Here is a 57671-nt window from a genome sequence, read left to right on the forward strand (position 1 = left end):
AGAGTATAAGATCACACCCAGATCGGTCGGTCAAATCCTCTTAACATTGCTTCAAAACGTTCACGATCTCGCCCTGCCTGCTCTCCAGCATGCATAAACATGCCGTTAAAACCGCGTGGAGAAATATTAAAGCGACCGGTATTGCTGGCGGTACCCACTTCATGCCCTTTATAGGTCATGATATCTGGGTATTTTGCTGCCAGCGCAGGCGGTAATACGGAATAGGCTTCCAATTCATATTGCACCATCTTGCCATCAGGCAATGGTAGCGCAATCACGGTTTGGCCCAAGCGCAGATTTTCTAAAAAATCCGGTTCTACCTCAAAGATATTGTATGCGCGAGCCCTTACAGGTTCATCGGCCTGCTTGCTGCGTTTTTCGATCATATGCCATGGGGATGCCAGCGCGATATTGGCTGACATTGCGATGACAACTGAGATTGCATTTATTGTGAACTTCATCATTATTAATCACCTGACTGAACAGCCGGCGAGAATAACGTGACGCAAATCACAATTCAACTTTTTCAATAAAAATTAAATGGATTTTATTTCATTTAAAATCATAAAGTTAGTGAGTCATAGTTTATAAACAGCTCATTTTGTTAGCATTTTCAGCAGTTCTTTTTAATAGAGTTAAAACTCCAAAAAAGTATATAGGGGCTCATATGTGAGTCATCGAATCATTCCCATGAGACTATCACTATGTTTGGAATATTAGAGTTATAACTCCAATCATGCCGATTTACACGCCGTTGTGAAACAGCCACTACGGCCTTGAAATCGCCTCCGGCATGCACCTTTCCAGCATCTGTCGGTTATATCGGGTGGCATAGTCAATCCGCTGCTCAAACTCAGACTCCTTGCCCATCTCAATTACATCACCGAACCCTTTCAGATAACGGACTCCGCACCGGGTTCTCGCTTCTGCTTGCAATGACTCCACAACCCCCGGAGCCATACCGCCGCGCCCGCCACGCACGATGAGCCGATAATCCTGAGCAGCAAGACTTTCATCTATTGCCTCGGTCAGTGATGCGGCCACAACAGGCGCTGCGCAGATATATAGAAACAGCAAACTGACGGCTAACCGTAATACCTGCGCCATCCGGCTGCCCCTCCCATCAGGAGGATCACGATAAGATTCACTGCACCACCACCACCGCCGCCACCCGCATTGTTGTCGGTAATGACAGTTGCACTTTCCGTAGTGGCAGACGCATTACCTCTTATCCCATTGATAGAAAAAAAAATATTATTGCTGCATGCCAGCTTCAGCCTGGCCGTGCTGGTCAACGGTGCAGGCAACACCACACTGGCCGAACCGTTATTGGCAAGCCCGCTTGCCAGCGTAGTCCACGTAGAACCACCATTCTGTGTCAGTGCCAAATCCACTCTGGGACAATTGATAGGAGGCTGATCGGTCCCGGCAACATTCCATGTCACTAGCTGAGTGCTACCCGCCACCATGGCGCCGATCTGCGGAGCTGTGATGGCAAATGCCGCGCCGGTATTGATCACCTGAACCACCATTTCATCACTGCTCACCGCCCCCTGACCATCACGTACGGTAAGGCGGAACTGGAGATTGCGATTGGTCGCAGGCCACGCCTCTCCTTTGGCCAAGACACCCGATATCAGAGAGCTCATGGCGGGCAATGTTCTACGGGGATCCGATGTTGGTGAAACAAAGCGAAACAGCGGGCGGGTTCCATCATCCACCATGGTTGCCACGCTGTAGGATGCATTGCCAAGATCAACCTGCTCCCAGGTGTAACTGAGGGGATGACCATCCAGATCCAGCGCACTACCGACAAGAGTGAAAGGCGTATTGGCGGGGATCACCCTATCGCCCCCCGCATCCACAACCGGCGCGTTATTGGCAAGCGCCAGGTCGGTGCCGCAGGAGGGCAGAGAGGCCATCAGAGCCCGCATCTGCTCGATCGACTTGCTGTGAAAAAAAGGTGTGCTGTTAACCTGCAGATTCTCCTCACCACAGATCCCGGCATAGGCCATGATGGTCGAGCCACTGCCCGGTTCCCAGGCTGAGCTAGCCTTGCGACCTGTTGCACAACTGTCGGCCATGCCATTGAAGGAGTGCTCGGCCCCCAGCTGGTGCCCCAATTCGTGAGCCACATAATCAATAAAGAACGCATCACCGATAGGCTGTGAGCCTCCGGTCATGCCCCGTGAACGGCTGAAAGGGTTGCATAAAGATCTCAGGGTCGCCACCCCGCCGCCTGATGTCGCCAGCAGATGGCCCAGATCAAAAGAAGGATTGAGCAACACCCCCTGTTGGGTCTGGTTGATTGCGATATCCTGAGTCGAGTTGGTGAAAGGATCCGTCGCAGGATCGGTGAAAATCACATTATCCGTATCAGCTGCAAGCTGAAACTCGGCCCCCACATCACGGCGATAGACTTCATTGACCCGATTAAGCAGTGTTGCAATGGCCGAGAGTGCTGCAACCTTGGTACCACCGTGATACTGAGTATATTCCCCGGTTGCCGAGATGGCGATGGTGTAGCGCTTGCGCAAATTGCCATCGACCAGCACAGCTCGCTCACGCTCGATACCATGAGGATCAATCACCTGATCCACATCCTGTCGCCGCCAAGCATCTTGCTGTTCATAAACGGCATAAGAGAAACCGTCCTGAAGCGGATCGACATAAAAGGTACGCCCCTGATGGGTAAACATACCGTGAAAACCATGTATGGTGACATCAAATCGGCCTGTATCCGCCGCCCGATCGATAGCCTTCCCACTGTAAGTATTGATAGAAGGGTAGCGCTGGGCCAAAGACTCCGGGAGCAAGGCATTGGGATGAACATCAAACTGCACCGTAGTGCCATCCGGCAATGGCAAGGTCAATACACTGGCGAGATGCCCGGGTTCAAAAGGCTTGTCAGGAACCACCACTCTGACCTTTTCAGCTCGCACATCATAGACCCCTCCCCTTTCCAAGTTTTCATCCATGAAGGTCCACTGTGGTTCTGCTGCAACCTGAACAGACAAACTGGTGATAATCACCGCAATGCCATGCTTCATAGAGCCTCCTTGCCCTACCCTGGTGACAACAAGTATGGTGCAGCGTCAATTGACGATCTGCGTGACAGACAGAAAAGAAAATTCGCACAAAACTTCTGTCACGCTGAAAAATCGTGCTACACCCGCGCTCCCCATCTCAGGCAATACAGACTGGCCCCATTCAACAACGGAAAAAGTGAAGGCGCCATTGGCGCCTTCACGGATAGATAGGGGGATGAATATCCCCTCCATTTGGATTGGTTCGTTGGTGTATTACTGCTTGCCAGCGCCCGATGCTATTGGGCAATGAATCACCATACGCTGGTTATACTCGCTGGCGTAAGCGCTCAACTTGGCATGTATCTCTTGCTGACCGGGCCTTATCACATCGCCCAATCCATCCAGATAACGCTTGCCACAGCGCCCCTTGGCCTCTGCCTGCTGTTCGACTGCAATACCGGGGGCGAACTCTCCCCGCCCGGCTATCACTATCAGGCGGTAATCCTGCCTGGCGAGGTTTGCACTCAGCTCCTGTTCCAGCGTGCCGGCATCAACCTGACAGCCGCCGAGCATGGCAAGCAGCAACACAGCTATCCCCCTCATCTGCGCCTCCGTTGCCAGCCGAGCAGCGCCAGTGCCAGGGTCCACACCCCGAGCGCCCCACCACCGCCGCCACCTGAAGTCGAGCCACTTTGTACCAGAGGCAGTTTGAGGGGGCTGATGGCAAAGAAAATATTGTCGCGGCAAGCCACTTTCAACCTGACGCTGCTGGTGAGATTGCCCGGCAGGGTCACAGTGGCCGAGCCGCTGTTAGGCTGGCTGGTGGCCAGGGTCGCCCAGCTTGAGCCCTCGTTCTGGGTCACCGAGATATCCACCTTGCTGCAACTGATGGGGGCCACTGTGGTGCCAGCCACGTCCCATGTCAGTGACTGACTGCCCCCCGGCGTGAGAGAGACCCCGGAAATGGGGCTAGTAATGCGAAATGCCGCGCCGGTATTGATCACTTGCACCTTCATATCATCGCTGGCGACGCCCCCCTGACCATCTCGCACCGTCAGTCTGAAATTGAGATCCCGATTAGTGGTCGGCCAGGCCTCCCCTTTGGCAAGATTGCCGGAGAGCAAGGATGGCAAACTCGGCAGGATCCGCTCCGGCGATGCCGTGGGAGAGAAAAAGCGAAACAGCGGCCGGGTGCCATCGTCAACCATGGTTGCGGCACTGCTCGATTCGTTGCCCAGATCGATCTGCTCCCAAGTATAGAGCAGAGGATTACCGTCCAGATCCGAGCCCGCGCCCTTCAGGACAAAAGGCGTATTGGCCGGGATCACATAATCGTTTCCGGCGGCAGCCTGCGGGGCATTATTGCTCAACGGGAGTGTGGTTCCACAAGTCGATACGGTCGCCATATGCGCTCGCATCTGCTCGATGGACTTGCTATGAAAATAGGGATCGCTGTGTGGCTGGATATTCTCTTCACCGCAGATCCCAGCATAGGCCATGATAGAGCTGCCGCTTCCCGGTTCATATGCCTGTGTATCAGCCCTATTGCCACCACCACAACTGCCAGTGGTACCGTTAAAGGTGTGATCGGCACCGAGTTGGTGACCAATCTCATGGGCCACATAGTCGATGAAAAAAGCGTCACCTACAGGTTCTTTTAAACCCGTCATGCCAGATGACTTGGCGCCATAGGCGTAATAGGGCGGCAGGGCATCGACACATAACACCCCCAACGTTGCCAAGCCACCACCTCCAGTATTGAGAACATGACCGATATCAAAGGCCCCCAAATCACCATCAGCAAAGGCCTTCGCCTGCACCTTGACATTCTCATCCCCATCCGAATCCGAATTGGTGAACGGGTCAGTAGCCGGATCGGTAAAAATGAGATTGATATTCTTGCTAGCAAGATGAAACTCTGCGCCCACATCGCGCTGATAAACTTCATTCACCCGATTTAGCAAAGTGGCAATCGCCGCCAGGGCCAGCACTTGGGAGCCACCGTGATATCGGGTGTACTCACCGGCTGCCGAGATCGCGATGATGTAGCGCTTGCGGACATTGCCATCCACCAACACCTTGCGAGCAAGGACTTTGCTATCGACACCAACCACCTTGTCCGCATCCTCTTCCAAGCGGCTAAAGGCATCTTGCTGATAATAGACGGCATAGCCTTCGGCATTGCGCAGCGGATCGACAAACACCATCCTGCCCTGATGGCTGAACATGGCGTGGAAACCTTGCGGCCCCAGATCGAAGCGCCCTGTCTCTATCGGATGCGCCGGGTTGTGACCCTTGAAGGTGCGGATCTGCGGATACTTGGCGGCGAGATCTGCAGGCAGCAAGTCGTAGGCTTCCAGAGCAAAGGTGACCTCCCCCCCATCGGGCAGCGGCAGAGTCAGCTCACTCGCCCCGGCTTGCAGCCCGGCAAAATAGTCGAGCGGCACCTTGGCCACCCGAAACTGATTGGCCCGCACCTCATAACCTTGCTCCGCAGTCGCTCTGGCGGCTACCGTGCTCCACTCGCTGGCCATCAGGCTGGTTGACCCCAACAAACTGGCCACCAACAAGGCCAACGAACACTTACTGGTCACATGCATCTTTGTCATCCTTGTAGTCATGCACTTTTTTGAACCATTACCGGCATCATTATCCCGCCGAATCAAAAAGCCCGGCGCCACTGTTTCAGCCACTCACCCATGGGGAGTGTTGCGCCAACCCCATCTAACCCCTATCATTGCGCGGATTTGTCAATTTTAGAACTGTCCCTCTTCACAAAGGTGCGGTTCATCTTTATCTGGCCAAGGTTAATCTCATGCTCAAATCCCCACTGTTGCCCCGTTTCGGGGATCTGGTCGTTGCCATTATTGACGATGTGCTCGGTCAGGGTCTTACCCTCGACCGCGCTTATGCCCGTCACTTCTCCGGCATCGAACTCAAACCGCAAGAACAGGCAAGGATTGCCCTGGTCACCGGCGACCTGCTGCGCCGTCTCAGCCTCTATTGTTTCCTCACCGGTATTCAGGTGCGTCAGGCCGAAAAGAATGTCTGGCCGCTGCTGCACAGCTGGCATGCCTTCCACAAAATTGCCCAGCCCAACCACCCGACCCTGGATCGCTTCAATGAAGAAGCATTCCGCCGACGTCTGACCGAGGCGAAGAAGAACCCGGTATTGATGGATGGTTGCCCGAGCTGGCTGGAGAAACTGGGTAGCGAGCAGCTGGGGGAAGCCTGGCCTGCCGAGCGTGCCGCTCTGGCCTGGATGCCCAAGCGCTACCTGCGGGTCAACACCCTCAAGTGCACCCGTGATGAGCTGCAAGCCATTCTAGCCAAAGAGCAGGTCACCACCATTCCGGTTGATGGTGTGGAGACTGCCCTGCAGGTCACCTCGGACGCCGCCCTGTTCCGTACCAAGGCCTTTGCCGATGGTTGCTTCGAGCAGCAGGACGCAGGCTCCCAGCTGGTTGCTGCGGCTCTGGAGGTCACCCCGGGCATGCGCGTCATCGACGCCTGCGCCGGTGCCGGTGGCAAGACCCTGCACATCGCCGCCATGATGCAGGGCAAAGGCCGTCTGCTGGCGATGGATGTGGAAGAGTGGAAGCTGGAGAACCTCAAGCAGCGCGCCCGTCGCGCCGGTGCCCACAACGTGGAAACCCGGGTCATCACCAGCAGCAAGACCGTCAAGCGCCTCAAAGAGAGCGCCGACCGCGTACTGCTGGACGTGCCCTGCTCCGGTCTAGGCGTACTCAAGCGCAATCCGGATGCCAAGTGGCGTGATACCGCCGAGCGTCTGCCGGTGCTGGTCGCGCTGCAAGAAGAGATCCTGCAGCGTTACAGCCAGATGGTGAAAGTCGGCGGCCTGCTGGTCTATGCAACCTGCTCCATCCTGCCCGAGGAGAACCGCCAGCAGGTGGACAAGTTCCTCGCCGCCAACGAAAACTTCCGTCTGCGTGACGATCACACCGTGAGCCCGTCCGAGACCGGCTTCGACGGCTTCTACATGGCTCGTATCGAACGGATCGCCTGATCCAGAATGACCTGCTCCTTGCGCCCTTATCGCGCACGGCGGGTTCGATGAAAAAAGAGCGGCAGCCCTCGGGCTGCCGCTCTTTTTATTGATAAGGATCGCCGCGTCAGGACTCCAGCGCAGCAATCGCCTCTATCTCGATCTTCACATCCTTCGGTAACCGAGCCACTTCTACGCAGGAGCGAGCCGGATACATGGCATCGTGCTCGGTGAAGAAGTCGTTGTAGACCTGATTCACCGCAGCAAAGTCGTTCAGATCCGAGACAAACACCGTGGTCTTGAAGATGTTGCGCACCTCGCCGCCTGCCGCCTCGACAATCGCCTGTACGTTTTGCAGGGAGCGCAGGGTCTGCGCTTCGATCCCTTCCGCAACGTCGCCGCTCACCGGGTCCAGCGGGATCTGACCGGAAGTGTAGAGGATGTTGCCAATCCGGGTGGCCTGCACATAGGGGCCGATGGCGCCCGGCGCCGCTTTGGTAGTGATAACCTGTCGCATCTGTTACTTCCTCGTGCTGACAAACAAAAAGTAGGCCCGGAGCAAACCTGCTCACCCCGGGCATGAGAGTTACATCATGTTGGTGAAGGTTCTGGAGATGACGTCCTGCTGCTGCTCGCGGGTCAGGGCGTTGAAGCGCACCGCATAACCGGAGACCCGGATGGTCAGGCTGGGGTACTTGTCCGGATTCTCGATGGCATCCAGCAGCATCTCGCGATTCATCACATTGACGTTGAGGTGCTGACCCCCTTCCACATCCCGCTCATGATGGAAGTAGCCATCCATCAGCCCCACCAGATTGCTCTCGCGATTGGCCGGCTCCTTGCCGAGCGCCCCCGGCACGATGGAGAAGGTGTAGGAGATCCCGTCCTTGGCGTATTTGAACGGCAGCTTGGCCACCGAGGCGAGCGAGGCGACCGCCCCTTTTCGATCCCGACCGTGCATAGGATTAGCCCCCGGCGCAAACGGCGCGCCAGCGCGGCGGCCATCCGGGGTGTTGCCGGTCTTCTGGCCATAGACCACGTTGGAGGTGATGGTCAGGATCGACTGGGTCGGTACCGCATTGCGGTAGGTCGGCAGCGCCTGGATCTTCTTCATGAAGCGCTCGACCAGATCGCAGGCGATGGAGTCGGCCCGCTCGTCGTTGTTGCCGTACTGGGGATACTCCCCCTCAATCACGAAATCGACCGCCAGCCCGTCAGCATCGCGCACCGGCTTGACCCGAGCGTACTTGATGGCCGCCAGCGAATCGACCGCCACCGACAGACCGGCAATGCCGCAGGCCATGGTGCGATAGACGTCGCGATCGTGCAGCGCCATCAACGAAGCCTCGTAGCTGTACTTGTCGTGCATGTAGTGAATAAGGTTGAGCGCGCTGATGTACTGCACTGCCAGCCAATCCATAAAGCTGTCGAGGCTGGCCATGACGGTGTCGTAATCCAGCACCTCGTCCATGATGGGCGCCACTTTCGGGCCAACCTGGATCTTAAGCTTCTCGTCCACCCCGCCGTTGATGCAATAGAGCAGGGTCTTGGCGAGGTTGGCGCGGGCACCGAAGAACTGCATCTGCTTGCCGATCACCATGGGACTCACGCAGCAGGCGATGGCGTAATCATCGCTCTCGAAGTCGGTGCGCATCAGGTCATCGTTCTCATACTGCAGGGATGAGGTATCGATGGAGACGCGAGCCGCATAGGTCTTGAAGGCCCGCGGCAGCCCTTCCGCCCAGAGGATGGTGAGGTTGGGCTCAGGCGCTGGCCCCATGGTCTTGAGGGTGTGGAGGTAGCGGAAGGAGTTCTTGGTCACCAGAGTACGACCATCCAGCCCCATGCCACCAATCACCTCGGTCGCCCAGATGGGATCGCCGGAGAAGAGGGAGTCAAACTCCGGGGTACGCAGGAAACGTACCATGCGGATCTTCATGATGAAGTGATCAACCAGCTCCTGGGCATCCTGCTCGCTGATAAGCCCCGCCTTAAGATCCCGCTCGATATAGATGTCGAGGAAAGTGGCAGTACGACCGAGGGACATGGCCCCGCCATTTTGCGACTTCACCGCCGCCAGATAGGCAAAGTAGAGCCACTGCACTGCCTGCTGCGCCGTGCGTGCTGGCCCTGAGACATCGAAGCCGTAGTTGGCCGCCATCTGCTTGATCAGCACCAGTGCCCGCTTGTGCTCGGCCAGCTCCTCGCGCTGGCGGATCACCTGCTCCAGCTGCTCTCCCCGCTCAAGAGCCGGTTGCAGATCGGCAAACTGCAGCTCCCGCTCACGGATTAGATAATCTATGCCATAGAGCGCGACCCGACGATAATCTCCGATAATTCGACCACGACCGTAACCATCCGGCAAACCGGTCAAAATTCCCGATTTTCGGCAGCGCAACATCTCGGGAGAGTAGACGTCGAACACGCCCTGGTTATGGGTTTTGCGCAATTCGCTGAAGGTATATTCAAATTCGGGATCCATCTCCCGGCCATATGCTTCAAAAGAGCTGCGGATCATATTTACACCGCCAAACGGGTGCAGTGCTCTTTTAAGGGGCTTGTCGGTTTGCAGGCCAACAATCTTTTCCAGCCCCTGCTCGATATAGCCCGGCCCGTGGGCGGTGATGGTCGTGGCAATATTGGTATCAAAATCGACCGGCGCGTGGGTGGCATTCTCGATGCGGATCCCCTCCATCACCTTGTTCCATAAAGTGGTGGTCGCTTCGGTCGCATCCGCTAAAAACTGTTCGTCACCTTCATAGGGGGTGTAGTTCTGCTGGATAAAATCACGGACGTTGATCTCGTGCTTCCAGTTTTCACCGGCAAACCCTTGCCATGCCAGGCGGAATTTATCATGATCCAATTGCATATCAACTTTCATCAAATAAACCTCATTCACTACTCATGACACTACAGTGGAATATGTCAGACGCACTCGGCCTGACGAACCAGCTGCCCCAGACGAATGGCATCCAGCGCGATCATTTTCTCTTCATTGGTGGGAATAACTGCCGCCAGTACCATGGACTCTGCCGCCGAAATCACCCGGCAGCCCTCGCTATTGGGACGCTGGTTAAACGGCTCGCTGATCGCTACGCCAAATACCTGAAGTCGTTCGCACACCAGCTTTCTGATAAACGTGGAGTTCTCGCCAATACCGCCGGTGAAAATAATGGCATCCAGTCGGCGCAATGAGGTGGCATGACCGCCAATATGGCGGGCAATACGATGGACAAAAGCGTGAATGGCCAATTTCGCCCCGGGATGTCCTTCGTGATAGGCAGCTTCCAATACCCGCATATCGGAGGAGAGCCCCGAAATACCCAGCAGGCCGGACTGCTTGTTCAATATCCGTTCGACATCCTCGATGGATTGCCCGCTCTTGCTGGCGATATAGGCCAGCGCACCAAAGTCGATATCACCGCTGCGACTGCCCATAATCAGCCCCTCCAGCGGGGTCATCCCCATCGAGGTATCGACACTCTTGCCATCCTGTACCGCACAAATAGAGGCGCCATTGCCCAGATGGGCGATGACCAGACCGGCATGCTGCTCATCCAGCCCCATAAATACGCAAGCCTGCTCGGCGACATAGCGATGAGAGGTGCCATGGAAGCCATAACGGCGCACACCGTAATCCTGCAAATATTGATAAGGCAGCCCATAGATATAGGCTTCCGGCTTGAGGGTCTGGTGAAAGCCGGTATCAAATACCGCAATTTGGGGTTGTGTCGGAAATAGCTGACGAGCCGCCATCACACCGCTCAGATTGGCGTGATTGTGCAGGGGGGCCAAGGGTGACACCTGCTTTATTTTGGCCAAGACATGTTCATCAATAATCACGGCTTCGCTAAATTCACTGCCACCATGCGCAATTCGATGACCAACCAGCAAAATCGCATCCAGCAGATCCCGTTTTTTCAATTCAGCCGCAATGGCAGCCAATGCACAGGTGTGGTTATTTTCAGGTAATGACATTGCGGGCTCTTTACCCACTTGCAATTGGGGATGGGCTGTATCAATACCATCCGCTATACCGGATATCGCTACCTCGCAGGTTTTACTGTCCAGTACCGAGAATTTGACCGACGAAGAGCCGCAATTGATAACCAGAACCAACGAATCAAACTTCATTACATCGCCTCGATATTTATGATGTCGAGTCACTGCAGTCAGAACATATTTACCACTGAGTGTGGTGGCCAAATCACGGATAGCCTTGCCCTGGGCCCACATAATTGGGCCAACCAAGAACAGGTTATTGCGCACTTCTGACTGCGCCATGCAGACCCCGCCAGGGGGGCCTGAATGGTTGATGACTTTCAGAAAAGGTTTTCAGAACAGCTTGGAAACAATATTCAGGATGGTCAGCACACCTATGATGGTGACAAACAGGTTGCTGGCCTGACCTTTATATTTTGCCAGTGCCGGTGTCTTGCTCACCGCATACATCGGCAGCAGACAGAGCAGGGAAGCGATGATCGGCGCCCCCATGGCCTCAATCAGGTCGAGGATGTTGGGGTTCACATAAGCGACCAGCCAGGTCGAACCCATGATGAACAACATACTGACCATGTTGAGTTTTTTACTGGAAACCTTGCTCTTGTCGCCCTGGTAGCCAAAGCGGAGGATGAGGCCGTTCAACCCTTCCAGCGTCCCCAGATAGTGGCCAAAGAAGGATTTGAAGATGGCAACCAGCGCAATGATGGACGCCGCATACTCCAAAGTGGTGGCAAACGCAGACTTGCTGCCCGTCATTGAGGAGAAGTGGTTGGCCAGATAGGAGAGCACCGGAATGTTCTGGGCTTTGGCTTCCGCCATATTTTGCGGTGACAGGGTAAAGAGGCAGCTGAAGGCAAAGAACATCACTACGGCCACCATCAGCATGCTGGCACCGGAGATAATCTTCGAGCAGCGCTTCTCGGTAAAATCACGCCCGAACTCCTGCTCATACTCTTCCCGTTTGGAGACAATGAAAGAGGAGACAATCGGCGAGAAGTTGAAGGAGAAGACCATGATGGAGATCCCAAGCCAGACGGTAACCAGAATACCATCGTGACCAAACATCGATATCTCGCTCAGATTGACCTGATCAAAGACGGCACTGTTCCAGTACGGGACGAGGGAGAGAGATATAACGATCAGACTGGCAATAAAGGGAAAGACCAGATAGCTCATCACCTTGACCATCAGATCTTTACCGAAGTAGATCACGAATGCCATCAACATCAACAATGCCAGTGCAACCACACCTCGATTAAGCGGAACCAACTGTAGTTGATGCTCCCAAAATGCCATAAAGGTATTGGTGATCGTCACACCATATATCCACAGCAGTGGGCAGATGGCAAAGAAATAGAGGAAGGTAATTACCACTCCACCCATCTTGCCAAAATGTTCTTCAACGGTCTCAGTAATATTTGCCGATGGATTACTGCCAGAAAGACATAATCTGGCCAACGCCCTGTGGCAATAAAATGCAATGGGGTAAGCCAGCACCAGCATGATTAATATTGGGATCAGACCACCATATCCGGCCCGGATTGGAAAGAACAAGACCCCCGCCCCGATAGCAGTACCGAACAGACCTAATCCCCATGTGGTATCCGATTTACGCCATGCACGCGTATTCTCTTTACTGCCGGTGACAACACTGTCTAATATCATGACTGCATTCCTTACAGGCTAAATTGACGAATATTGTTCTGTTCGATAATTTCGGCGATCCGGGTCAGATCAATATTGCCACCCGAAATAATGCTGACGGTCTTTTTACCTTCGACATAATGTTTCAGCTTGCCACTGAGCAGCGCTGCCGAGGCCAGAGCTCCCGCCCCTTCGGTAATCACCTTGTTGCGCTGAATAAGGTCAACCATGCTGTGACGAATATCATCCTCGGTGACCAGTACAATATCATCCACCAATTGTTTGACGATTTCGAAGGTCAGTGAACCGGGTCTTGCCACATCACAGCCATCGGCCAGCGTGCTGCTGGTTCTGTGATTGGTCATGGTACCGGCATAGAAAGAGGCCGCCATACCGTGCACATTCTCGGATTGCACACCAATCACCTTGATGGTCGGATTAATAGATTTGATAGCCATGGCAACACCAGCAATCAAACCACCGCCACCGATCGGCACTATGATGTTATCGACATCATACAAATCTTCGATAATTTCCAGGCCAATGGTGCCCTGGCCGGCAATTACTTTTGCATCGTCGAAGGGGGGGATAAATACGCGGCCTTCCATCTCCACGATTTCGCTGACTTTGGCAATGGTGTCATTGAAGCTATTTCCATGGAGGATCACTTTGGCTGAATAGTCACTGGTTGCAGCAATTTTTGATTTGGGGGCACAGCAAGGCATGACCACCTTGGCATCAATTCCCAGCATAGCACTGGAGAGTGATACACCTTGGGCATGATTGCCCGCCGAGCAGGCGACAACACCTTTTTGTCGGTCTTCCAGACTTAATGAACTGAGCTTGTTGAAGGCGCCACGAATTTTAAAAGAGCCTGTACGTTGCATGTTTTCAAGCTTGAGGTAAACCTCGCCATGGCAACGTTCGCTGATGTAGTTAGAGGGTAGTTGCGCGGTCTTGTATATATGATTGGTCAGTCTTTTTTTGGCTTCAGTAATATCATGAAGACCAATGGGCAGATTGCTATACATCTTCATCGCAAATCTCTTTTTATTTATTAATTTGTAGGGTTTTATTTCACAGGGCGAAGCGATACTAGGTTCTATCACTTGCAATTAATGTGAGCATAAACACAAAAAAAACTACAAAGAGACTGCGTTACGGTGAAATTATCAAAAAATGTGATGGCAGCAACACTTGAATCCAAATGGATTAAAAAAAGTAATCATATATTGGCAAACAATATAATTAACAACTCCAAAACAAATCAGTAAGGATTAGATTTTTCAGGGCAATTGCGTTGCTTTTTGCAACCGGCAATCAGTTGCTTGCCTGCCAGAACCGGGACAATAAAAAAGGGAGCCTATAAGGCTCCCTCTCGACAACACAGAACCGATTACTCGGCTGCAGCATCATCTTTCTTGTACTTGGCTGCAGTCTCTTTGATCAGAGCCTGCAACTCGCCAGCCTGGAACATCTCGATCATGATGTCACAGCCACCGATCAGCTCACCTTCAACCCACAGTTGGGGGAAGGTCGGCCAGTTGGCGAATTTTGGCAATTCGGCGCGGATATCCGGATTTTGCAGGATATCAACGTAGGCAAACGGCTCGCCGCAGGACATCAGAGCCTGGGAGGCCTGGGCAGAGAAGCCACAGCTGGGTAGCTTGGGGGAGCCCTTCATGTAGATGATGATGGGGTTGTCAGCCAGCTGCTGCTTAATCTTTTCAATAGTTTCCATAGGTGCCTCACTAGAGCGATTTCGGCGGCCATTCTACTGCAATCTTGCCCGAGCACAAACTGACAAAGAGGTGACCCGGCTTGAATTGTGCAAAGAACCCACACAGGATTGATCGCGATCATGGCGCCAATCAAGAGTTGTTAGGCCATCTTTGATACTGCTACAATCCCTTGGCTTTGGGCTACCCAGCCCCATCATTTTAAAAACAACTCTTTTCACATATAGAAAAGAGTACGCAATGTCTTGCAACCGTCGCCTTCGCACGGTCCAGCCAATGGAGAGTAGAAAATGGCATTCGAACTTCCCGCTCTGCCCTATGCAATCAACGCTCTGGAACCGCACATCTCCCAGGAAACTCTGGAATATCACCACGGCAAGCACCACAACACCTACGTGGTCAACCTGAACAATCTGGTGCCGGGTACCGAGTTTGAAGGCAAGTCTCTGGAAGAGATCATCAAGACCTCCAACGGCGGCATCTTCAACAACGCCGCCCAGATCTGGAACCACACCTTCTACTGGCACTGCCTCTCCCCGAATGGCGGTGGCGAGCCGACTGGCGCCCTGGCTGATGCCATCAACAAGGCATTCGGCTCCTTCGCCGAGTTCAAAGATGCCTTCACCAAGTCTGCCATCGGCAACTTCGGTTCCAGCTGGACTTGGCTGGTGAAGAAAGCTGACGGCTCTCTGGCTATCGTCAACACCTCCAACGCCGGCTGCCCGCTGACTGAAGCCGGTACCACCCCGCTGCTGACCGTTGACCTGTGGGAGCACGCCTACTACATCGACTTCCGCAACCTGCGTCCGAAGTACATGGAAACCTTCTGGGCTCTGGTTAACTGGGAATTCGTGGCCAAGAATCTGGCTGCTTAATCAGCCTCGCTTGCCAAAACGCCCCGCACTGCGGGGCGTTTTTTTATCTCGATAGGGCTGCGTAAATGAATAAGGCGCCCGCAGGCGCCTTTTACATATCGAGATGACCCGCTTACTGGTCCAGCTCGTCCATGTATTCATCCAGATTGGCATCGTCAGCCTGCTCTTGCTGAGACGCTTTCAGCTCGGTCTGCTTGCCCGTCACCTTGCCCTGGTTATATTGCAGGTAGAAGTCCTTGGTCAGCGCATAAGGATCGAGGGAGTTGTCGATGATCCGCTCCTGATCGATCAGCTTGGCACGTGTGCCCAAGCCATCCAGTGCCCAATGTGCAACCTTCATCGGGAAGGTTAACAAGGCATAGGGGAAGTAGAAGCTGTCAATCGCATCGCCAACCAGCTCCCGGGTGGTAGTCGGGCCGTAAACAGGCACCATGATGTAGGCACCATTACCGATATCGGCCCTGCCCAGCACGGTATCCATCTCCAGCTTGTTGCGCTCAAGGCCGGCATGTTTGGCCACATCGAAGATACCCAGCAGACCGACCGTGGTGTTGAGTGTAAAGCGCCCCAGGTTGGTGCCTGCCCCTTTCAAATCACCGGTGATCAGATGGTTCACCATGCTGCTTGGCTCATCAAAGTTGGCAACAAAGTTGGCAATGCCATCCTTCACCCCTACCGGAATGTAGCGGGCATAGGCATGTACCACAGGACGTGCCACATAGGGCTCCAGCACATCATAGTTGACCGCCCACATGGCCCGGTTGGCCCCTTGGAAGGGATCGCGCGGATCGGCCGCCGTACTGGTGGCTCCCGGATTATTCATGCCGGGATTGAGATCCAGACTCTCTGGGCCAGGCTTGGGTGGGCCACCGGCACAGCCAGCCAGCAAGAGGGCTGCCAGTATGGCCCCTGAACGAAGATACATATGATTGTCCTGACGTTTTATTTTGATTTATCAGAAGTATAGATAACCCGGCTCCTATCCAGGAGCCGGGTTATCCAAAGGCATATTAGAGGGCGTGATCGATGCGGATGTCAATCGGAGCAGCAGGGATCTCGGCCGTCTTGACCGGCCCGGATACCCCTTCGAAGGCTCCTTCCTTGTTCATCACATTGCCACCGCGCGAGAGACGTGCCTTGAACTGCAGCTCCGGATAGGCCACCAGTTTGCTACCTTCCATCATGGCATCGCCATCCCCGAGTGACAGGGTAACAGGCAAGGTTGGCCCTGCGATACGCTTCACGGCGATGGGCATAGGCGGCCCGTTGGGCACCACGGCAAAGACGAAGAGATGGGCATCTTCCGGCATCTGAATGCCCGCCGCCAACGTGACGTGGATGGGGAATTCCCCCTCCTTCACCGCCAGCGGTTGTCCCTCAACTGCGCCCGCTTTGGCTGCGCCTGAATTCGTCACCTCGATGCCGCGCTGTTTAAGTTGCGCGCGGGCATACTCCATGGAGCGCTCGACCATCACGTAACGGGGGGTACCTTTCTCCATCAGTGGCAACATCGCCTGCCAGCGAGCCAGCGCGGTCTGGAAGTCCTCTTTTTGCAGCGCCATAAAGGCATAGACGGAACGCGCTTCAATATTGTCCGGATCCTGCGCGATAGCAGCCTGCAACAGGGCATCCGCTTGCGCCTCATCCCCCGTCATCATCAGCGCCTGCGCGTAAGGCACCGCCACCAGCGACTTCTGGGGGGCAAGCGTGTAGGCCCGCTCCAGCGCCTCGCTGGCCATCTCGGGATCATTGCCATCCAGCGCCAAACGTCCCAGCAGCAGCCAGCCGCGGTAGTCGTTAGGTTCATCCTTGAGGCGGGTACGCAGTGCCAGCGTGAAATCCAGCAGGTCCTGCTCGGTCACCTGGGCATCCCGCTCCACCAAAATGCGGTTGCTCAGCTCGCCAAGACGGCTGCTGGCATCTTGCCAACGGCTCACATCTTGCCAGGAGCCCAACTTGTAGTAGAGCCCCAGACTCACCACCAACAGCACCAGCACACCCGGGATCCAGATCAGACTCTTGCCACTGCGGGCAGTCTGCTCCACATCGGGAATATCATCCAAGAGACTTCGTTGCAGCTCGACCAGCGAGTCGGACTCCTCAGCCAAGACACCCTGCTCGCGCTCTTCGCCAATCTCCAGCAGCCGCTGGCGATAGAGCTGTTTGTTGAGCGCCGAGCGACTGATGCTCTGTTTGCCTTCACCACGCCACAGAGGCACGACGAGCGCCAGACTCACCAGCACCAGCAAGCCCGCAATCACTATCCAAAAAGCGGTCATTGTTTCTCTTCCTCTTTGAGCAGCTCGGCCAGTCGGCGCTGCTCCTCCTCGCTCAAGGCGTTATCCAGTTGTTTTTTCACCGCAGGGGGCCGGCGACTGCGCATCACGACCACGGCGCCACCAATCAGGATCACCAGCAGCGGACCGAGCCAGAGGATCAGGGTGGAGGCCATCAGGGGCGGGTTATAGAGGATAAAGTTGCCGTAGCGGGCCACCATGTAATCCACGATCTCCTCTTTATCCTTGCCCTCGCGCACCATCTGGTAGGTCTTGTCGCGCAAGTCCTTGGCCAGCCCCGCATTGGAGTCGGCGATATCCTGGTTCTGACACTTGGGGCAACGCAGCTCCTTGGTCAGTTCGCGAAAGACCTGCTCCTGATTGTCGTTGTCGAAGGTGTAGACATCGATAGCGGCCATGGCCGGCGCTTGCACCCCCCATCCCAGCAACAGCAGCAGGGAAGCAATAAATACTCTCATCAGGACTCCCCTCACTTCATGGCATCAAAGATGGGCTTGAGGGTCGATGCCCAGTTCTCGGGGTTAATATCCCCCACGTGGCGATACCGGATGATCCCCTTGCTGTCGATAAAGAAGGTCTCCGGCGCGCCATATACCCCGAGATCCAGCCCCAGCATGCCGTCCGGATCATAGAGGTTGACCTGATAGGGGTTGCCCAGCTCCGCCAGCCATTTGATCGCCTTGTCGCGCTCATCCTTGTAGTTCATGCCGATGATGGGAATACCCTGCCCCGCCAGCTGTTTGAGGTAGGTGTGCTCGCCATAGCAGGTCGGGCACCAGGTGGCCCAGACGTTGAGCAGCATGGGGCGACCGGTCAGGATACTGCGATCGTGCTGCTTGTTCAGATCGTAAATGTCCTGCAGGGTGAACACCGGCACCTCTTTGCCCACCATCACGGACTCAAGCTTGGTGGGATCGGAGTAGAGCCCCTTGAACAGGAACACTGCCCCCAGCAAAAAGACGATAAAGGGGATTAAAAACAACCAGGTCTTTTTGTTCATGCCTTGGCCTCCTCCTCACGACGGCCGAAACGGTAACGCTTGTCCAGCATCGCCAGCACGCCACCAATGGCCATAAAGACGCCGCCGAACCAGATCCAGCGCACGAACGGCTTGTAGTAGATCCGCACCGCCCAGGCGCCGTTGTCGAGCTGTTCCCCCAGCGCCGCATAGAGATCGCGGGTGATACCGGCATCGATGGCCGCTTCGGTCATCGGCATCCGGCTCACCTTGTACATCCGCTTCTCGGGCTTGAGCAGGGCGACCTGCTTGCCATTGCGGTGCACTTCCAGAACGCCCTTGAAGCCATCGTAATTGGGACCGTTCTTCTCCTTGATCCCGGCAAAGACGAACTCGTAATCGGCAAAGTGCACCCGATCACCCGCCTGCATCCGCAGATCCTTCTCGATGCTGTAGTTCTGGGTGCAAGCGATACCAATGATGCTGACTGCCAGCCCCACGTGGCCGAGGATCATGGCCCAGTGGCTGTTGCCAAGCTTGCGCACACCGACTGCAAAGCTGTGCTTGTGGGTCGCTCGCGCCCAGGTCTCCTGCACGCTGGTGACGATGATCCAGGCCCCCAGACCAATCCCTACTGCCGCCCACGGCTTGAAGGTTTCGGCAAAGAGCAGCGGCAACAGCAAGGCTGCGGCCAGACTCAGCACCAGTGCCACAACCACCTTGCTTTTGAGTTCCCCCAGCTCCTGACGACGCCAGCGAAACAGCGGGCCAATCCCCAGCAGCAGGGCAAACGGGATGATCAGCCAGCTGTAGATGTGGTTGAAGAAGGGAGTACCGATGGAAATGCTCCCCAGCCCCAGCTCCTTGTGCACCAGCGGCAGCAAGGTACCGAGCAACACGGTCAGCAGACCCGCCACCAGCATGATGTTGTTGCAAAGCAGCAGGGTCTCGCGGCTCCACAGCTCGTGTTTGCCGTGGCTCTTCACCTGCGAGCCTTTAAAGGCAAACAGCAGCAAGGAGGAGCCGATCACCGCCAGCAGGAAGCCGAGAATAAACAGACCGCGGGTCGGATCGGAGGCAAACGCATGCACCGAGACCAGCACGCCGGAGCGCACCAGGAAGGTACCCAGCAGGCTCAGCGAGAAGGCTGAGAGGGCCAGCAGCACGGTCCACGCCTTGAAAGTGGCGCGCTTCTCGCTCACCGCAAGCGAGTGCAGCAGAGCGGTGCCCGCGAGCCAAGGCATAAACGAGGCGTTTTCTACCGGATCCCAGAACCACCAGCCGCCCCAACCGAGCTCGTAATAGGCCCACCAGGAGCCGAGCACGATGCCGAGGGTCAGGAATACCCAGGCAGCCATGGTCCAGGGGCGAGACCAGCGGGCCCAGGTCGCATCGAGACGACCGGTCATCAGCGAAGCAATGGCAAAGGCAAACGCCACCGAGAAGCCCACATAACCCATGTAGAGCATAGGCGGATGGAAGATAAGACCCGGATCCTGCAGAAGCGGATTGAGGTCACGACCATCTACCGGGAAATAGGGCAAGGTGCGGGTGAAGGGATCGGAGGTGAACAACACGAAGGCAGTGAAGCCGACCGAGATCAGCCCCAGCACACCGAGTACCCGAGCCACCGCATCGAGCGGCAGACGGCGGCTGAACATGGCTACCGCCGCGGTCCAGCCACCCAAGGTCAGTACCCACAGCAGCAGGGAGCCTTCGTGGGCGCCCCATACGGCGGAAATGCGATAGGCGAGCGGCAGCAGGCTGTTGGAGTTAGTGGCCACATACTGCACGGTGAAGTCGTTATCGATAAAGGCCCAAGTCAGGCAGAGAAACGACAGCAGCAGTAACAAAAACTGGGCATAAGCGAGCGGACGGGCCGCCGACATCATGCCAAGACGCCCCCAGCTGGCGCCCAGTAGTGGGTAGCTCCCCAGCAGCAGGGCGGTGGCAAAGGCCAGGATCAGCGCAAACTGACCTAATTCCGGGATCATGAAGGCATTCCTTTCAATTGAACGGTGACAACAGCCGCACCACGCACGGCAGGCAAAGCGGAAAAGGCAAACACCAGAGGGATCACTGCTTGGCTCCCTTCAACTGCGCCTCGGTATACTCCGGCTTGAAGTGCATGCCGTTGGTGGCATCGGCCACTTCCGGCGGCATGTAGTTCTCATCGTGCTTGGCCAGCACCTCGAACGCCTCTACGGTCGTGGCATCCTTGAGAGTGCCCTGGGCAACAATCCCCTGCCCTTCACGGAACAAGTCCGGCAGGATGCCGTCAAACTCGACCTTCACCAGATGACCGCCATTATCCACCAGCTTGAAGGCAACCTTGAGGCTCTGGGGATCCCGCTGTACCGATCCCGGCACGACCAACCCACCGATGCGCAGGCGCTGCCCCTCTTCCGGCTTGATCTTGTCCGGCCCCTTCCCCTCCACCAGCTCGCTCGGGGTATAGAAGAGGTCGATATTCTGACTGAGAGCGTAGAGCACCAGCCCGCTTACGGTCGCCAGACCCAGGGTGATGGCAAGAATGATGGTGAGGCGTTTTTTGCGTCTCGGATTCATAGGGTGTTCTCCATCTGCTGGGCCGCCTTGCGACGGGCCTCACGCGCCTGTTTGCTGCGTAACTCGGCGAGCAGGCTGCGGGTTTTCATGCGGGTAGAAATGATGATGCCGACCAGACACACCAGCGTCAGGCCAAAAGAGAGCCAGACATAGAAGGCGTAACCGCCCATCGCCATAAAATCACTGAAAGAGGCAAAGTGCATGCTTACTTCTCCTGCTCTGCAATCTCTTTGACCCAGGGGCGATGCCACTCCCGCATCAGGAGTTCATTGCGAAAACGCATCAGGGTCAGGGCCCCGAGAAATGCGGCAAATGCCAGGATCATGATCAGCAGCGGCCAAAGCATCTCGGGTGAAATGGAAGGTTTGTCAAATTTGGTGATGGTGGCCCCCTGATGCAGGGTGTTCCACCACTCCACCGAGTAGTGAATGATGGGCAGGTTGATCACCCCAACCAGTGCCAGAATGCCGGCCGCACGGCCAGCGACCACCTTGTCGCTGAAGGCGTTGTAGAGAGCAATCACGCCGAGGTAGAGAAACAGCAGGATCAGCTCAGAGGTGAGCCGTGCATCCCACACCCACCAGGTACCCCACATGGGTTTGCCCCAGGCGGCGCCGGTAAAGAGGGCAATAAAGGTAAATACGGCGCCGACCGGCGCAATGGCTGCAACCGTCATGTCCGCCATCCGCAGCTGCCACACCAGGCCGATAAAAGCGGCCACCGCCATGGTGGAGTAGGCCCCCATGGAGAGAATGGCGGAAGGCACGTGGATATAGATGATCCGGAACGAATCTCCCTGCTGGTAATCCGCTGGCGCAAACGCGAGGCCCCAGACAGTGCCGATCACAAACGAGAGCAGACTAATCACCGCAAACCAGGGCAACAGCGTGCCTGCCAGCTGATAGGCACGCTCCGGTTTGGCATAAGGGTGCAACCATTTCCACATAGCTCACAAAACCTTTTTGTTATTAATCGTTTGGCGAGGCCTACCATACCGACCGCAGGGCAGCATCAAATACCCCGAAAGCAATAAGCGGCACTCTCCTTGATCCATCGCAACATTATTTTTTGCAAAAAGACTCCGTTCGGAGCCAAATCCGGTTCAGCTCACGGCCATCAGTTGAGGCTGACCCGCAACGCCGCCGACACAGCCAGCGGCGTCAGTGTCAAAGCCCCCACCAGCATGGCGGCCAGAATGGCAAGCTGCCCGCCATAGGGCAAGCTCATCCCCGCGGCATCGATGGCTGAGGTGGCAAAAATCAGTACCGGAATATAGAGCGGCAGGATCAGCAGACTGAGCAGCACCCCGCCTTTGCGCAGTCCCACCGTCAACGCGACTCCGACCGCGCCGAGCAGACTCAATACCGGAGTGCCCAGTGCCAGCGTCGCGACGACAGCCAGATAGGTGTTCATATCCAGCGACAGCAAAATCGCCAGCAAGGGAGAGATCAGCAGCAGCGGCAAGCCGGTCAGCAGCCAGTGAGCGACCACTTTCGCCAGCGCCAGCAAGCCCAGCGGGTGCGGCATCAGCATCATCTGCTCCAGCGCGCCATCGGCAAAGTCGTCGCGAAACAGCCGCTCCAGCGACAACATGGCCGCCAATAGCGCCGCCACCCAGATAATCCCTGGGGCAATACGGGCCAGCAGTTTGGGCTCCGGGCCAATCCCTAACGGAAACAGGGTGATGACGATGAGGAAAAACCAGAGCGGGTTGAGAATATCGGAACGCTGGCGCAGAGCCATCAGCAGTTCACGGTGAATCAGATGCATAACAGCGCGCAACACGTCGTTACTCCTGCAATGTCGATGCGAAGGGGGTCAACGAGATAGTCTTCAGCCGTCCCTGCATCAGGGTCAGATCCTGATGAGTGGTGAGGATCACCATGCCACCCCGCTCGGCGTGGGCCAGAAAGAGCTGTTCGAGCACCTTGACCCCTTGCTTGTCGATGGCGGTAAAGGGTTCATCGAGGATCCAGAGTGCCGGTTTCTGTGACAGCCAGAGTCTGGCTAGGGCAACCCGGCGTTGCTGGCCGGCAGAGAGTTGCCCAGTCGGGTTCTCTTCAAATCCGGCCAGCCCTACCCGGGCCAATATCTGCCACAAGTCGATCTCGGTTTGCTGCGGGTGATGTAACTGCTGGTAGAACTTCAGGTTTTCAAAAGGGGTCAGCGCCGCTTTGACACCGGGCTGATGGCCGAGATAGAGCAGATTGGCATGATACTCATCACGACAGTGACGAATATTCTCCCCATTCCAGCACACCTCACCGGCAAACGGCTGCGACAGCCCGGTCAACAACCGCAACAGGCTGGTCTTGCCGACCCCGTTGGGCCCTTCAATTTGCACCAGATCGCCGGGCGCAACAGAGAAAGAGAGGTGTTCAAACAGAGTGCGATCTTCGCGCACGCAGCTCAGATTGTTAACTTGAAGCAGCATGGGGATTTTTTCAGAGAAAATGAAGCGGTCTGCATCTTAACACAGTATTGGAATACGTCTTTTCAAAGATGCAACAATTGAACTAACTGGCGACCGGGATCACAAAGAAAATGCGGTAGAAACCATCCGCTCAACGCAGCTGGGGGGCAAGCGGCTGCACGCCATAAAATTCAGGAAGGCAATTGCCTTCCTGAATCATCAAGAGCGACCTTTTCGCAACGATATCAAGAGCTCGGCCTCTGCCTTTGGCAACTCGCACTCACTCATGACTTCATCAAGATCGGCGCCCAGTTCGACCATCTTTGCCGCTCGGCTGTAGAGCCTGCGTTCGGGATCCTGCATGGTCAGTTCTTGCTGGCGTTCATTGACCTGCTGCATCGCCCCTTCCACCGACTGCAGACGCTGCCCCATGCCAATAGCGCCGGTATGGAGTTCCATCATCTGCTTGCGCAAGCTTTCCAACTGACCCTGCAGGGTTGCCACACTGGCCTCGGACTCCTGCTTGCTGCGCTTGCTCTTGAACCAAATATAAGAGGCAAACGCCAAGGCAATCAGGGACACCCCCAAGGCAACCATCTCGATTATCAAAACATCACCTTACTTATCAGAGGGAACCGATATCTTCCCACTCTTCATCGGAGAGCAGCTTGTTCAAGTCAACCAGGATCAGCAGTTGCCCATCGCGGTTGCTCACCCCCTGAATAAACTTGGCGCTCTCTTCAGTGCCGACCGCAGGTGCCGCATCGATTTCGGAAGAACGCAGATAAACCACTTCCGCCACGCTGTCTACCATGATGCCGATCACCTGCTTCTCGGCCTCGATGATCACAATCCGGGAGTTTTCACTAACATCACCGGAAGGCAGACCGAAGCGGGAACGGGTATCGATGACAGTCACCACATTGCCACGCAGGTTGATGATCCCCAGTACGTACTCAGGCGCACCCGGCACCGGTGCAATTTCGGTGTAGCGCAACACCTCCTGAACCTGCATCACATTGATGCCGTAGGTTTCGTTTTCCAGTTGGAAGGTTACCCATTGCAGCACTTCATCTTCGGCCAGATTCTGTGCAATATTGCGCTTTTCTGTCATGTTTTTATTCCTTTTATGAAAACGTCTACTGCTAAAACTAGCAATAAAACAGCTCGATTGCAGAAGTTATCAGCGACCTTCTATGTTAACCCCACGTTCCAGCAACAGGAGCAGTTCGCGGACGTGTAACAGGGCACACATTTTTTCTTTGACCATACCAGCCAACCAGGGGCGCTTGCCCTCCTGATGGCGCCATTTCACCTGGTCACGGTGTAACAATTCAGTCCCTTTGAGATGATGGCAGGCTAATCCCCACGGCGATTCACCAAGCATAATCAGATACTTGTAATCATCGATCTCGAGATGCTGACCCGGCATGACCCACTGGGCAGTATCGACCACATTCATCTTCTGCTCGCGGGAGGTCATGATCCCCTTGTACCAACCCGGTTGGCCAAACAGGGAGGTGATCTCGCCCAGCTGATGAATACCACCCAGCTCGGTCAACGGCACCGCAAACGTCACACCCGCGACTTCAAAGAAAAGGGCCTGAAACTCTTTGCCGGTATCGATATTTTCCCAGGTGACCGGTTCACTGGCCTCTACCGGAGCAACCTCCAGCGCCGTCTCGGTCAGGATAGTAGTATGGGGCTCCGCAACCTCGGGGAGCAGCACCTCCTCAGGCCATTCAGGCTCCACCGGCAGCAGTGATTCCTCTGCCACAATCTCCAGCGGAGTGGTGAGTGTTATCTCCTGGGTGAAGGCATCATTTTCGAACTGGACTTGTCCCACCTGAGCCAATAGCTCACCAAGTTGGGCAAGCCGTGGATCGCTTTCGAGGTAAGGTGCGGCGACTACCTCAGGGACGCTTTGGGGCTGACGTTGCAACTGTAAAACAGGGGCGGATTGAGCCTCTTCCACCTCATCCAGCACCAGTGGCTCATCGAGCAGCAGGGAGTGGAAATAGTCATCCATCGCCCGAACTTGAATGGTATCTCTCATGCCGTCACCTCATGAACCCGTTGCCGCTCAAGGGCATCAAGATGATTGAGCAGCGTTTCATATGCATAGGTTCCACGACTCCCGGGAGAATAGATAGACGGGGGGATATGCAGCAAGCTGGCATCCCGAAACTTGGTATCAATAGGGATCACCGCGTTCCACACCGAATCCCCATATTGATCCTTGATCGACTTCAAGGTCATCAGAGAGGCACGGGTGCGCTTGTCGAACATGGTCGGGATCACGGTATAACGGAACTTGTCACGCTTGGAACGCTGCATGATCTCGAATGTTTTCATCATCCGCTCCAACCCCTTGAGGGCCAGAAATTCGGTCTGGACAGGCACCAGAATGCGATCGCAGGCAGCCAGCGCGTTGACCATCATCACCCCCAGTACTGGCGGGCAATCGATTAGCACATAATCATATTGCTCCTGAATGCGCAGCAGTGCCCGCTTCAGTACCAGTCCCATCCCCTCACGATTGCCCATCACCCGATCAAGGGTCGCCAAGGTAATAGATGCTGGCAGCAAGTTGATATTTTCAAACTTGGTCTTGAGCGTCAGTTTATTGACAAGCTCGGCTGTCGGTTTGACAGCTTGAAACAACTCATAGAGGGTTCCATCCAGGCGATCTGAATCAAAATCAAGATATGCAGTCAGCGAAGCATGGGGGTCGGTATCAATCAACAGCACCCGTTGGCCACGCTGGGCCAGGATCCCCGCAAGCGAGACCACTGTGGTGGTTTTACCCACACCACCTTTCTGGTTGGCAACCGTCCAAACAATCACTGTATCAATCCTGCCTTGTTGTTATGCGTATGCCACCACCGGGCAAGGTGATCACCTTTATCTCTCCTGCATCCACCGCCTGTTGTACAGCAGGAATCGGTTCAGCAACTACCGTAGGCGTTGCAACCACAGGTGCTGGCGGCACCCAGGCAAACTTGGAGATAGCGACCACAACCTTGCGATTCTGCAGTCTGCCCTGCTCGCTGCCGTTGTCAGCAAAGGGGGAAAACTCGCCATATGCCTCGAACGCCAGACGCTGGGGGGCGATCCCATCAGCAATCAAGCCATTGAGTACCGCTTCGGCCCGAGCAGCAGAAAGCGCCCAGTTAGAACGATAAATTTCATTATTTATCTGTTGGTTATCGGTATAACCCCGAACCCTTACATAGTTATCGACCGGTTTGAGAATACTTGAAAGAGTATTAATGACCGGTGCAGCGTTTGGTCCCAAAAAGGCACTACCGCTGCCAAACAACAACCCGGAACTAAGTTCTATCGTCAGCCAATTCTCATCTTGCGTCAGTTTGACGATACCGGCATCCACCAGCGAGCCCATGCTCTGTTGCAACTGCATATCGAGTTTTGCAAGTGTCGCGCCATCTTGCAGCACTGGCACACCAGAAATAGGAGCAAGTGAAGGAGAGGGGGATGCTGGGCTTTCCAGCAATGATGGAGAGGCAGATACCGGGTTATCCAGCAGGGAATTACCCTGCCCTTCAAGCAAGCCATTGCCGCCAGACTGCATGACACTGAACGCCTGGCTCATACCATCAATCACCGCGCGATACTTGTCCTTATTCACCAGTGCAACAGAGTAGAGCACCACGAACAAGGCAAAGATCAGCGTCATATAATCGGCATAGGAGACCAGCCAGCGGTCAAGATGCTCGCGACCCTGCAAGTGCAACCGATAGCGCTTGCGCATGGCTACTCTCCTTTCAAATAGGCCCTGAGCCGGCGTTCAACCTGCAAGCCGTTTTCACCATGGGCGATAGCCAGCAGCCCTTCAAGGGTCATCTCCTGAAAGAGTGCATAGTGATAGTGAAATGCGCGTAACCGATTGGCGATAGGCAGGTAGATGAGGTTGGCAAACCCCACTCCATAGATGGTTGCCACAAATGCCACTGCGATCCCCGCCCCCAGCGCAGACGGGTCTTCGAGATGAAACATGGCCTGGATCAGGCCCAGCACGGCACCGATGATCCCGATGGTCGGACTGTACCCCCCCATGGCTTCAAATACCCTGGCGGCATGTTCATTGCGCTCCTGCTCGATATCGATGTCCGCTTCCAGCAGCATACGGATATCCTCTGTGGAGACCCCATCGACAATCATACCAAGCCCTTGGCGGGTAAAGTTGTCTTCCTCCTGCTCGGCCTGATTTTCAAGGGCAAGCAGCCCTTGCTGGCGCGCAAAGACGGCCCATGACTGCAACCGTTCGGCCTGCGTCGCAAGATCCTGGCGGGGAGGGGTAAAAATCCATAACAGCTGGCGCAACGCCAGCAGGATGTACTTGGCTGGAGTCTGCAACGTGACGGCGCCGATGGTACCACCCAGCACGATCAAAAAAGCGGGGCCGTCCACCAGCGTCAACAGGGAGCCGCCATGCCACAGTTGGGCAATGGCAATAGCCCCCAATGCCAGGAGCAGACCGAGCAAGCCCATGATTAGCGCCCCAACTCAACCAGAATACGCTGGGCCACCTTGTCCAGAGGGAGTGATTCGCTGGCAATCCCCGCTTTAGCTACTGCTTGGGGCATACCATATACCACGCAGGAAGCCTCATCCTGAGCCCAGATGGTTGATCCCTGCTCTTTCAGCAGTCTGGCGCCATCACGGCCATCTGCGCCCATACCGGTCAGCACAATCGCCAATACCTTGTCGGCATAGGTCTTGGCCGCAGAGGCAAAGGTAATATCCACACAAGGCTTGTAATTTACCTTGTCGTTGCCATCCACGATGCGAATGCGAGCCCCTGCACCACGACCTTCCAGCAGCATCTGTTTGCCACCGGGAGCAAGGTAGGCATGTCCTGGTTTAAGCACATCGCCATCTTCCGCTTCCTTGACGCCAATCTGGCATAACCCGTTGAGACGGGCAGCAAACGCGGCGGTAAAAGTGGCTGGCATATGCTGGATAAGCAGGATTGGATGGGGAAAATCCCCCGGCAACTTGGTCAGCACATTTTGCAAAGCAACAGGCCCGCCGGTAGAAGTACCGATCGCCACCAACTGATAACTCTTGCCACTACGCTTGAATGAAGCACTTGGCACAGTGCGTTGCAGGTCAGGCTGACGATCAGGAGTTCTGGACGCTGTGCTGCCCAGAGGAGCACGAGCAACCGGTTCAGGTGCTTTGGGGCGAGCAGCGGATGTCATCAGGAAGCGCTTGCGGGAGATCTCCTTCACCCGCTGTTGCAACAGTCTGACCGCTTCATCTTTGTCTCTGGCAATGTCCTCAAACTTCTTGGGCAAGAAGTCGAGGGCACCGGCGTCCAACGCATCCAGCGTAGCCTTGGCCCCTTCATGGGTCAGGGAGGAGAACATCAGAATGGGGGTTGGGCACTTGGCCATGATCTCCCGCACCGCACTGATGCCATCCATCACGGGCATTTCGATGTCCATGGTGATCACATCAGGGCGCAGCGACATCGCCTTGTCCACCGCTTCACGTCCATTCTGGGCCGTATCAATCACCGTCAGCATGGGATCCTGATTGATGATCTCGCTCACCCGACGGCGAAAGAAGCTCGAATCGTCGACAACTAATACCTTGACTGCCATTGTTGTTTTTCTAACTCCTTGGGCCTGAGCTATTAATGTCTACGCGCATATGCTTTGAGCAGACTCGGCACATCCAAAATAAGAGCAATTCCGCCATCACTGGTAATGGTCGCACCGGCCATGCCAGGGGTGCCTTGCAGCAGATTATCGAGTGGCTTGATCACCACCTCTTCCTGACCAATCAGGCTGTCTACCACAAACCCGATTTGCTGAGTGCCAATCTGCACGATCACCACATGTCCGGTATCCTGGCGTGAACGCTTGTTGGCGCCACGAATCAACCACTTGTGCAGATAGAAGAGCGGTATCGCCTTCTCTCGCACAATGATGGTGAGCTGGCCATCAACCATGTTGGCCTTTTTCAGATCCAGATGGAAAATCTCGTTCACACAACCAAGGGGAAGTGCGAAGGTCTGCTCACCCACTTCCACCATCAGAGTCGGCAGAATGGCTAGCGTCAACGGAACCTTGATTTCGAGACGGGTACCTTTCCCCCAGGTGGAATCGATGTGCACCGATCCATTGAGGCTGACAATGCTGGTTTTAACCACATCCATTCCGACACCACGGCCAGAGATATCAGAGATCTCGGCCTTGGTTGAAAAGCCCGGAGCAAAGATCAGGTTATAGGCATCGTTGTCACTCATGCGAGCGGCAGTATCTGCATCCAGAACACCGCGACTGATTGCGATGGACTTGAGTTTCTCAGGATCCATCCCTGCCCCATCATCCTCGATGCAAAGCAGAATATGGTCACCTTGCTGGGAAGCGCTAAGGGTAATTGTCCCTTGCCGCGGCTTGCCCGCTTTCTCCCGCACATCCGGCATTTCGACCCCGTGATCGCAGGAGTTGCGAACGAGGTGAACCAGAGGATCGGCGAGCGCCTCTACCAGGTTTTTATCAAGATCGGTCTCTTCCCCCACCATCACCAGCTCAATCTCTTTCTTGAGGGTTCTGGCCAGATCACGCACCACGCGCGGGAAACGACCAAATACCTTCTTGATTGGCTGCATGCGGGTTTTCATCACCGCACCTTGCAGGTCAGCCGTTACCACATCCAGATTGGCAACCGCCTTTGACATCTCTTCATCATTACTGGCAATACCCAGGCTCACCAGCCGGTTACGAACCAGTACCAACTCACCTACCATGTTCATGATGACATCGAGGGTCTTGGTATCCACCCGCACCGTCGTATCGCTTTGCACGGCACTGTTTTCTGCTGGCGCAGGCGCCGCCTTGGCAGCAGGCGCTGGTGCCTTGGCTGCTTCAGCGGGTTTTGCGGGGGCTGCCGGTGCTGGTTTGGCAACAGGAGTGGCCGGTTTGGGCGGAGTCACCGCAGCAGGTGCGGCAGGTGCGGCAGGTGCGGCAGGTGCGGCAGGTGCGGCAGGTGCGGCAGGTGCGGCAGGTGCCATAGTACTCTGAGGCCCTTGACCACGACCATGCAATTCATCAAGCAGGCGTTCAAACTCATCATCATCGATAAGCTCGTCCACCTCTTTTTGCACGGACTTCAGAGGATTCACCTCTGGCGCCCCCATGTGCTGTCCCTGGCCATGGAGCTGGTCCAGCAAGGCCTCAAACTCATCATCGGTGATATCGCCAGAGCCACCCGCTATCGGGGCTGCAGCAGCCGTCTTGGTCGGAGCCCCACCCACGCCGTGGAGCTCGTCCAGCAGACGCTCGAATTCGTCTGCAGAAATTTCATCGATCGAGCCGCCGCCATTGACAGGAGCAGGCTCGCTGCTGATGGCTGCGGGTTCAACAACTTCTGAAACAACTTCTTCAACAACTACTGGTGCTGCAGGTTCAGATTCTACAGCCGCAGCCGCACTGGTAGCCGTGCGCAGTTGCTCTTCCCCTTCCGGCTTGCACAACTCATGGAGGTCATGAAGCAAATCATCTGACGCAGGGCTGGGTGCTTCGCGATTTTGAACCTGGGCGAACATGACATTGATGGCATCCAGCGCTTGCAGGATCACATCCATCAGCTCCGCAGTAACGGTTCGCTTGCCATTACGCAAGATATCGAATACGTTTTCCGCACCGTGGCATACATCAACCAGTTCACCGAGCGACAGAAAACCTGCCCCCCCTTTCACGGTATGGAAACCGCGAAAGATGGCATTCAACAGGTTCTTGTCATCGGGCCGCTTTTCCAAGTCGACCAGTTGTTCAGACAACTGTTCCAATATTTCGGATGCTTCGACCAGAAAGTCTTGCAGTATGTCTTCATCAACTTCGAAGGCCATGCGTCACTCCATTAGAATCCCAAGCTAGACAGCAGATCGTCCACATCATCCTGACCATTGACCACATCGGCACGAGCCTCAGGGTTCATGATAGGGCCCTCTGCTTCAATCCCGTTGACAGGAATACTACGAGTTGAATGCTCAGCAGAAGCCTCACCAAACATGGTCAGCATTTCTATTAATTTTGTTTCAACTTCCTGAACAAGCTTGATGACCTTGCGGATCATCTGACCTGTCAAATCCTGAAAATCTTGTGCCATCAGGATTTCTGTCAGCAGTTGCCGTAATTTATCGGCATCAGACTCTGAAGCCTTAATAAAATCATCAAGTTGGTGACATAAGGATTTGAACTGCCCCACGCTCATGTCACGAGACATTAGGGCATTCCAGTTCGGCATCACCAACTGGATATTGTCATTCAGGCGATCCGCTATCGGCAAACTGGCTTCCACCGCATCCATTGTGCGATTGGCCGCTTTGTCGGTCATATCGATAACGTAGCTCAAGCGTTCCCGAGCATCGGGAATGTCATGAGTAGCCAAATCGGGAATACGGGGGTCGAGGCGAAATTCTTGAAGTGAATCATGCAGTTGTCGGGTCAGCTGACCTACTTTTTCAAACAGATCGGCTGCGTTGGGGGCACATACTTCGGCAAGCAGTTCATCGGCCAGCTCAAATTCGCCTTGCTCCAGATGAGCAACAAGCATCCTTGCCTGGTCGAGCGAAATCATTGCTCTCGTTTTGGCCATCATCCCTGCAGCTCCTTAGCCAATTCGTTCGAAAATTTTGTCGAGTTTTTCTTTGAGCGTTGCTGCGGTGAAGGGCTTGACGATGTAACCGTTGACGCCAGCTTGGGCGGCTTCAATGATCTGCTCACGTTTAGCTTCAGCGGTTACCATCAGTACCGGCAGATGCTTGAGCTTCTCATCGACACGGATGGCTTTAAGCAGGTCAATACCTTGCATGCCAGGCATGTTCCAGTCGGTAACTACAAACTGAAAATCACCATTTTTCAGCATCGGCAGCGCTGTATTGCCGTCATCCGCCTCATGGGTATTGTTGAATCCCAAGTCGCGCAGCAAGTTCTTGATAATCCGGCGCATCGTTGAAAAATCGTCAACAATGAGGATTTTCATGTTCTTGTCCAAAATTCCCTCCTAAATAGCCACCAGAGTGGCTCACTTACATGATGCTAAAAACGGGTTGTGTCGTGCGGATTATGCCTTAGAGTTTCATCTCAGTGTAGCCAGTACAAACACTTATAGATGCCAATCTCTCAAACGAGCACGTAATCTGTGCATTGCCTGACTGTGGATCTGGCTCACACGCGACTCGCTGACATTCAAAACCTCGCCAATTTCGCGTAAATTCAGCTCTTCATCGTAGTAAAGAGAGAGAACCAAAGCTTCTCTCTCTGGTAGACGACCAATTTGCTCGGATAATTGAATCTGAAATCGCTCGGCAGCCAATTCATCGAATCCCGAACCTGAAGGGGCATCATCGGGGTTGCCGATCACATCCTCGCTGACCCCCAAATCTTCAATGCCGATAATTTTGCCGCAGGAGACATCTTGCAGCATCGCATGGTAATCAGCGATGGAAACCCCCATCTCGGCTGCAACCTCGGTATCTCGCGCGTCACGCCCGTGAGTCTGCTCGACATTCTCGATCGCCTCTGCAATAGCGCGACTGTTGCGATGCACAGAGCGGGGTACCCAATCACCACGCCGGATCTCATCCAGCATGGCGCCTCGGATGCGGATCCCGGCATACGTCTCGAAGCTGGCCCCCTTGCTACCGTCAAAATTGCGGGAAGCTTCAAGCAGCCCAATCATACCTGCCTGGATCAGGTCATCCAGCAAGACACTGCTGGGCAGGCGAGCCAACAAATGCTGGGCAATTCGCTTGACCAGGGGAGCATGACGCTCCACCAGCACGTAGGAATCCTGATGACGCAAGTACGCTTGGGCTTTATTCACGGGAACCTTCCTGTGTTGTGGCCGGTTTCTGCAACAAATTTTCCAGGAAAAACTCCAGATGGCCGCCCGGCTGGTTGGGAACCGGCCAGCTCGCCGCCTTGTTGGCAAGGGCCCGGAACGCCAGTGCGGCCGGTGACTTGGGAAACGCCTCGACAATCAGCTTCTGCTTGCGCACGGCGGCACGCAGATTGGTGTCATAGGGTACACAGGCGACCAGCTCCAGCGAGGTATCGAGGAAACGATCCGTGACCCGGGTCAGTTTGGCAAAGAGCTCCTGCCCTTCGCGCAGACTGCGCACCATATTGGCCACCACCTTGAAACGAAACACACCGTGATCTTTTGAGAGGATCTTGATGAGGGCATAGGCATCGGTGATGGAGGTCGGCTCATCGCAGACCACCACCATGATGTCCTGAGCGGCTCGGGTGAAGCTCAGCACCATGTCGGAGATCCCCGCGGCCGTATCCACCAGCAGGATGTCGACCTGGGTCTTCATCTCGCTGAAGGCACGGATAAGCTCGGCATGCTGCACCGGAGAAAGCTCGACCATGGACTGGGTGCCTGAGGTCGCAGGCACGATCATCATGCCGTAGGGACCTTCGACGATGATATCGTCGATGGTGCATTCACCCGCCAGGACATGAGAGAGGTTGCGATGAACCCGCAGCCCCAGCATGACATCGACGTTGGCCAGACCCAGGTCGGCATCCAGCACCATCACCCGCTTGCCTTGGGCGGCCATGGCTCCGGCCACGTTCAGGGTCACGTTGGTCTTGCCCACGCCACCTTTACCACCGGAAACGGCGATTACTTTTACTCGATTGTTTTGACGCATTTTGCGCAGACCACTCGCCTGATCCATATACATGTTACTCATAAAACTCCGAATCTTCGGCCTCGCCAAAGCCTGTGCCCCAGAAATAGGGCTCCTCTGTTTCTCGCTCCAGCGAGCCCATGGCAGCCCCGACGAGCTGCGCCGCATTGGCAACCTGAATATCTTCCGGAACCCTTTGTCCGTCAGTGATATAGCTGATGGGCAATGAATTCTGGATACACACGTTAATCACTTCGCCCAGATTCAGACTTTCATCCAATTTGGTAAGTATGCAGCCGCTTAATGGAATACGCCGGAAATGGTCAACCGCCTCCTGCATCACCCGACGCTGGGACGTTGCCGACATCACCAGATAACTGCGGATCCGCACCTTGGCATTCTTGACCAGGGTATCGAGCTGCTCGGTCAGGCGGATATCCCGCTGACCCACCCCGGCCGTATCGATAAGTACCAGTCGACGGTGGCGGAACTGATAAAGGGCATTGGCCAGCTCTTCAGCATCACGCACCTGACGTACCGGGCAACCCATGATGCGGCCATAGGTCTGCAGCTGTTCATGGGCACCAATCCGGTAGTTGTCAGTGGTGATCAGCGCCACCTGCTCGGCGCCATACTTCATGGCGAAACGAGCAGCCAGCTTGGCGATGGTAGTGGTTTTGCCCACCCCGGTCGGGCCAAGCAGTGCAACCGCGCCGCCCTGACGCATGATCTCGTCCTCACTGATCTTGAGCTGGGCCGTCAGCACTTCGGCCAACTGGGCCATCGCCTGATGGATGGACATATCTTCGGGGATCAGTCCCGCCAGTTGATCGGCAAACGCATCGTCAAAGCCCAGCTTCTTGAGCTCCTTGATCAGCAGGGCCCGCATCGGCTCGCGGCGCTCCACCTCTTGCCACATCAGCCCGGATATCTGATGCTCCAGCAGTTTGCGGATGCTGGCCATCTCCTTGCGCATCCCTTCCATCTCCTGATCCCGCTGGGCAGGTTGAGGGGCGCGCTGGCCGGAGGCAACCCGGGCCTTGGGCTTGGCCGGTTCGGGGGCTGCGCCCCACTGCCCCTGCTCTGCCAATGTTCTGGGCGCTGCATTGGCAGCGGCCAGACCGGCCGATTGGGTATTACCCATTGGCGCCCCATTGCCCGGCTTGAGCTTCTGCTGGCGCGCCAGCAAGGCGGCCAGGGTATCGGCATAATGTTCGTTCTGCTCCTTCGCCGGCGACGGCTCGGGGCGGATCATCTGCCGTGCAGCAGACGAAATATTGACGCTCTCATCGTTCAGCTGACGGCGAACCGGCACATCTTTGGGCCCCGGGACCTGGGATTGATAATCGACTGCGGCGACTATCTCTACCCCTCCGGTGACCTTCTTGTTGGACATGATGACGGCGTCAGGCCCGAGAGTCTCCTTGACCTCGGCCAGAGCCGTTCGCATATCCTTGGCAAAAAACCGCTTAATCTTCACCCGTCGTCTCCGCTAACTAGTTCTGCCCTACCGCACTGACGATGCGGATCTGCTTGTCGTCGGGCACTTCCTGATAAGACAGAACGCGCAATCCAGGAATGGCATTCTTGACAAATTTCGCCAGGGTATTGCGCAAGATCCCTGATGTCAGAAGCACGGCCGGTTGGCCTTCCAATTCTTGTCGTTGAGTGGCTTCCACCAGCGAACGCTGCATCCGCTCTGCCAGACCCGGTTCAATACCGGCACCATCACCGCCACCTGCCTGCAGGGATTGATGCAATATACGTTCCAATTCCGGTGCCAAGGTAATCACCGGCAGCTCGGGATCGGGGCCTGCAATCTCCTGCACAATCAGGCGACGCAGGGCAATCCGGCAAGCGGCCGTGAGCACTTCCGGATCCGGACTGCGCGGCGCGTATTCAACCAGGGTCTGCAGGATAGTGCGCATATCGCGGATTGGCACGCCTTCATTGAGCAAATTCTGCAATACCTTCACAAGGTTACCCATGCTGATCACTTCCGGCACTAGACCTTCGACCAGCTTGCTCTGATGTTTGCCAATCATGTCGAGCAGCTGTTGTACCTCGTCATGACCCAGCAACAGAGCTGCATGGTTGGTCAGGATCTGGCTCAGATGGGTAGCCACCACGGTCGCGGTATCTACCACCGTATACCCCAGCGTCTGTGCCTGAGAGACCATCTCCTTGGCAACCCAGACCGCTTCCAGTCCGAAGGCGGGATCCCGGGTGGCTATCCCCTGGATCTGGCCGAACACCTGCCCCGGATTGATGGCCATCTCCTTATCATGGTAGACGTTGGCCTCGCCGGTACTGACCCCCATCAAGGTGATGCGGTATTGGTTTGGCGCCAGATCCAGGTTGTCGCGAATGTGGACGGCCGGGACCAGAAAGCCCAGCTCCTGCGAGAGTTTCTTGCGCACCCCTTTGATCCGGTTGAGCAGTTCGCCACCCTGATTGCGATCCACCAGCGGGATCAGCTGATAACCCACTTCCAGCCCGATGATGTCCACCGGCATCACATCGTCCCAGCTCAGCTCTTTCTGCTCATGAGGTTGTTCGGCAGTGGCCGGCAGCAACTCACCCTTGGCCGCTTTGGCGGCCGCCAGTTTCTCTCGGCGCAGCAACCACCAGGCGCCAGCGGCAGCGAGAGCCCCCAGACTCAGGAAGGCAAAATGCGGCATCCCCGGCACCAGTCCCATCATCAGCAGAATCCCGGCAGAGATGATCAGCGCCTTGGGATTGTCAAACAGCTGACCCAGCACCGCGGTTCCCATGTCCTGATCGGTATTCTGACGGGTCACTATTATGGCGGCGGCGATGGAGAGCAGCAGGGAGGGGATCTGTGCCACCAGACCGTCACCGATGGCCAACAGGGTATAGATCTCGGCCGATTCACTGAAGGTCAGCTGGTGCTGCATCATCCCGATGATGAAGCCGCCGATGATGTTGATAAAGAGGATCATGATGCCCGCAATGGCATCCCCTTTGACGAATTTGGAGGCACCATCCATAGAGCCGTAGAAGTCGGCTTCCTGGGTCACATCCTGACGACGCTTCTTCGCCTCTTCCTGATTGATGAGACCGGCGTTCAAATCGGCATCGATGGCCATCTGTTTGCCCGGCATCGCATCAAGGGTAAAACGGGCACTCACTTCCGCGATCCGCCCGGCACCCTTGGTGATCACCACAAAGTTGATGATCATCAGGATGGTGAAAACGATGATGCCGACCGCATAGTTGCCGCCGATCACCACGTTACCGAACGCCTCGATCACATGACCGGCCGCCGCACTACCATTATGACCTTCCAGCAACACCACCCGGGTCGATGCGACGTTCAACGCCAACCGCAGCAAGGTAGCGAGCAGCAGTACGGTCGGGAAGGCTGCAAATTCGAGAGGGCGGCGGGTATAGACGGATACCAGCAGCACCACGATGGAGAGGGCAATGTTAAAGGAGAAGAGCACGTCCAGCATCAACGGCGGGATGGGCAACACCACCATACCGAGCGCGGCCAATACCAGCAGAGGGGTGCCAAGGCCTTTGCCCAATACTCCCCGGTACTCTTTGAACTGGCCCAATACTGCCTTGAATTCCATCGCGCTTCTCAATTTCAACCTGCTGGTGCCAGATTAAAGCAAACATCAAGCCAACAATACAAGACATTGAAATGCAATGGATTTATTTTGACTACGTCAGAACTTTGTCATTTTCGATATTCGGCCGGAATGGGCAGATCTTTAGCCAGCGGCTGGGGACGGCGCCCCTGACCACGACGGAATTTCTTGAGCTGGAAGACATAGGCGAGCACCTGGGCAACCGCCGCAAACAGCCCTTCCGGGATCTCGTGGCCCAGCTCGGTTGAGTGGTAAATAGCCCGGGTCAAAGCCGGTGACGGCATGATGGGGATCTCGTACTCTCTGGCGATCTCCCTGATCTTCATTGCAATTTCATCGGTGCCCTTGGCTACGACCTTGGGCGCGGCACCGGGTTTGCCCGCATCATACTTGAGCGCTACCGAGTAGTGGGTCGGGTTGGTGATCACCACATCGGCCTTGGGCACATCCCCCATCATCCGGCGCATCGCCATCTGCATCTGCAACTGACGGATCTTGCCTTTTACCTCGGGCTTGCCTTCGCTGTCCTTGAACTCGTCCTTCACCTCCTGCTTGGTCATCTTGAGCTGACGCATGTGGTTCCACTGCTGGAACGGCACATCGATGGCCACGATGGGGAGCAGGGCACAGCAGAGGATGATCAACATCCAGAGAAACAGCTCCAGCGCATCGATAATGCCGCCGGGAAATCCCTCCATGGAGAGGTTTAGCAGGTGATTGAACTGGCTGGATAACATCCACCAGGCAAACAGGGTGATGAACACCACCTTGGCGATAGATTTGACCAGCTCGATCAGCGACTGCACCCCGAACATCCGCTTGATGCCGCTGAGTGGACTCAGCTTGCTCATCTTGGGCATCATGGCTTCGGTGGAGAAGTTCATCCCCCCCATCAGGGTGTTGCCAATAAAAGCGGCAATCGCCACCAGCGCAAACAAGAGTCCCAGCGGAAGCACCAGTTCCCCCAGCAGCGCCGGCACCATGGCGATCATGGCATTGGGATCGAAAGCCTGCTCCCGATCCAGAGTAAAGCCCATGGTGACGACCTTGATCATGGCAGTCGCCAGCGAGCCCTTGAGCATCAGCAGGCCAAATACCGCCGAGAGCAGAACGCTGGCGGTCCCCAACTCTTTTGAACGTGCAATCTGCCCTTTTTCACGGGCCTGTTGCAGTCGTTTGCCCGTGGGTTGTTCGGTACGTTCCTGGTCGGTATCAGCCATGAGCGCCTCCGAAGCACTGGGTGTTGATCAGCTCGCAGCTGACCTCCTGCACCCGCTCCCACATGATGTCGAAGTGACCGAGGAACCCGCCGATAGTGAGCCAGAGGATCAGCAGACCCGACATCATGCTGACCGCAAAACCGATACTGAAAATGTTGAGCTGCGGCGCCGCCCGGGTCATGACGCCAAAGGCGAAGTTGATTAAGAGCAAGGCGACGATGGCTGAGAGCGACATCACCAAAGCAGCCTGATACATCACCCCCAGAAACGCACTCAGGGTTTTCATGGACGAAACCGAAAGGCCGTGTTCGGAGACAGGCAGTGTCTCGAAACTAAGAATGACCAGCCGCAGCATTACCAGATGACCATCCAGCGCCAGAAACACCAAGGTCGCCAGCATCAGATAAAACTGACCCACCACGGGGGCCGACTGGCCATTCATCGGGTCCACCAGGGTGGCAAAACCCAGACTGGTCTGCATGGCGATGACCTGACCGGCCATCACGAAGCTCTCCATCAGAAACTGGGTCATCAGGCCGAGGGCAATTCCGATCAGCAGCTGCTGGCCCAATACCAGAAAGCTGCCGGCAGAGAAGAGTTCAATGGGGGGCATTTTCGGAAGCAGCGGGGCAATCAGAAAGGTGATGGCAAGCGCCAGCCCCATCCGTACCCGCGCAGGAGCAAGGCGGCTGCCGAACACCGCCATCACCATCAGCAGGCTGCTCACCCGTGCCAGCGGCCAGAGGATGGAAGACAACCACTCCATGATCAGAGCGGTTGTGTAGGTCATCCCACCACCTCGGGGATTTGATTGACCATCAGTATGAAGAAGTCCATCAGACTCTGCATTCCCCAGTGAGCACCAATTCCCAGGGCCAGCAGGGTCACGATAAGACGGGGCAGAAAGCTCAGGGTCTGTTCGTTGATGGAGGTGGCCGCCTGAAAGATGGCTACCACCAGTCCGATAGCAAGGCTGGGCAGGATCACGGCGCTGACCATGATATTGACCAGCCAGAGCGCCTCGCGAAAGACATCGACAAAGGTTTCAGGACTCATGTTCGGGCTCCTTGCGCTCGACCGGCTAACCGGCACCCAGTCCGAAACTGTTGGCCAATGACCCCAAAATGAGGTTCCAGCCATCCACCATCACGAACAGCATCAGCTTGAAAGGCAGCGAGACGATCATCGGCGAGAGCATCATCATCCCCATCGCCATCAGGATACTGGCCACCACCAGATCGATGACCAGGAACGGCAAAAACAGCATAAAACCAATCTGGAAGGCGGTTTTCAGCTCGCTGGTGACAAAGGCCGGGATCAACACTCGTAGCGGCACATCGGCCGGTTTCTCCACCTGCACGTTGGCGATCTCCATAAAGGTATTGAGATCCTTGATCCGGGTCTGGGCCAGCATGAACTGGTGGATGGGCAACTCGGCCCGCTCCAGCGCCTCCTTTGCCTGAATGGTTTCGGCCAGATAGGGCTGCAATGCCTCATCATTGATGCGATCCAGCACCGGCGACATGATGAAGAACGACATGAACAGGGCGATGCCGATCAACACCTGGTTGGAGGGACTCTGTTGCAGACCGATCGCCTGGCGCAAGATACCCAACACCACAATGATGCGGGTAAACGAGGTCATCATGATCACCATGGCCGGCAAGAAGGAGAGCGCGGTCATCAGCGCCAGCACTTGCAGGGTCAGGCTGTACTCCTGAGAGCCATCCCCCATGGTCTTGACGGTCACCGCCGACATGGCGTCCTGTGCCAGCGCAGGCCAGGAGCAAAACAGTGGTATCAGCAGGCTGACCAGCAGCCCCGTTTTCAGCCATAAGCCGTTAGCTTTTTTCATGCTTGCCCATCAATTTGCCAAGCTGCTGGGAAAACGCCTGCGGCTGGTTTTCATCCAGCGGCTCCTCCAGCCGGTAGAGAAAGTTGACCTGCTGCGGTGTTACGCCGACCAGCAGTTGCTGTTCGCCCACCTTGACCACCAGCAGCTTCTCTTTGTAACCCACCGGCAACGAGGCGATGACCCGCATCTGGCCGCCCCCCATGGCGGTCGCCAGCTTGCTCTTCTTGAGCAGAAAGCCCAGCACCAGAATGAGACCAATCACCATCAGACTGGAGAGCAACCAGGAGCTCAGACTAGGCACGTTGGCAGATGCCGCTGTCTCGGCAAAGGCCGGAACAGGCAGCAATAACAACAGGAGGCGCATCATTTGAGCTTCTTGATCCGTTCAATCTGGCTGATGACGTCGGTCAGGCGGATACCGAACTTGTCGTTCACCACCACCACCTCGCCGTGAGCGATCAGGGTACCGTTGACCAATACATCCAGCGGCTCGCCTGCAACACGATCCAGCTCCACCACCGAGCCCTGGTTCAGTTGCAACAGGTTGCGGATGCTGATCTGGCTGCGGCCCACCTCCATGGCGATAGTGACCGGAATATCGAGAATAGTGTCGAGCTTGCGACGCTCCTCGGCACTGATGGGGGCATCATCTTTCAACTCTTCCAGCGGGGCTGGCTTGGCTTCCGCCGTCACCTGCTCCTCCAGAGCCGCAGCCCAGGCATCAGCCATCAGATCCTCTTCCTCAGTTCCGCTCATCTTGTTTCCTTATGCTACTTCGTGACCGTTTACCGTAATAAACCGTCAATTATCGCTGTTGATCTTCGATACTGCGCTCGAGCTCTTCCAGCTCGGCCTCGCCATCAATTCGTACCCCGCCCCGGGTCACCAGATGCATCTCCGTCTTGACCCCTTCCGGACGTTTGAGCTTGTCGGTGATCTTGAGCGCCACATTATCCTTGGTGCGGCCCATCTTGGCGTGGAAAGTGGGCAAGTCCTCGACAAAAACCAGCAGATTTTCCGGCATATCGACCGGAATGATATCGCCGGGTCGCAGCTCCATCAGTTCACGCAGGGTGAGTTCGGTCTCCAGCAGCTTGGCCCGCAGCTCCACCTTGACGTCCATGATCTCGTCACGCAGCGCCTTGCTCCAACGTACGTCGGTATCCCCCTTGTCACTCTGCACACCGGCATCCAGCAGCTCGCGGATCGGCTCCAGCATGGAGTAGGGCATCGCCACGTGGAAGTCGCCGCCGCCACCATCGAGCTCGATGTGGAACGAGCTGACCACGATCACCTCGGTCGGGCTGACGATGTTGGCCATCGCCGGGTTCACTTCGGAGTCGAGATACTCGAACCCCACGTCCATCACCGGCGCCCAGGCATCCTTGTAATCCTCAAACACCAGTTTGAGCAGCATCTGGATAATGCGCCGTTCGGTCGGCGTGAACTCGCGCCCTTCAATCTTGGCGTGATAACGGCCATCGCCACCGAAAAAGTTCTCCACCAGAATGAAGACCAGTCGGGCCTCCATGGTGATGAGCGCCGTCCCCTTGAGCGGGCGGAACCGCACCATGTTGAGACTGGTCGGCACAAACAGGGTATGAACATACTCGCCAAACTTGAGCATCTGCACCCCGTTGATGGAGACCTCGGCGGTACGACGCATCATGTTGAACAGGCTGATCCGCATATGGCGGGCGAAACGTTCATTCACCAGCTCCAGCGTCGGCATGCGACCACGGACGATGCGGTCTTGGGAGGAGAAGTCAAACTGGGCTACGCCGGGGTCTCCAGCGCCGCCTATCTCTTCCTCTTCGACATCATCGACACCGTGCAAGAGGGCATCAATTTCGTCCTGACTTAACAGATCGCTCACGCTTCACCTACTGCATTACAAAGCCGGTAAACAGCACTTGTTCGATAACGGGGGAAGAGACCAGGTCCTTGAGCACCCGACGGCACTCTTCCAGTGAATCCTTGCGCAGCTTCTCCTTGCCTTCAAAGGTCATCAGCTGTTCGGCACTGGCTGCGCTGAATACCCGCAGCAAGGTGCCTTCAATCAGGGGGATATTCTGTTTGGCCAGCGTCTCGTCGGCGGTACCGCGCACCATCAGCTGGATCTTGATCTGCACCAGTCGATCTCGCTGGGCACCTGCGACGTTGAAGACAAAGGGGCGCGGCATACCGACATAGAGGGAAGGTTTAGGCGCTTCCTCCTTGGGTGCAGCCTCGGCACCTTCCGCCGCTTCAGCGGGCGGTTTATCGGAGCCGGAGAGCATCAGGAAGGCGCCAACACCACCACCGCCCAGCAAAATTACCGCCAGGGCAATGATAATGATCAGCTTCTTTTTCTTGCCCGCAGCCGGGTCTTTTAGCGTCAACTCGTTATCGTCAGCCATCCCTTGTCCACCCTAGTCTCAAACTTGTTCGATATCATAAACTTACTCGGGATTGCATCAAGCATAGAAATCAATTCCGGAACCGTTTGTCGATTCCACCAGCAAACTGGGGTTGGATGTGGTGAGTTCCCCTTCAACCAGCCCGTTACCGGACCGCGGCTGACCACTACTCTGGCCTTGCTGCCCCTGCCCGTTAAAGGTGGGCTGGCCCTGTTGCTGCTGTTGTTGCGACTGCTGCTGTACCTGCGTCTGACCAAGCTGGATCCCCTGCCCTGCCAGCATGTCACGCAGCCGGGGCATCGCCTGCTCCAGCATCTCGCGGGTCTGGCCATGTTGTACCACAAAATGGACGTTGGCCTGGCTGTCGGCGCCCATCTGGATCTGGATCTTCATCTTGCCAAGGCCGAGTGGGTCGAGCTGAATTTCCGCCTGTTGCAGTTTTTCGGCCAGCATCACATTGACCTTCTGGTGCAATTCGGCAGGTGCTTCCTGACTGGCCAGTTTCAAATGGGGTAAATTCTGCGGCTCACGGCGCAGCGTCGTCTCAGCGGCGGGCGCCCGGCTATCGGCTACCTGTGGCTGAGTCTGGCTGTTCTGGCCATGCTGAACGGTCTGGCTCGGGCTGCTCTCACTGTTAGATGTCGTCGCAACCAGGCTCTTCTCCGCCTCACCGGCCTTCGGTTTTACCTCAAGCGAAACCGCTTTTCGCACCTCGTCGGTGCCCGTCACTTCCATCTGTTTGATGCCGGCTGAAATGGTCGACAGCGGCGCTTGCGGCCCCTGAGATTCGGCCTGTGCCAACACCTGCTGCGGCGCCGCCATCACGGGGGCGGCAGCGCTATCGCTCTGAGTCGTCGCATTTGTCGTTACGCTGCTCTGGGCTGCGGCACTTTCTGCGGCACTTTGCGCCGTCATCACGTGCGCCGAACCTTGATTGGCGGCGGTGGCTGGCTGCTGGCTTCCCTCGGCAGCACTCTTTTCTGTCCCCTTGCCAGCTACCCCACTTCCATCCGCAGTTGCTGAAGTGGTTGCAGCGCCCGCCTCAGGCTGCTTGAGCCCCTCATTGAAGGCCTTGAGCGCGGCCCCCTGAGTCGCGGCTTGCGTCGCCTGCCCCTTGTTAGTCAAAGCATTGCTGGCGGCGAGATCGGATTTGCTGTCGCCAGCCTCTTTTGCAGCGAGTGACTCAGCGGATTTGGCAGTGCTTGCCGACTCATCGACCGGCAGCACCTTGGCCAGCTGGGCCATCCGCTCTGCCCCCGTGAGGGGCTTGGTGTGCTGGCCATCTGCTCCGAGGGTTTCTCCCTTGGCAGAGGCTTTCTCCCCGGACTGCCCATCCGCAGTAGTGGCGGCATCTTCACCTTCAGAGGAGAGAACGGCAGCAGAGGCATCGCCCTGCGCCACTACTCGCGCCGCTGAAGACGATACCGTGGTTTCTGGAGTCGAGTTGGCGGTCGTCGCCAGCGGCGACTGCGCCCCGGTCTGACCGGCAAGCTGGCTGGCAATTCTGGCAGCGGCAGGAGTCTGCTCGCCTTCATCAAGCGCAATCCCCTCCAGCTCACCCTCTTGCGGCAACGGATTGCCGTCTACCGCAGTGGCGCTCTGTTGGGCCGCCACCGCCAGCTGGGGAGTCACTAGCGAGGTATCGAGCTTGAGGGAGTCTTGCAGGCGCAGCAGAAAGTCGGTGGCAGGGACCTCCTCCACCTTGTTGTCGGCGTCAGGATCCTGCTCCTTGCTGGTCTCCTCTTTGGGAGAGGCGCTCTCGGTCGCCAAAGATTTGGCTGATCGGACATGGTTACCGCCCTGAGTGGCCTCGGCGGCGCCCTGTTCGCTGTTCCGGGCCTTGGCAATCAGGGTGGCGAAATCCCCCTTGCTGTCGCTGCCGGTTCCCCCATCGATACTTTTGCTCTCGACGGAACCGCTCAGAGGCGCTTTGTCCAACCCGTTGGCCGGAGCCGAAGGCGTTTGTGTCAACAGTGTCTGCATCATGATGGGATCCCTGAATTCTGGTGGCCCCCAAAGAGATGGCCGCCGACAATGTCCAGATCAGTGCAAGTTACAGGCCAGATTGATGAAAGCGTCGCAACATGGTGTACTCATCCAGCATCTTCTGCTCCTGACGCTGGGCTTTCTGCTGCTCACGGCTCGCCTGCTTCTCCAGCAACAGCTCTACCGCCTTGCGCCGCTGCTGGGCAGCCAGCCACTCTTCACGGCGCTGTTCCAGCGCCTGACGCACCTGCAACACCCCTTCGTACTGCTGGGTCGCAGCCTGTTCGAGCTTGTTGATAAAGGCGTGATACTGGGTGTTTTGCTGAGGTGAAATCCCCTGCAGGCCGCGATCGGTCCACTGCTGGTGATAGATCTGGCGGTACTGGTTGAGGGCATGTTGCTGATCCATGAACAGCTTGAGATCCTGCTGCGCCTTCACCAGCGCCAGCGCACACTGCTGCTCCGCCTCCACCAGCCGATCGGCCAACAATACCAACCCTTTACTCATCGTCGACCTCTCTGTTACCGACCATCATCAGCGCATCAATGGCATCGCCACCATCTGCAAGGCTTGCAGGCCATCATCGTAGTGAATGACCTCGCGCATCCCCTGCTGCAAGAACTGATCCAGATAGGGTTTTTGAATGATGGCGCGGTCAATACGCGGATCGGAACCCTGACTGTAGGCGCCGATGGTGATGAGATCCCGGTTCTGCTGATAGAGGGAGTAGAACTGCTTGAGGGTGCGCGCCAAATCCATATGTTCCGGCGAGGTCACCATGGGCATGACCCGGCTGATGGACTTCTCGATGTCGATAGCCGGATAGTGGCCCGCATCGGCCAGCTCGCGCGACAACACTATGTGGCCATCGAGGATCGCCCGCGCAGCATCGGCAATGGGATCTTGCAGGTCATCCCCCTCGGTCAGGACGGTGAAGAAGGCGGTTATGGAGCCCTGGCCGTCACTGCCGTTACCCGCCCGCTCCACCAGCGCCGGTAATTTGGCAAATACCGACGGTGGATAGCCCTTGGTCGCTGGCGGCTCGCCCACCGCCAGCGCGATTTCACGCTGGGCTTGGGCATAACGGGTCAGTGAATCCATCAAGAGCAGCACATTAAGCCCCTGATCGCGAAAATACTCGGCGATGGCCAGCGCCGTTTCACACCCCTTGAGCCGCATCAGCGGCGAGGCATCAGCGGGAGCCGCTACCACCACGGAGCGGGCTCGCCCCTCCTCTCCCAGAATGTCTTCGATAAACTCTTTCACTTCCCGGCCCCGTTCACCGATGAGGCCGACCACCACCACATCCGCCACCGAGCCGCGAGTCATCATGCCAAGCAGCACCGATTTACCGACACCGGAACCGGCAAACAGCCCCATCCGCTGGCCCTGCCCCACCGTCAGCACGGCGTTAATGGCGCGTACCCCCACGTCCATCGGTTGATGGATCGGGCGGCGAGAGAGCGGGTTGATGCGGTGCTGAGCAAACTGCACGGTCTGGGAGGAGAGAATGGGGCCGAGCCCATCGAGTGGCTGGCCGATGCCGTCGATGACTCGGCCTAGCAGGTTCATGCCGACCGGAATGCCGTGCTCTTCGGTGATGGGCACCACCCGGGCACCGGGGATCACCCCCTTGAGCTGCTCGCTCGGCATCAGATAGAGGCGATCGCCAGAAAAACCGACCACTTCAGCCTCCAGCGTCCCATCAAGGGTATCGATGCGGCAGAGGGCACCGATGGCGGCACGGCAGCCGATGGCTTCGAGGGTCAGCCCCACCACCCGGGTCAATTTACCGGCGACCGGCGGTTTGGGGGCGCTGTCGCGTACCTTGTACCCTTGCAACCGGTTCAGTAGCGAGCCGCTCATCTGGCCTCCTGAGAGCTAAAAAGTGCAGCCGGACAGCAACGTCCGGCATCGGTTATGGGCGTGAGTCCTGCGAAGCCGGTTTCTGCGACGCATTGTCCCGCAAGAAGTTGCGCAGCAACTGATCGATGCGCCCGGAGAGGGTCAAATCGATGCTGGATAGCTCGGTCGCCAATTGCAGATCGCCGGGGGAGAGGGTGGGATCGCTCTGCAATCGCCAGTGGCGCTTGGCGCACTCTTCGGCGCCAAATGCCTGTTCGATTCGCGCTATATCGTCGGGATGCAACATCAGAGTCACCCCCTGTTCGGCGGCAGGCAGCAAGGCCAGCCCCTCTTTAAGCGCCTCCAGCAAAATGCGGGGGGAGGTCTCCGCTTCGTGACGAATGAGCGCGCGGGCCAGTTGCATCACCAGCGAGACCAGCTGCTGCTCCACCGCCTGATCCAGCTCGTTAAGCGGATTGGCAAGGCGGGCGGCGAGCCCCTGCCAGTGGGCGATCTCCTGCTCCACCAGCTCGCGGCCCATGGCCAGTCCCTCCTCGCGCCCCTGTTCGAGACCGGCAGAGTGGCCCTGTTGCAATCCTTCCAGCTTGCCCTCTTCCATTCCCTTGGCATAACCGGACTCGCGCCCCTCTGCCATCCCCTCTTCCCAGGCGGCCTGACGGATCGCTTCAAGCTCTTCGGCGGTGATGCTGGGGGTCGGCTCCTGTTCGGGCTCCGGCTCCATCACCTCCTCTTCCTGCTGATACCAGTCAGGGGCCAGGCCGAGGGCATTGGTAGGCGCCCCCGCCTCTACCTCGACCTCCATCTCGGGCCAGCCCCAGGTCTCAACCCGGGCATCATCACCCTCGGGGCGCACATAACCACGCAGTTTGTTGTTCATGCTTTGCGCGGCTCCTCACCACTGCCTGATGCGGGCTTGGCATCGCAATTCTGTTTATGGGCCATGGCTTAGAGGAACTCCTCGCCGCCACCGGCACCCAGCATGATTTCGCCAGCATCCGCCAGACGACGGGCGATGGAGAGGATCTCTTTCTGGGCCGCTTCCACTTCGGAGACCCGGATCGGCCCCATGGCCTCCAGATCGTCCGCCAGCATTTCGGCCGCCCGTTTGGACATGTTCTTGAAGATCTTCTCGCGCATCTGATCGTCGGAGCCCTTGAGGGCGCGTTGCAGCAGATCCCCAGGCACTTCCCGCAGCATGGTCTGGATGCCACGATCGTCCACATCGATGAGGTTCTCGAATACGAACATCAAATCCTGGATCTGCTGGCTCATCTCTTCGTCCGACTCGCGGATGGAGTCCATCAGCTGGCCTTCGATATTGGTATCCAGATAGTTCATGATGTTGGCGGCAGCCTTCAGGCCGCCCATCTTGGCTGCCTGGGCACCGGCCGCACCGGCGAACTGTTTCTCCATGATGTCGTTCAACTCTTGCAGTGCCGCCGGTTGTACCTCTTCGAGGTTGGCGATACGCATCACCAGATCGAGGCGCACCTGCTCCGGGAACTGGCTCAGGATCTCGGCGGACTGTTCAGGCTCCAGATAGGAGAGCACGATAGTCTGGATCTGCGGGTGTTCGTTCTGGATGATGCTGGCCACCTGACGGGCATCCATCCACTTGAGCGAATCGAGGCCACGGGCGCCGGAACCGAGAATGATCTGGTCCACCAGATTGCTCGCCTTGTCCTCGCCAAGGGCCGCCACCAACGCCTTGCGCACGAAGTCTTCGCTGCCGATACCGATGTTGGTGTACTTCTGGATATCGTCGATGAATTGACGGTGCACCGCCGCCACCCGATCGTGACTGAAGTCGGACATGGAGGCCATCGACATACCGAGCCGCTGCACCTGCTTGGGCTCGAGATGACGGAAGATCTGGGCGGCATCCTCTTCATTGAGGCTCAGCATCAGCACCGCAGCCATCTCCATCCCCGACATCTGGTCGAGGATCTGGCGCTGACTGTCGGTGATGTCATTGCCGGTGACTTGACTCTTCTTTTCTTCAGGCATCTTTGTTCGTTACCCATTCTTTAATGACCTGAGCGGCCAGATCCGGCTCGTTCGCCACCAGCGCACGTACCGCCTTGAGCAAGTCTTCGTCACGGTGCAGATCCGGCAGTTTCAGCTGGCCATCGCGTACACCAAATACCTGATCGTTCTCGACTTGTGCTGACAGCAGACTCAACTCGTCGTCGCCACCCAGTACGGTGTGGTTGTCGAAATCCACTTCCCCTTCCGGTTTGGCATCCGGATAGAGCAGTCGCTTGAGCATGGGGCGAACCACGGTGACGATCAAGACGATGATCACCAGTACCGAGGCGGCAATCCGCACCGCACGCCAGAACCAGGGCTGATCGTAGAGCGGCACTTCGGCCACGGTATCCAGCTCTGGGCGATTGAACGGAATCGCGACCACCTCAAGGGTATCACCACGGGTCACATCAAAGCCAAGGCCACCGCTCAGCAAACGACGCAATGTATCGAGTTCTGCCTGGGTGCGCGCCTCACGAGTCACGGCCCCGTCGGCACCGGGCACCGCTTTGTAATCCACGGCAACCGAGACGGTCATGCGGCGAATGCCACCCATCTGGCGACGGGTATGGCTGACGGTGGTATCCAGCTCGAAGTTGCGGGTTGCCTCTTTGCGGGAACGGCCAGAAGCGGCAGCGCTGGCACCATCACCACCGGTCGCCTCCTCGGGAATATTGGAGGCGGCAGGGGGTTGGTTGGAGAGGGCGCCGGGCACACCACCGTTGCTGCCGCTGGCGCTGTTCTCTTCCATGGTCATTTCGGAGCGCACAGCAGGCAGATCCGGGTTGTAAGTCTTGCGGGTCTGCTCCTGCTGGGAGAAGTCGAGGGAGAGATCCACTTCCGCCGTATAGTTGTCGGCCCCCAGCACCGGGATCAGGATGGCGTCAATTTTTTGTTTGTACTCCAGCTCCTGCTTTTGCTGCATGGCAAACTCTTTGCGAGTCTGGGCCGAGATTGGGTCTTGCGAGCCGGAGTTGAGCAGGCGGCCATTCTGGTCGGTGACGGTGACGCGGGTCGGCTCGAGACCGTGCACGGCAGAGGCAACCATATCGACGATGGAGTCCACCTCCCCCTGCCCCAGCGCCGCCCCTTTCAGGTTGAGCACCACGGTGGCACTGGGTTTGCGTTCGTTGCGGGCAAACACGTTGTCTTTCGGGATAGCCAGCAGCACCTGGGCCTTGGCCACATTCTGGAACTGTTCGATGGCGCTCGCCAGCTGGCGCTCGCGGCTCAGCTTCAGACGTTCGCTCTCCATCCGCTGGCTGACGCCGAAACTGGAATCTTTCAGCAGGATATCTTCACCACCGATGTTGCTATCGGTGGCATTGGCAAGACCGGCACGGGTCAGGGCCAGCTGGATAGTGGGGTAGCTTTCGGCGTTGACCAGCACGCTCTTGCCATCCACCTCATAGGGAATTTTCTGCTGATCGAGGAAGTCGAGAGTCTTCACCAGCTCCTGGGTGGTGTAGGTGCCGAGGGGACGCATATCCGGCTCCTTGCCCCACAGCAGGATAAACACCGCAATGGCCAGACAAATGGCAAGCCCCAGGATCAGGGTGATTTGCCGCAGCACATCGGTGTTGGACAGGAACCCCAGCGCCGAACTCTTCTGCTCATTTTCATCGAGGGCGGCGGTGCCCTCATCGTTTATCAGCAGATCGCCGTTTTGGTCAGTAGCCACGATTTATGTCCTTATTGCTGACATGTTCATGATGTTCAGTCGTCATGGTTTATTGGCGTCGCTTATACCGGCATGTTCATGATGGTCTTGTAGGCATCGACCATCTTGTTGCGCACCTGTACCGTGGCTTCAAAGGCGATGGACGATTTTTGGCCCGCGATCATCACCTCGGCCAGATCCACCGACTTGTCACCCATATCGAAACGGGTACGCAGATCATTGGCGGCGCCTTGCAGTTCGTTGACGTTGCCAAGCGCCTGTTGCAGCAGCAGACCAAAGTCGGAGGTTACCTGACGACCGGGTTGTGCCAGCGGCGTTGCGCCTGCTTCGATCTTGAGCGCCTGCATCTCTTGCATCAGGCTGCTTGCACTAATTTCCATTTTCCATCCCCAGACAAATCATTGACGCTGGCATGCAACAAGCAATTAGAGTGCCAATGCGTTAAAAACGCGACGAGGATGAGTGGCCAGACCAGGCCGGACGGGTTCGACAACGGCAGGTGGCTCTGATTAAATCCGACTCTGACGCCCACTTTTGCTGGCTGGCAAGGAGTCCGCTCTGGATTATCGCAAACCCGTGTTCAAGGCGATGGACTACATCAGCCACCATCTGGATGACAATCCGGGCCTGGATGAGGTCGCAGCGGCGGCGGCCATCTCCACCTTCCACTTCCACCGTATTTTCAAGACGATGGTCGGCGAGACCATTGCCGGATTTACCCGGCGCCTGCGTATGGAGCGCGCTGCCCGTCGCTTGCTCGCCTCCCCCCAGAGCGATATCACCACCCTCGCACTGGCCGCCGGGTTCTCCAGCTCCCAGAATTTCGCCAAGGCCTTTCGCCTGCACTTCGCCATGAGCCCCTCGGAATACCGCCTGCAGCAGGGGGGAAACTGGAAAAGCAAGATTGGAAACGATCCCCTTCCCTTTGACACCTATGATGGCTTGGTCATGCACCCGGTCACCGAACACCCGGGTCTGTTGCAGGGGGCAAGCGTCAGGCTGATGCCCGCCCGGCGCGTTGCGTACATGCGCCGCCTGGGCCCCTATGGCAAGGAGACCTGTGAGCAAGCTCATCGGGATTTGCTCGCGCTGTTCGCCTCAGACGAGGCGATGACACCGGCGGGTACCCTGAGTCTCTATTGGGATATCCCCGATATCACCGATGAGACCCGTTGCCGTACTGACGTCTGCATCGAGCTGGGGCCAGAGATCCACGCTGGGCGCCAGTTAACCACCCAGACCATCGCCGCGGGCCCCTATGCGGTATGTCAGTTTATCGCTCGCGGCGATCAACTGGTTGCCTGCTGGGAGACGGCGTTTCGCTGGGTAGTGGGTCAAGGGCTGAACTGCGACGATCGTCCGTGTTACGAGCAATACCACGCAGGCACGGACTCCGACCGGGATCATTACGTGTTTGATATCTGTATCCCGCTGATCAACCGATAAGCCGATACCTCATTTCCATTTACCCACTTCGGTGCCTTCGGGCACCGAAGCGACGGAGTCATGCCCATGAATATCAAAACGCTGTTTCTAGCCAGCCTGCTGGTAACGCTTCCCGCTGCCGCCAATGCCCAGTCACAGAGCCAGACGCTGATCTTTGGCGGCACCATCTACAGTGGTGATCCGGCGAACCTTCACCCGGAAGCGGTCGGCATTGAAGGTAAAAAGATAGTGGCAGTCGGCAGCTATCAGGAGGTCAGTGCCCGCCTCGGCAACCATGCCAAGCGTCTTGATCTGAAAGGAAAGTACTTGATGCCAGGGCTCATCGACAGCCATGTTCATGCGGCATTTGCCGGTTTTCAGGGGATGACGGTTAACTTTCCTGACGCCATGAGTGAGGTTGAGCAGGTGCAGCAATTTCTGACCCGCAGCAAGGATGATCCCCGCCTGACACTGGGCGATGTAGAGCTATACAGCAATGTCTCCCTCGACTACTGGCATCAGCTTCCCCTGCTCGATCAGGTGTTCAATGGCCCGCAATACCGGCAGATCCCGGTAGTGCTTGCCGGTTCGGATGCCCACACCGGTTGGGCCAATCAGGCCATGCTGCGCAAGGCTGGCATTGATGCCGACACCCTTGCCGGTCGTTATGCTCCGCTGAAAGGTAATTTTGGCCTCACCCCATCCGGCAAGCTCAATGGCTTTGCCTCGGAAGGCGGCTGGGATGCCATCCTCAAGGCGCTGCCCCCCGTCAGCGACGAGACGATTGCCAGTGCCATCATAGCCGCCGCCAAACAACTCAATCAGGTGGGTATTACCGCCTGGATGGACCCTATCAGCAACATTCGCCCCCTCGCCCCCATCTTCAACGCCGAGCCGGATCGCCGGGATACCGGCCTGCTGCCGGCGTACAGCATGCTTTCCCGGGAAGGCAAGCTGACCGGACATGTATCCGCACTGGCACTGGTGGGGATACATGCCTCACCCACCATCATCGATGACGTATTGGCGCTGCAACAGCAGTTTCAAGATGCCCCGGACGTTAAACTGGTGGGGATCAAGATCCTTCAAGATGGTGTCATCGAGTATCCATCCCAGACCGCCAAGTTGAGCGAGCCCTACCTCAACCGTCCCGGTTACAGCGGCAAGGACGATCTGGACAAACAGCGTTTCAACGAGCTGATCCGCACCGCGGATGCCCATCAACTTATCGCTCACTTTCATGCCATCGGCGATCGGGCCGTCCGTGAATCCCTCGATGCCATCGCCTATGCCCGGGCCCACAATCGGGATCACCGCTTGCTGCACAGCATCACCCATCTGGAGGTGGTGAGCCCGGCCAGCATTGCCCGTTTCAAACCGCTCAATGTGGCCGCATCGATGCAACTGTTGTGGGCCGGTAAAAACGTGGCGACCACACTGCTGCTTGAAGGAAAAGTGCCCCCGGCACTGCTAGCCCGCCTCTATCCGGCAGGCAGCTTGCTGCAAAGCGGCGCCATTATCGCCGGTGCCAGTGACTGGCCGGTCTCCAGCCCCAACCCTTTCCTCGCCATGTATACCGCGATCACTCGTCAAGGGGAGCTTGGCTTGCTGCCCCCCGCCAGCGAGCAGATCAGCCGTCAGGCCATCTTGCAGGCCTATACCCTCAACGCCGCCAAGGTAATTGGACGGGAGAAAGAGATTGGCTCCATCAGCGCGGGCAAGAGTGCTGACCTGATCTTGCTGGATCGCAATCTGGAACAGGTAGCAAGCGAAGAGCTCAAAGAGACCAAGGTGATCTGGACCATGTTCAAGGGCAAGCAGGTCTATTCAGCCCACTGACACCGAGAGAACAAACAGGCCCGCACTGCGGGCCTGTTGGCAAGATCACGACAAGCGCATGGCGTGCAGTGAGCAACCGATAACGGCGGTATTAGCGGCTCGTTTCAGTCAAGTCCTTGTCAATCCAGTACTTGGAGCCGGAGATATTGGCATCGAGCAGCAAGCCCTTCTCACCAATCTGGTAGATGGCCATGCCGCCATTGTATTTGGCGGTAAGCTCGGCGCTCTCCTTGCCGGCCACCACGCCCACTTCGGAGGTAGCTTCCCACCCCTTGGTCACGAAGGCATCGAATCTGGCCTTGTCTTCAAACAGGATCACCTGCTGATAGAACTTGCCGCCAATCCCGGCCGCCAGACCCGCCCCAAACATCTTCATATAGGTGTGCTTGCCGGTTTTGCGATTGACCGCCACCCCGGCCCCCTGATTGGTATGCAGCATCAGGGAGAACTTGCGCGAATCGAACACTGCATAGCCATAAGCCTTGTCAAACAACAACTTGGCTGATGGCTGCTCGTTGAACAACCGGATCAGCGCAGTGTCGGCCATGGTATTGAGCGCGATCCTCGCCTCTTTCGCCGTCTTGGGGTTGAGCATCTCGTTGAGCTCCTTGTCGGCCGCCTTCAGCCACTCCTTACCGGTCGCGATGCTCTTGTCGGTCCAGACACCGGCGGTATTGAACGCCTCTTCACCCCATGCAGAGATGGAAGCCCAGCTCTTCTTGGAGAAATCGCTGACATCCTGCCACACCTCCTTGCTGGTCTCGCTCACTGCCGCTCCCAGATCGGACGCTGCGGCCTTGAGCTTGGCCCAGTCGGCATAACAGGGTGAGAAGGCCAGACTCAGTGACAGGGCCAGCAACCAGTTACGTTTGTTCATTTTTTCACTCCCGTATTGTCGAGTGTCTGGGTTATCTGGTGCGATCATCTACAACAGGCTACCCGCTGAAAATCACTCACGCATTATCGGAAGGGGAATCCGGTTAAGCAATCATTGAGTCCTGCTTATCCCGCCACAGCCCGACAGCAGTTAACAAAAAGGCTGCTCATCAAAGAGGAGCAGCCTTGTTAAGCACAGTAAAACCGGACGGGCTTATTCGACCATCATCACCTTGCAGGTGTTGGTACTACCCACGGTTTCCATCTTGTCACCGTGAGTCAGCAGCACCATGTCACCGCTTTGCAACAGCCCCTTATCCTTGAGCACGGCCAGCGCGTCGCGGCACACTTCGTAGACCGGTTTGGTCTCGTCACCGTCAAACATCACCGGAGTGACGCCACGGTAGAGATTGGTCCAGGCCAGGGTCTTGTTGTGGGGAGACATGGCGAAGATCGGCAGACCGGAGCTGATACGGGACATCAGCAGCGGCGTGGTGCCGGACTCGGTCAGTGCCACGATCGCCTTGACCCCTTCCAGGTGGTTGGCCGCATACATGGTGGACATGGCTACAGCTTCTTCAACGGAAGTGAAGGTGTAGCTCATGCGGTGGTTGGAGACGTTCAGGCTCGGGTGCTTTTCGGCACCGACACAGACGCTTGCCATGGAGGTCACTGTCTCGATGGGGAACTGACCGGCGGCAGTCTCGGCGGAGAGCATCACCGCATCGGTACCATCCAGCACGGCGTTGGCCACGTCCATAACTTCTGCACGAGTCGGCAGCGGCGCATTGATCATCGACTCCATCATCTGGGTAGCGGTGATCACGACGCGATTCAAACGACGGGAGTGGCGGATCAACTTCTTCTGTACGCCAACCAGCTCGGGGTCACCGATCTCGACACCCAGATCGCCACGAGCGACCATCACAGCATCGGAACCGAGGATGATGTCTTCCATCGCCTCATCGGTGGCGACGGTTTCGGCGCGCTCAACCTTGGCCACGATCTTGGCATTGGAACCGGCTTCGCGGGCCAGTTCGCGGGCGTAGCGCAGATCGTCGCCACAGCGCGGGAAGGAGACAGCCAGATAGTCCACATTCATGCGGGCCGCGGTCTTGATGTCTTCCTTGTCTTTCTCGGTCAGGGCCGGAGCGGAGAGACCGCCCCCTTTCTTGTTGATGCCCTTGTTGTTGGAGAGCGGCCCGGCCACGGTCACCGTGGTGTGAATGCGGGTGCCTTCAACCTGCTCGACCTTCAGCTGCACACGACCATCGTCCAGCAGCAGGATGTCGCCCTGCACCACATCGTCTGGCAGGCTCTTGTAGTCAATACCGACCTGCTCCTGACAACCTTCACCCTTGCCGAGTGCAGCGTCGAGAATGAACTTGTCACCGATGGCCAGATAGATTTTGCCATCCTTGAAAGTGGAAACACGGATTTTCGGGCCTTGCAGATCACCCATGATGGCGACGTGACGACCGAGCTTGGCAGCAATGTCACGCACCTGATTGGCGCGCAGGATATGGTCTTCAGCAGTGCCGTGAGAGAAGTTCATCCGCACCATGTCGGCCCCGGCGCGGATGATCCCTTCAAGGATCCCTTCGCGGTCGGTAGCCGGACCGAGTGTGGTTACAATCTTTGTACGTCTAGGCATGAAAGACTCCAATATGAAGTTGATATGACTTGAGATTCTGCCCCATCAAGCCCATGGCTCGATGCACCCGTTTGCAAACCATCTGGGTGGTTTTTGTTATTAAATTACAATACTACACCAAGGCGGGTGGCATAGACAGTCGGGGGCCGGAGCCCCCGACGGTTCAGGAAGAGTGCGGGGTTTCGAAGCGGGATTCGCGCAATCCCTCTTTTACTTTCTTCAGATTTTCGCGAAATTTCATCCCCCGGCGCAGGGTAAAACCGGTCGCCAGCACATCCACCAGCGCCAGCTGGGCGATGCGGGATGCCATCGGCATATAGACATCGGTATCTTCCGGCACATCCATGGAGAGCACCAGATTGCACTCGCGGGCCAGAGGGGAGTCCTTGGCGGTCATGCCGATCACGGTGGCGTCGTTCTCGCGGGCCAGCGCGGCGATTTCGACCAACGCCTTGGTGCGGCCGGTGTGGGAGATCAGCACCACCACATCCCCTTCGCTGCTGTTGATGCAGCTCATGCGCATCATGACGATATCGTCAAAGCTCACTACCGGAATGTTGAAGCGAAAGAATTTGTTCTGGGCATCGCGGGCAACGGCGGAGGAGGCGCCAAGGCCGAAGAAGCTGATCTTCTTGGACTGGGTCAGGATATCGACGCAGCGGTTGATGGCAGAGATATCCAGGCTGTTTTTGGCGGCATCCAGACAGGCCATGGTGGATTCGAAAATCTTGGCGGTGTAGGTATCGGGCCCATCTTCCGCTTCCACATGACGATTTACGTAAGGGGTGCCATTGGCCAGGCTCTGGGCCAGATGGAGTTTGAAATCAGGAAAGCCCTTGGTATCGAGACGGCGGCAAAAGCGGTTGACGGTCGGTTCACTGACGTCGGCCATCTTGGCCAGAGCAGCGATGCTGGAGTGGATGGCGGTCTGGGGAGACGCCAGGATCACCTCGGCAACCTTGCGTTCTGATTTACTGAAACTTTCCAAGTTGTTCGTAATTTTATCAAGGGTATTCAT

At 56.7% G+C, this 57671-nt stretch carries 57 protein-coding genes; 4 read left to right on the plus strand and 53 right to left on the minus strand.

Annotation, left to right across the window (positions count from 1 at the left end):
* Positions 1 to 11 precede the first annotated feature (11 nt).
* The 5 genes from OKC31_RS18100 to OKC31_RS18120 all read right to left on the minus strand — a co-directional run bounded on the left by OKC31_RS18100 (position 12) and on the right by OKC31_RS18120 (position 5629).
* Positions 12 to 464: a hypothetical protein gene (locus OKC31_RS18100; RefSeq protein ID WP_270657359.1), complete on the minus strand. Its 453-nt coding sequence runs from the start codon at positions 462 to 464 to the stop codon at positions 12 to 14.
* A gap of 304 nt (positions 465 to 768) precedes the next feature.
* Complete coding sequence (locus OKC31_RS18105; RefSeq protein ID WP_080768659.1) at positions 769 to 1107, minus strand: hypothetical protein; 339 nt, start codon at positions 1105 to 1107, stop codon at positions 769 to 771.
* Positions 1086 to 3050, minus strand: a complete 1965-nt coding sequence (locus tag OKC31_RS18110; protein ID WP_247823183.1) for a reprolysin-like metallopeptidase — start codon at positions 3048 to 3050, stop codon at positions 1086 to 1088. Before OKC31_RS18110 ends, OKC31_RS18105 begins: the two co-directional genes overlap by 22 nt.
* A gap of 252 nt (positions 3051 to 3302) precedes the next feature.
* Positions 3303 to 3632 (minus strand): hypothetical protein, encoded by a 330-nt coding sequence (locus tag OKC31_RS18115; protein WP_270657360.1) that lies wholly within the window; start codon positions 3630 to 3632, stop codon positions 3303 to 3305.
* Positions 3629 to 5629 (minus strand): reprolysin-like metallopeptidase, encoded by a 2001-nt coding sequence (locus OKC31_RS18120; protein WP_270657361.1) that lies wholly within the window; start codon positions 5627 to 5629, stop codon positions 3629 to 3631. The genes OKC31_RS18115 and OKC31_RS18120 overlap by 4 nt, the downstream gene beginning before the upstream one ends.
* Positions 5630 to 5844: 215 nt before the next feature.
* Here OKC31_RS18120 and OKC31_RS18125 point away from each other — a divergent pair, with 215 nt between their 5' ends.
* Positions 5845 to 7056, plus strand: coding sequence for an RsmB/NOP family class I SAM-dependent RNA methyltransferase (locus tag OKC31_RS18125; protein ID WP_270657362.1), 1212 nt, complete (start codon positions 5845 to 5847; stop codon positions 7054 to 7056).
* Between the two features lie 106 nt (positions 7057 to 7162).
* Here OKC31_RS18125 and OKC31_RS18130 read toward each other — a convergent pair whose 3' ends face one another.
* The 6 genes from OKC31_RS18130 to OKC31_RS18155 all read right to left on the minus strand — a co-directional run bounded on the left by OKC31_RS18130 (position 7163) and on the right by OKC31_RS18155 (position 14422).
* Positions 7163 to 7552, minus strand: coding sequence for a RidA family protein (locus tag OKC31_RS18130; protein ID WP_108541336.1), 390 nt, complete (start codon positions 7550 to 7552; stop codon positions 7163 to 7165).
* 69 nt (positions 7553 to 7621) lie between these two features.
* A complete protein-coding gene (gene pflB, locus OKC31_RS18135) occupies positions 7622 to 9916 on the minus strand; it encodes a formate C-acetyltransferase (protein ID WP_407707117.1) in 2295 nt (764 codons plus the stop codon).
* Between the two features lie 44 nt (positions 9917 to 9960).
* Positions 9961 to 11319: a propionate kinase gene (gene tdcD / locus OKC31_RS18140; RefSeq protein WP_270657365.1), complete on the minus strand. Its 1359-nt coding sequence runs from the start codon at positions 11317 to 11319 to the stop codon at positions 9961 to 9963.
* Positions 11320 to 11370: 51 nt separating this feature from the next.
* Entirely contained in the window at positions 11371 to 12702 is a 1332-nt protein-coding gene (gene tdcC, locus OKC31_RS18145; RefSeq protein ID WP_019444738.1) for a threonine/serine transporter TdcC, read from the minus strand.
* Positions 12703 to 12713: 11 nt separating this feature from the next.
* Positions 12714 to 13718 (minus strand): bifunctional threonine ammonia-lyase/L-serine ammonia-lyase TdcB, encoded by a 1005-nt coding sequence (gene tdcB / locus OKC31_RS18150; RefSeq protein ID WP_005334660.1) that lies wholly within the window; start codon positions 13716 to 13718, stop codon positions 12714 to 12716.
* Between the two features lie 359 nt (positions 13719 to 14077).
* Entirely contained in the window at positions 14078 to 14422 is a 345-nt protein-coding gene (locus OKC31_RS18155; RefSeq protein WP_005353650.1) for a Grx4 family monothiol glutaredoxin, read from the minus strand.
* Positions 14423 to 14710: 288 nt separating this feature from the next.
* Between OKC31_RS18155 and sodB the strand changes: the two genes are divergently transcribed.
* Positions 14711 to 15295, plus strand: a complete 585-nt coding sequence (gene sodB, locus OKC31_RS18160) for a superoxide dismutase [Fe] (protein WP_005334664.1) — start codon at positions 14711 to 14713, stop codon at positions 15293 to 15295.
* A gap of 112 nt (positions 15296 to 15407) precedes the next feature.
* Here sodB and OKC31_RS18165 read toward each other — a convergent pair whose 3' ends face one another.
* From OKC31_RS18165 to fliE, 39 genes are all read right to left on the minus strand, one after another.
* Complete coding sequence (locus OKC31_RS18165) at positions 15408 to 16220, minus strand: MlaA family lipoprotein (RefSeq protein WP_005334673.1); 813 nt, start codon at positions 16218 to 16220, stop codon at positions 15408 to 15410.
* Between the two features lie 85 nt (positions 16221 to 16305).
* Complete coding sequence (ccmI, locus tag OKC31_RS18170) at positions 16306 to 17574, minus strand: c-type cytochrome biogenesis protein CcmI (protein ID WP_270657366.1); 1269 nt, start codon at positions 17572 to 17574, stop codon at positions 16306 to 16308.
* Entirely contained in the window at positions 17571 to 18050 is a 480-nt protein-coding gene (locus OKC31_RS18175; protein ID WP_139433172.1) for a cytochrome c-type biogenesis protein, read from the minus strand. The genes ccmI and OKC31_RS18175 overlap by 4 nt, the downstream gene beginning before the upstream one ends.
* An 11-nt stretch (positions 18051 to 18061) precedes the next feature.
* Entirely contained in the window at positions 18062 to 18592 is a 531-nt protein-coding gene (locus OKC31_RS18180) for a DsbE family thiol:disulfide interchange protein (RefSeq protein ID WP_005353655.1), read from the minus strand.
* Positions 18589 to 20544: a heme lyase CcmF/NrfE family subunit gene (locus tag OKC31_RS18185; RefSeq protein WP_193860087.1), complete on the minus strand. Its 1956-nt coding sequence runs from the start codon at positions 20542 to 20544 to the stop codon at positions 18589 to 18591. Before OKC31_RS18185 ends, OKC31_RS18180 begins: the two co-directional genes overlap by 4 nt.
* An 82-nt stretch (positions 20545 to 20626) precedes the next feature.
* Positions 20627 to 21118, minus strand: coding sequence for a cytochrome c maturation protein CcmE (ccmE, locus tag OKC31_RS18190; RefSeq protein WP_005334685.1), 492 nt, complete (start codon positions 21116 to 21118; stop codon positions 20627 to 20629).
* Positions 21115 to 21321, minus strand: coding sequence for a heme exporter protein CcmD (gene ccmD / locus OKC31_RS18195; RefSeq protein WP_005353657.1), 207 nt, complete (start codon positions 21319 to 21321; stop codon positions 21115 to 21117). The genes ccmE and ccmD overlap by 4 nt, the downstream gene beginning before the upstream one ends.
* A gap of 2 nt (positions 21322 to 21323) precedes the next feature.
* Entirely contained in the window at positions 21324 to 22064 is a 741-nt protein-coding gene (locus OKC31_RS18200) for a heme ABC transporter permease (RefSeq protein WP_005334687.1), read from the minus strand.
* Between the two features lie 170 nt (positions 22065 to 22234).
* Positions 22235 to 22903: a heme exporter protein CcmB gene (gene ccmB / locus OKC31_RS18205; RefSeq protein ID WP_005353658.1), complete on the minus strand. Its 669-nt coding sequence runs from the start codon at positions 22901 to 22903 to the stop codon at positions 22235 to 22237.
* A gap of 4 nt (positions 22904 to 22907) precedes the next feature.
* The gene (gene ccmA, locus OKC31_RS18210; RefSeq protein WP_005362034.1) at positions 22908 to 23552 is read right to left on the minus strand and encodes a cytochrome c biogenesis heme-transporting ATPase CcmA; all 645 of its coding nucleotides are present in this window, start codon (positions 23550 to 23552) and stop codon (positions 22908 to 22910) included.
* Positions 23553 to 23750: 198 nt separating this feature from the next.
* On the minus strand, positions 23751 to 24128 hold the full coding sequence (locus OKC31_RS18215) for a DUF2802 domain-containing protein (protein ID WP_005353661.1): 378 nt from the start codon (positions 24126 to 24128) through the stop codon (positions 23751 to 23753).
* A 28-nt stretch (positions 24129 to 24156) separates the two neighbouring features.
* Positions 24157 to 24645 carry a chemotaxis protein CheW gene (locus tag OKC31_RS18220; RefSeq protein WP_005298836.1) on the minus strand — a complete coding sequence of 163 codons (489 nt, stop codon included), beginning with the start codon at positions 24643 to 24645 and terminating at the stop codon, positions 24157 to 24159.
* A 69-nt stretch (positions 24646 to 24714) separates the two neighbouring features.
* The gene (locus tag OKC31_RS18225) at positions 24715 to 25587 is read right to left on the minus strand and encodes a chemotaxis protein CheW (RefSeq protein ID WP_270657367.1); all 873 of its coding nucleotides are present in this window, start codon (positions 25585 to 25587) and stop codon (positions 24715 to 24717) included.
* Positions 25584 to 26378, minus strand: coding sequence for a ParA family protein (locus OKC31_RS18230; RefSeq protein WP_005353663.1), 795 nt, complete (start codon positions 26376 to 26378; stop codon positions 25584 to 25586). The genes OKC31_RS18225 and OKC31_RS18230 overlap by 4 nt, the downstream gene beginning before the upstream one ends.
* Before the next feature lie 4 nt (positions 26379 to 26382).
* The gene (locus OKC31_RS18235) at positions 26383 to 27303 is read right to left on the minus strand and encodes a flagellar motor protein MotB (RefSeq protein ID WP_270657368.1); all 921 of its coding nucleotides are present in this window, start codon (positions 27301 to 27303) and stop codon (positions 26383 to 26385) included.
* Positions 27304 to 27305: 2 nt separating this feature from the next.
* A complete protein-coding gene (locus tag OKC31_RS18240; protein WP_167570997.1) occupies positions 27306 to 28043 on the minus strand; it encodes a flagellar motor protein in 738 nt (245 codons plus the stop codon).
* 2 nt (positions 28044 to 28045) lie between these two features.
* Positions 28046 to 29161, minus strand: coding sequence for a protein-glutamate methylesterase/protein-glutamine glutaminase (locus OKC31_RS18245; RefSeq protein WP_113740463.1), 1116 nt, complete (start codon positions 29159 to 29161; stop codon positions 28046 to 28048).
* Positions 29162 to 29193: 32 nt separating this feature from the next.
* Positions 29194 to 31413 (minus strand): chemotaxis protein CheA, encoded by a 2220-nt coding sequence (locus tag OKC31_RS18250; protein ID WP_270657369.1) that lies wholly within the window; start codon positions 31411 to 31413, stop codon positions 29194 to 29196.
* Between the two features lie 11 nt (positions 31414 to 31424).
* Entirely contained in the window at positions 31425 to 32165 is a 741-nt protein-coding gene (locus tag OKC31_RS18255; protein ID WP_005353668.1) for a protein phosphatase CheZ, read from the minus strand.
* Positions 32166 to 32177: 12 nt separating this feature from the next.
* Complete coding sequence (cheY, locus tag OKC31_RS18260; protein WP_005334709.1) at positions 32178 to 32549, minus strand: chemotaxis response regulator CheY; 372 nt, start codon at positions 32547 to 32549, stop codon at positions 32178 to 32180.
* A gap of 123 nt (positions 32550 to 32672) precedes the next feature.
* A complete protein-coding gene (locus tag OKC31_RS18265; RefSeq protein WP_019444723.1) occupies positions 32673 to 33392 on the minus strand; it encodes an RNA polymerase sigma factor FliA in 720 nt (239 codons plus the stop codon).
* Entirely contained in the window at positions 33385 to 34260 is an 876-nt protein-coding gene (locus OKC31_RS18270) for a MinD/ParA family protein (RefSeq protein ID WP_013723550.1), read from the minus strand. Before OKC31_RS18270 ends, OKC31_RS18265 begins: the two co-directional genes overlap by 8 nt.
* Before the next feature lies 1 nt (position 34261).
* On the minus strand, positions 34262 to 35686 hold the full coding sequence (gene flhF, locus OKC31_RS18275) for a flagellar biosynthesis protein FlhF (RefSeq protein ID WP_270657370.1): 1425 nt from the start codon (positions 35684 to 35686) through the stop codon (positions 34262 to 34264).
* Positions 35687 to 35702: 16 nt separating this feature from the next.
* Positions 35703 to 37805, minus strand: coding sequence for a flagellar biosynthesis protein FlhA (gene flhA, locus OKC31_RS18280; RefSeq protein ID WP_005353675.1), 2103 nt, complete (start codon positions 37803 to 37805; stop codon positions 35703 to 35705).
* Positions 37806 to 37912: 107 nt separating this feature from the next.
* Positions 37913 to 39043, minus strand: coding sequence for a flagellar biosynthesis protein FlhB (flhB, locus tag OKC31_RS18285; protein WP_247823198.1), 1131 nt, complete (start codon positions 39041 to 39043; stop codon positions 37913 to 37915).
* Positions 39036 to 39833, minus strand: a complete 798-nt coding sequence (fliR, locus tag OKC31_RS18290) for a flagellar biosynthetic protein FliR (RefSeq protein ID WP_005353677.1) — start codon at positions 39831 to 39833, stop codon at positions 39036 to 39038. The genes flhB and fliR overlap by 8 nt, the downstream gene beginning before the upstream one ends.
* Positions 39830 to 40099, minus strand: coding sequence for a flagellar biosynthesis protein FliQ (gene fliQ, locus OKC31_RS18295; protein WP_005334727.1), 270 nt, complete (start codon positions 40097 to 40099; stop codon positions 39830 to 39832). The genes fliR and fliQ overlap by 4 nt, the downstream gene beginning before the upstream one ends.
* Positions 40100 to 40124: 25 nt before the next feature.
* Positions 40125 to 40898, minus strand: coding sequence for a flagellar type III secretion system pore protein FliP (gene fliP, locus OKC31_RS18300; protein ID WP_005334729.1), 774 nt, complete (start codon positions 40896 to 40898; stop codon positions 40125 to 40127).
* Entirely contained in the window at positions 40885 to 41265 is a 381-nt protein-coding gene (gene fliO / locus OKC31_RS18305) for a flagellar biosynthetic protein FliO (RefSeq protein ID WP_005362049.1), read from the minus strand. The genes fliP and fliO overlap by 14 nt, the downstream gene beginning before the upstream one ends.
* A complete protein-coding gene (gene fliN, locus OKC31_RS18310; RefSeq protein ID WP_005298791.1) occupies positions 41262 to 41654 on the minus strand; it encodes a flagellar motor switch protein FliN in 393 nt (130 codons plus the stop codon). Before fliN ends, fliO begins: the two co-directional genes overlap by 4 nt.
* Positions 41655 to 41703: 49 nt before the next feature.
* Positions 41704 to 42774 carry a flagellar motor switch protein FliM gene (gene fliM / locus OKC31_RS18315; RefSeq protein ID WP_005334736.1) on the minus strand — a complete coding sequence of 357 codons (1071 nt, stop codon included), beginning with the start codon at positions 42772 to 42774 and terminating at the stop codon, positions 41704 to 41706.
* A gap of 7 nt (positions 42775 to 42781) precedes the next feature.
* The gene (gene fliL / locus OKC31_RS18320) at positions 42782 to 43297 is read right to left on the minus strand and encodes a flagellar basal body-associated protein FliL (RefSeq protein ID WP_042054463.1); all 516 of its coding nucleotides are present in this window, start codon (positions 43295 to 43297) and stop codon (positions 42782 to 42784) included.
* 57 nt (positions 43298 to 43354) lie between these two features.
* Positions 43355 to 45283: a flagellar hook-length control protein FliK gene (locus OKC31_RS18325; RefSeq protein ID WP_270657371.1), complete on the minus strand. Its 1929-nt coding sequence runs from the start codon at positions 45281 to 45283 to the stop codon at positions 43355 to 43357.
* 67 nt (positions 45284 to 45350) lie between these two features.
* Entirely contained in the window at positions 45351 to 45791 is a 441-nt protein-coding gene (fliJ, locus tag OKC31_RS18330; RefSeq protein WP_270657372.1) for a flagellar export protein FliJ, read from the minus strand.
* A gap of 27 nt (positions 45792 to 45818) precedes the next feature.
* Complete coding sequence (gene fliI / locus OKC31_RS18335) at positions 45819 to 47150, minus strand: flagellar protein export ATPase FliI (RefSeq protein WP_005334747.1); 1332 nt, start codon at positions 47148 to 47150, stop codon at positions 45819 to 45821.
* 52 nt (positions 47151 to 47202) lie between these two features.
* Positions 47203 to 48027: a flagellar assembly protein FliH gene (fliH, locus tag OKC31_RS18340; RefSeq protein WP_270657373.1), complete on the minus strand. Its 825-nt coding sequence runs from the start codon at positions 48025 to 48027 to the stop codon at positions 47203 to 47205.
* 68 nt (positions 48028 to 48095) lie between these two features.
* On the minus strand, positions 48096 to 49157 hold the full coding sequence (gene fliG / locus OKC31_RS18345; protein ID WP_005334749.1) for a flagellar motor switch protein FliG: 1062 nt from the start codon (positions 49155 to 49157) through the stop codon (positions 48096 to 48098).
* Entirely contained in the window at positions 49150 to 50859 is a 1710-nt protein-coding gene (gene fliF / locus OKC31_RS18350; RefSeq protein WP_005334750.1) for a flagellar basal-body MS-ring/collar protein FliF, read from the minus strand. Before fliF ends, fliG begins: the two co-directional genes overlap by 8 nt.
* 62 nt (positions 50860 to 50921) lie before the next feature.
* A complete protein-coding gene (fliE, locus tag OKC31_RS18355; RefSeq protein ID WP_005353687.1) occupies positions 50922 to 51239 on the minus strand; it encodes a flagellar hook-basal body complex protein FliE in 318 nt (105 codons plus the stop codon).
* A 154-nt stretch (positions 51240 to 51393) separates the two neighbouring features.
* Here fliE and OKC31_RS18360 point away from each other — a divergent pair, with 154 nt between their 5' ends.
* The gene (locus tag OKC31_RS18360) at positions 51394 to 52305 is read left to right on the plus strand and encodes an AraC family transcriptional regulator (RefSeq protein WP_270657374.1); all 912 of its coding nucleotides are present in this window, start codon (positions 51394 to 51396) and stop codon (positions 52303 to 52305) included.
* Positions 52306 to 52371: 66 nt separating this feature from the next.
* On the plus strand, positions 52372 to 54123 hold the full coding sequence (locus tag OKC31_RS18365) for an amidohydrolase (RefSeq protein WP_270657375.1): 1752 nt from the start codon (positions 52372 to 52374) through the stop codon (positions 54121 to 54123).
* Positions 54124 to 54214: 91 nt separating this feature from the next.
* Here OKC31_RS18365 and befA read toward each other — a convergent pair whose 3' ends face one another.
* From befA to OKC31_RS18380, 3 genes are all read right to left on the minus strand, one after another.
* Entirely contained in the window at positions 54215 to 55000 is a 786-nt protein-coding gene (befA, locus tag OKC31_RS18370; protein ID WP_103251217.1) for a beta cell expansion factor BefA, read from the minus strand.
* A gap of 213 nt (positions 55001 to 55213) precedes the next feature.
* On the minus strand, positions 55214 to 56653 hold the full coding sequence (gene pyk, locus OKC31_RS18375; protein WP_005353698.1) for a pyruvate kinase: 1440 nt from the start codon (positions 56651 to 56653) through the stop codon (positions 55214 to 55216).
* A 163-nt stretch (positions 56654 to 56816) separates the two neighbouring features.
* Complete coding sequence (locus tag OKC31_RS18380) at positions 56817 to 57671, minus strand: MurR/RpiR family transcriptional regulator (protein WP_005334759.1); 855 nt, start codon at positions 57669 to 57671, stop codon at positions 56817 to 56819.

Origin of the sequence: Aeromonas sp. Y293-4 (genome assembly GCF_027705905.1) — a bacterium.
GTDB classification, from domain to species: domain Bacteria; phylum Pseudomonadota; class Gammaproteobacteria; order Enterobacterales; family Aeromonadaceae; genus Aeromonas; species Aeromonas veronii.

Bases quoted from the DNA above. Each gene is read 5' to 3' on its own strand.
- OKC31_RS18100 (WP_270657359.1), bottom strand. From the start codon at position 464: ATGATGAAGTTCACAATAAATGCAATCTCAGTTGTCATCGCAATGTCA.
- OKC31_RS18105 (WP_080768659.1), bottom strand. From the start codon at position 1,107: ATGGCGCAGGTATTACGGTTAGCCGTCAGTTTGCTGTTTCTATATATC.
- OKC31_RS18110 (WP_247823183.1), bottom strand. From the start codon at position 3,050: ATGAAGCATGGCATTGCGGTGATTATCACCAGTTTGTCTGTTCAGGTT.
- OKC31_RS18115 (WP_270657360.1), bottom strand. From the start codon at position 3,632: ATGAGGGGGATAGCTGTGTTGCTGCTTGCCATGCTCGGCGGCTGTCAG.
- OKC31_RS18120 (WP_270657361.1), bottom strand. From the start codon at position 5,629: ATGCATGTGACCAGTAAGTGTTCGTTGGCCTTGTTGGTGGCCAGTTTG.
- OKC31_RS18125 (WP_270657362.1), top strand. From the start codon at position 5,845: ATGCTCAAATCCCCACTGTTGCCCCGTTTCGGGGATCTGGTCGTTGCC.
- OKC31_RS18130 (WP_108541336.1), bottom strand. From the start codon at position 7,552: ATGCGACAGGTTATCACTACCAAAGCGGCGCCGGGCGCCATCGGCCCC.
- pflB (WP_407707117.1), bottom strand. From the start codon at position 9,916: ATGAAAGTTGATATGCAATTGGATCATGATAAATTCCGCCTGGCATGG.
- tdcD (WP_270657365.1), bottom strand. From the start codon at position 11,319: ATGGCGCAGTCAGAAGTGCGCAATAACCTGTTCTTGGTTGGCCCAATT.
- tdcC (WP_019444738.1), bottom strand. From the start codon at position 12,702: ATGATATTAGACAGTGTTGTCACCGGCAGTAAAGAGAATACGCGTGCA.
- tdcB (WP_005334660.1), bottom strand. From the start codon at position 13,718: ATGAAGATGTATAGCAATCTGCCCATTGGTCTTCATGATATTACTGAA.
- OKC31_RS18155 (WP_005353650.1), bottom strand. From the start codon at position 14,422: ATGGAAACTATTGAAAAGATTAAGCAGCAGCTGGCTGACAACCCCATC.
- sodB (WP_005334664.1), top strand. From the start codon at position 14,711: ATGGCATTCGAACTTCCCGCTCTGCCCTATGCAATCAACGCTCTGGAA.
- OKC31_RS18165 (WP_005334673.1), bottom strand. From the start codon at position 16,220: ATGTATCTTCGTTCAGGGGCCATACTGGCAGCCCTCTTGCTGGCTGGC.
- ccmI (WP_270657366.1), bottom strand. From the start codon at position 17,574: ATGACCGCTTTTTGGATAGTGATTGCGGGCTTGCTGGTGCTGGTGAGT.
- OKC31_RS18175 (WP_139433172.1), bottom strand. From the start codon at position 18,050: ATGAGAGTATTTATTGCTTCCCTGCTGCTGTTGCTGGGATGGGGGGTG.
- OKC31_RS18180 (WP_005353655.1), bottom strand. From the start codon at position 18,592: ATGAACAAAAAGACCTGGTTGTTTTTAATCCCCTTTATCGTCTTTTTG.
- OKC31_RS18185 (WP_193860087.1), bottom strand. From the start codon at position 20,544: ATGATCCCGGAATTAGGTCAGTTTGCGCTGATCCTGGCCTTTGCCACC.
- ccmE (WP_005334685.1), bottom strand. From the start codon at position 21,118: ATGAATCCGAGACGCAAAAAACGCCTCACCATCATTCTTGCCATCACC.
- ccmD (WP_005353657.1), bottom strand. From the start codon at position 21,321: ATGCACTTTGCCTCTTTCAGTGATTTTATGGCGATGGGCGGTTACGCC.
- OKC31_RS18200 (WP_005334687.1), bottom strand. From the start codon at position 22,064: ATGTGGAAATGGTTGCACCCTTATGCCAAACCGGAGCGTGCCTATCAG.
- ccmA (WP_005362034.1), bottom strand. From the start codon at position 23,552: ATGCTGCTTCAAGTTAACAATCTGAGCTGCGTGCGCGAAGATCGCACT.
- OKC31_RS18215 (WP_005353661.1), bottom strand. From the start codon at position 24,128: ATGGTTGCCTTGGGGGTGTCCCTGATTGCCTTGGCGTTTGCCTCTTAT.
- OKC31_RS18220 (WP_005298836.1), bottom strand. From the start codon at position 24,645: ATGACAGAAAAGCGCAATATTGCACAGAATCTGGCCGAAGATGAAGTG.
- OKC31_RS18225 (WP_270657367.1), bottom strand. From the start codon at position 25,587: ATGAGAGATACCATTCAAGTTCGGGCGATGGATGACTATTTCCACTCC.
- OKC31_RS18235 (WP_270657368.1), bottom strand. From the start codon at position 27,303: ATGCGCAAGCGCTATCGGTTGCACTTGCAGGGTCGCGAGCATCTTGAC.
- OKC31_RS18240 (WP_167570997.1), bottom strand. From the start codon at position 28,043: ATGGGCTTGCTCGGTCTGCTCCTGGCATTGGGGGCTATTGCCATTGCC.
- OKC31_RS18245 (WP_113740463.1), bottom strand. From the start codon at position 29,161: ATGGCAGTCAAGGTATTAGTTGTCGACGATTCGAGCTTCTTTCGCCGT.
- OKC31_RS18250 (WP_270657369.1), bottom strand. From the start codon at position 31,413: ATGGCCTTCGAAGTTGATGAAGACATACTGCAAGACTTTCTGGTCGAA.
- OKC31_RS18255 (WP_005353668.1), bottom strand. From the start codon at position 32,165: ATGATGGCCAAAACGAGAGCAATGATTTCGCTCGACCAGGCAAGGATG.
- cheY (WP_005334709.1), bottom strand. From the start codon at position 32,549: ATGAAAATCCTCATTGTTGACGATTTTTCAACGATGCGCCGGATTATC.
- OKC31_RS18270 (WP_013723550.1), bottom strand. From the start codon at position 34,260: ATGTATATGGATCAGGCGAGTGGTCTGCGCAAAATGCGTCAAAACAAT.
- flhA (WP_005353675.1), bottom strand. From the start codon at position 37,805: ATGGAATTCAAGGCAGTATTGGGCCAGTTCAAAGAGTACCGGGGAGTA.
- flhB (WP_247823198.1), bottom strand. From the start codon at position 39,043: ATGGCTGATACCGACCAGGAACGTACCGAACAACCCACGGGCAAACGA.
- fliR (WP_005353677.1), bottom strand. From the start codon at position 39,833: ATGACCTACACAACCGCTCTGATCATGGAGTGGTTGTCTTCCATCCTC.
- fliQ (WP_005334727.1), bottom strand. From the start codon at position 40,099: ATGAGTCCTGAAACCTTTGTCGATGTCTTTCGCGAGGCGCTCTGGCTG.
- fliP (WP_005334729.1), bottom strand. From the start codon at position 40,898: ATGAAAAAAGCTAACGGCTTATGGCTGAAAACGGGGCTGCTGGTCAGC.
- fliO (WP_005362049.1), bottom strand. From the start codon at position 41,265: ATGATGCGCCTCCTGTTGTTATTGCTGCCTGTTCCGGCCTTTGCCGAG.
- fliN (WP_005298791.1), bottom strand. From the start codon at position 41,654: ATGAGCGGAACTGAGGAAGAGGATCTGATGGCTGATGCCTGGGCTGCG.
- fliL (WP_042054463.1), bottom strand. From the start codon at position 43,297: ATGGCTGACGATAACGAGTTGACGCTAAAAGACCCGGCTGCGGGCAAG.
- OKC31_RS18325 (WP_270657371.1), bottom strand. From the start codon at position 45,283: ATGATGCAGACACTGTTGACACAAACGCCTTCGGCTCCGGCCAACGGG.
- fliJ (WP_270657372.1), bottom strand. From the start codon at position 45,791: ATGAGTAAAGGGTTGGTATTGTTGGCCGATCGGCTGGTGGAGGCGGAG.
- fliI (WP_005334747.1), bottom strand. From the start codon at position 47,150: ATGAGCGGCTCGCTACTGAACCGGTTGCAAGGGTACAAGGTACGCGAC.
- fliH (WP_270657373.1), bottom strand. From the start codon at position 48,027: ATGAACAACAAACTGCGTGGTTATGTGCGCCCCGAGGGTGATGATGCC.
- fliG (WP_005334749.1), bottom strand. From the start codon at position 49,157: ATGCCTGAAGAAAAGAAGAGTCAAGTCACCGGCAATGACATCACCGAC.
- fliE (WP_005353687.1), bottom strand. From the start codon at position 51,239: ATGGAAATTAGTGCAAGCAGCCTGATGCAAGAGATGCAGGCGCTCAAG.
- OKC31_RS18365 (WP_270657375.1), top strand. From the start codon at position 52,372: ATGAATATCAAAACGCTGTTTCTAGCCAGCCTGCTGGTAACGCTTCCC.
- befA (WP_103251217.1), bottom strand. From the start codon at position 55,000: ATGAACAAACGTAACTGGTTGCTGGCCCTGTCACTGAGTCTGGCCTTC.
- pyk (WP_005353698.1), bottom strand. From the start codon at position 56,653: ATGCCTAGACGTACAAAGATTGTAACCACACTCGGTCCGGCTACCGAC.
- OKC31_RS18380 (WP_005334759.1), bottom strand. From the start codon at position 57,671: ATGAATACCCTTGATAAAATTACGAACAACTTGGAAAGTTTCAGTAAA.